This is a genomic window from Bacillus sp. REN16, assembly GCF_020731355.1.
Classification (GTDB): domain Bacteria; phylum Bacillota; class Bacilli; order Bacillales; family Bacillaceae_L; genus Ferdinandcohnia.
Genome location: NZ_JAJFZK010000017.1, coordinates 1 through 56,703, shown reverse-complemented (window position 1 = coordinate 56,703; position 56,703 = coordinate 1). Strand labels below are relative to the sequence as shown.

Genomic DNA, 56,703 nt, shown 5'->3' with positions numbered 1-56,703 from the left:
AAGGAAACTACGGTAAGTGTGTTTGAGTTACCCTAAAACTTGAAAAAAGTATTTGACATTGTACGCTTAACAATAAAAAAGGACCCAAAATTGACAAAAAGAAGCCACTCAAAAAGCAATTCTTTTGAGTTGGCCTCCTGATCTTTACCCCATAATAAGCAAATAAATAAAGAATATAATCATCATTACTAAGCCAAATGGCACACCAAATTTTGCCCATTCTTTACTTGTAATTCCAAGTTTATTAGCCGAAATGATGTTTGGAATATTTCCTGGGATTAGCATCCCGCCACTAATAATTAGCCCAAGTAGCAAGAAGCGAATTGTTTCAGTGTTCATCGATGGACTAATTTCAGCAGCTGCTAGTGTCGCATTATCAAGAATGGCTGAAATCATATTGATCCAGTACAATGCTCCTGGTTGTAAATGAAGTAAATACTGATTTACTAATGGTTCATAACCTGCTCCTAGTAAGGTTAACCCCATTACGAATAGATAAATTTTAAAGGAACGAATAATAATTTCAGCGTAGCCTTCTGCCTGGTTGTCTCCATCCAAGCCGCTCCCGCTCTCAATTGGCTTTAATGCGAAGAAAGCGACAATACCTATCAAAACAACAGCGACAATAACTTCAGCACCAATTAATTGAAAGAGATAAAAGAAATCTTCTTTTAACTTATTTGTGGTAATAGTTGATAAAGGTTCCCCCACTGGTGTAAGGACAGCACCCAAACCAATTGAAAAACACGCTAAAATAACTGTTCGTATTTCAGTTTTGCGATCCAAGCTTAAGGTACTCACAATCGAGACTAGTACAATCGCAGCAATAATGGCCGTAATCACACTTGATAACAATCCTAAAACAACTATAATAATTGCTAAAAATAGACGAATGTCCATTTTGTGACTAACCTTTAATATGCCCCCTTCAATTGGTTTCTTCAACCATTTGAATAACAAGCCTGCGATTAGTACAGCAAGTGTAATAAAAATAGGGTCTTTTAAGGCGTGAACGAATAGTTCCAGATTAAAAACACCGCTTACTAGTGCTGCTAGAAATCCCATGACAAATAGAAAAGGCTCTAAGTTATGTTCAATTGGTTTTACAACGAAAGGTAAAAATAGAACCAGTAATAATATGATAATTAGTCCAGCAGTCATAATTAATTCCTCCAATCCCCTGTTTATCGCGACTACGGTAAAATAATATACTTGATGTATTGCTGGGTAAACTTTTGTCGTACTCAATGATGACTTAATCTCGACTCTATTTATTTTAACATACTTTTCAGAAGACATTTAATGAATTTTACGCTAGTTCCTTTTCGCCAACAAAACCCGAAAATACTTATATCTTGTTCTAAATCTATAAGTAAGATGTCGACATTTCGGTATTTATTTCGAAATTCAACAATTATTTTAGCTAAGGCTACAAAGGGTAAATATTACTTAAAGAAAGAAGCAACTGATATTAAAAAAGAAGAATACGTCGCTTAATCTTCTAAATCACTCTACTTATTGTGGAGAGATTTTTTTCTCTAATTTTTATAAAGCCTAAATTGACTGAAAAATATATTAAAATAAGATATAATCAAATCTAGGTATATCAGTTTTATGAAAATTGTGAAATGAGGGATTAAACTATGCAGCCGAATATTTTAAGACATCCTGGACCAACCCCAATTCCTAAAAAAGTGGAGCTGGCAATGGCTCATAATATGATTAGTCATCGTACACCAGAATTTGTGAAGCTATATGAAGAAGCCACTCAGCGCGTCCGAACTGTTTTCGGAACTAAACAAGACATTTTGCTTCTTCCTTCAGGCGGAACAGCAGCACTAGAAGCAGCAGTGGTAAATACGGTTTCTCCTGGGGATGAGGTTGTTGTCATCACGATAGGTGCTTTTGGGGATTATTTCGTTTCAATCTGTGAAAAGTATGGGTTAACCGTACATAAACTTACAAAAACTTGGGGTGAAGCTTGCACCAAAGAAGACCTTACTGATTTTATGAAACCGTTATCTAACATTAAGGCTGTATTCGCCACTTATAATGAAACTTCAACAGGAATCTTAAACCCGGTCAACGAATTGGCAGAAGCGGTACGCAATCATTCAGATGCTCTCTTTATCGTCGATGGAGTTAGCTGTATTGGCGGTGCACCCGCTGAGATGGACGAATGGGGTATTGATATTTTGGTAACGGGTTCACAAAAAGCAATGATGCTTCCTCCGGGACTTGCCCTTTTAGCTGTAAGTGATAGAGCCTGGAAGGTAATTGAGGCTAATCCTACTACTGCTTATTATTTAAACCTATTAAGCTATCGTGAGTGGGCTGCAAAAGGAATGACACCTAATACACCAGCGGTTTCACTTATAATGGGTCTATCTGCTGTGTGCGATTTAATTGAAGATGAAGGCGGATTTTCGAAAACAGTGGAACGGCATGAAATCATGAAAAACATGGTTCGAGAATCTATGAAGGCTATGTCATTCGGATTGTTAACAAGTGATGAGCACGCATCACCAACGATTACAGCTGTAAAAGGTCCAGAGGGATTAGATCTGACTGCCTATTTAGGTCACTTAAAGAAAAAGTATCACCTTGATTTTGCTGGTGGTCTTGGCCATCTTCAAGGTAAAATTTTCAGATTTGGTCATATGGGCTATTGCTTCCCTAGCGATATTCTTCAAGCTGTTTCCCTAATGGAAGCTGGTTTGCAGGACTTTGGCTATCATTTTGAGCCCGGTGCTGGAGTGAATGCAGCACAAAAGGTTTTCTTGTCCTCATTAAGAAAGTAACATAGGTAATGACGACGAAAAACGGCAGAGTCCCCTGCCGTTTTTTATATTATGAATTCGAAACTACCCGAAAATGATTCTGCAAATTTTTATAAAGACGGTGAATGAGACCAATGAAGACAACAATCCAAGCCGTAAGAGCAACCCAGTTATAACTTCAAACTGGGTTGCCTTTGAACTCATTATTCATCTTTATTGGAATTCACCATTTCTTCCTCTATTCTACTCATGAATTCCTCTGCAGCATTGTATCCTTGCTGTTTTAAATACCAGTTATTTGCGGCTGCTTCAATGAGCCCTGCTACATCACGTCCCGGCTGCAGCTGAATTTCTATCGATGGAATCTTAACATCCATATATTCCATTGTGTTAATTTCCTGTTCTAAATCATTGTATAAGCCGTCCTTCTCCCATTTCGTTAAATGAATATCAAGGGAAATACGTGTTTCATCTTGAAAGGCTTTACGTCCGTACATGCGGACCACATTTAACAAACCGATACTGCGGAGGGCCAAAAATTCTTTTGTTTTTTCATCATGCGTTCCAAGAATCGTTTGTGGGCTTAGCTTTTTTAGAACGACGATGTCATCCGCCACGAGCCTATGCCCTCTGCGAATTAATGTATGGGCTGTTTCACTTTTTCCGACTCCTGAATTTCCGCGAATTAGAATTCCAATCCCAGACACATTCATACAAACTCCGTGAACGGCAATTTCCTCCGCTAATTCTTTTATCAAATACGCATCCAATTTCACAATAAAATCAGAGGTGATCTCAGTCTCTTTCGTCACCAACAACGGAATCCCTTGCTCCACACAATGCCTAGTTAAATAGGTAAGCCCCTCTTCCCCGCAAGTGACGATAAAACAAGGTGGATGATATTGAACGATATTCCCAATCCGTATTCTGCGCTCTTCTTTCGTAAGCTTATGTAAATATGTAACTTCCTTTTTTCCTAGAATTTGTACCCGCTCTGTCGGAAAAAAGTCAAAATGTCCAACGAACTCCAAGCCTGGGCGATGTACCCGGGATTGCGTGATCGTATTTTGCAGCTGGCTTTCACCGGCCAATACCTTTAACGAAAACTTGCATACCAAGTCTTCCACTGTTACTTTTTTCAACTACTATTCACCCTCCATTCAAATACGCCTTGGCGTATTTGCGCCAGATTTTTTTCGAGCTAGCTCGAAAAGTTACCTTTTAAAAATCTTGGCATCCGCCGGAGGCTTTAACTTTATTCAGATTATAACTGAATAAAGTTAATCTTTTTATAGAATTATACTTTATAAATGGTGGAAGCGTCATCAGAATGTTGTGTTTATTTATCAGGGATTTTGTGTTTGTCCGAAATATAGTGGTTTTAGTCCGATATATTTGAATTTTTGTCCGATATATTCCGATGATTGTCCGATATCTCGCCATCTCGGTCCGATATATTCGAAATTTAGTCCGATAACCCCAAAAATGCCTTCCCAAAATGGAAAGGCCCTAATCCTTTTATAAACTTTTCACCGTTTCCCAGACTTCTTCGTTAACTGGTATTCCCTCTTTAAGGTTTTCTTCACGTTCCTTCGCAGTTCTTTCACCTGGGTAAAGGATATCTGTAACACCGTCCGTTTTTACGGAGGTCTTAATATAATTCGCCATATTATCGATATACTCATTCGCATAATCTTTACCGGCATAGGAGATCGGGTTTATCGCGATGAATACCTGTGAAATCCCTTCATCCCTTGTATCCATTCTCATATCATAGGCGGACCTGCCAACCGAAAGTGCTGAAACCACCATATCAATGGCGATTGAGAGACCTGAACCTTTCCAAAAACCAGCAGGAAGAACCTCACCTCCGTTTAAAATAGCATTCGGATCGTTTGTTAAATTACCATCTAAATCATAACCCCCATCAAATGGCAACTTCTTTCCTGTTAACGAGTAGGTTTGCAGCTTCCCGTATGAAAATAAAGACTGGGCCACGTCTAATAAAACATGTTCTCCATTTTTCTGTGGGACCGATATAATTAAAGGATTATTTCCGATTCTCTTTTCTCTTCCACCCCATGGCGGCATATTTGGGAATGTATTCGTCATGCAAATTCCGATACAGCCTGCATTAGCGGCTTTCAAACCATATGTACCACCACGAAGCCAGTGGTTCGTGTGACTTAATGCAACACAGCCGATACCGGATTTTCCTCATAAGAAATCCAATCTAATAATTTCATCATCAATATCCATTTTACAATTAAAAATAGGATTCATTCAAAGAAAGGTTTGTTTTTTAATTTATTCTATGGGAAATATAAGGGAAATTGAGAGTGAAAGGAAGAGTTCAATGAAAGCAACAGATGTGCTCGTTCATTGCTTAGAAAATGAAGGAGTTGAGTTTGTGTTTGGCATTATGGGTAAGGAAACACTTGATATCATGGATTCATTGTCTAAATCACAACAAATTACATATATAAATGTGCGTCATGAACAAGGGGCAGCCTTTATGGCCGATGTTTACGGAAGATTATCAAAAAAAGTTGGCGTTTGCCTAGCAACACTAGGCCCGGGTGCTACAAATCTGTTAACTGGCATTTCAAGTGCAACTCTTGATCATTCTCCAGTGGTCGCCATTACTGGACAAGCTGGCTTTGAAAAGCAACACAAGGAGTCCCACCAATATTTAGATATAGTTAAAATATTTGAACCCGCCACAAAATGGAGCGTTCAAATTAAGGAATCAAAAACGATACCCAAATTAATCCGTAAGGGGTTTAGAGAAGCTCAGATGGAAAAGCCAGGTGCTGTCCTAATTGAGTTACCAGAGAATCTAGCAATAGAAAAGAATGCCTTTCAGCCATTACCGGTGACACCCATACCAAAAAGCAAACCTACTGCCGAAGCCATTGAAACTGCACGAACCATAATAGAGCAATGTCAAAAGCCGATTGTAATCGTAGGAAACGGGGTCATTAGGCAAGAAGCTGTGCCAGCGCTCCGCAAATTCGTGGAGCAATTAAAATCGCCTGTTATCCATAGTTTTATGGCAAAAGGCATTTTGCCAAAGGATCACCCACTCAATTATTTTACATTTGGGTTTATGAGTAAAGATGAAGCTTTTCCATTGATTGACGAATCAGATTTACTCATTGTGATTGGGTTTGATACCATTGAGAAACCACCTAAGGATTGGAATAATAATAAACGCCCTATTTTACATCTTAATCCACTTCCAGCTGAAGTCGATGAGTACTACCCTGTTAAGGGAGAACTAATTGGGGAATTAAATGAAACATTACAGGCACTCACCCAATTGGCGGACTCACCTAAACATTGGGCTCCAACTGGAAATCTAAAAGAACGAATTGAGATAGCGTATCACATTAACCGTGATTTAAAAGGAAAACAGGCACTCTCAATCGAAAATATTCTTACTGTTATCGAATTGTATTCAACCGAAAAAACGATTTTAATCTCTGATGTTGGGGCTCATAAGCTTGCCATCGCCCGGACATATCAACCTAAACAAGCTGGGCGACTCGTCATCTCAAATGGATTGGCTTCAATGGGGATTGCCATACCTGGATCGATTGGCGCCAAATTAGCTTGCCCAGATGCTCCTGTTATTTGCGTTACTGGAGATGGAGGGGCTTTAATGAATATTTCTGAATTAGAGACTGCCAAACGATTAGGATTATCGATAATTGTGATTGTGTTAAATAATTCAACGTTAAAATTAGAAAAACAAATGATGGAAGCAAAGTTTGGTAATAGCTTTGGAGACGGATTCGGAAATCCAGACTTTTTGAAACTGGCTGAAAGCTTCGGGGTAAAGGGGGTTAGGCCCGCTCAGTTGAACGAGTTTGATCTTGTTTTGAGTGAAGCGTTAACTAGTAACAATGAACTTACATTAATCGATATTCAAATGCCACAACAATGAAAAAGGGGATGGTTATTCGCTTCTAAGCAAAATAACCATCCTCCTTTTTTCTCTAGCCTTTTAGCTTTTTGACAAATACAACCTTAAGGTAGTTTCCTTCCTTAAACTGTTTAATTGTTTGAAAATCCTGTGGTAATGAAAATTCCTCTTCGATTATATATTTGCTGTTACTTTCTTTAAATGCCGCATCAATAAATCCTTTAAACTTTTTCATGTCAAATGATGCACTGTTTGTGGAAGCGACAATGATCCCATTCTTTTCTGTAATGGCAATTGCTTCCTTTAACAAATTCTTATAGTCTTTTTCGGCACTGAAGGTAAATTTCTTTGACCTTGCGAAACTTGGCGGATCAAGGATCACCATATCAAATTTCAAATTCTTTTTACCCGCATATTTAAAATAGCGAAAAACATCCATAACGATAATGTCCTGGGCTTCATAATCAATTCCATTTACACTAAATTGTTCAATCGTTTTCGGTAAACTGCGGTTAGCCAAATCAACACTTGTTGTCTTTGTGGCTCCACCCAATGCAGCAAATACTGAAAATGCACCGGTATAGGAAAACGTATTTAATACGGTTCTCCCTTCTGCATATTTATCGCGAATGGTCCTTCTCACATCCCGCTGATCGAGAAAAACTCCAACCATTGCTTCCTCGTTAAAATAGACAGCAAATTGAACCCCGTTTTCTTTTACAAGAATCGGAAATTGCCCTCTTTCGCCTGCAACAAATCCATCCTCCAGGGCAAAATCCCCAAACCTCTTTTTCTGGTAAATTGCTTTAAACTGGGTGAGATTTTTAAGTGAAGTAACCACTTGATCGTAATAGGTATAAATTCCTTCGCTGTACCAATTAATTAAGTAGTAACCATCAAAATAGTCAATGGTGAAGCCCCCAATTCCGTCTCCTTCACCATTAAATATGCGAAAGGCGGTTGTTTCCTTATCATTAAAAAAGGATTTTCTTTTATCTAAGGCAGCTTTAATCTTTCTTTCAAAAAAGGATTGATCAATCTTTTCATCCTTATTTCTGGTAAGCACCCAGCCGTACCCTTTGTTTTGCTTACCGTAATAGCCTTTTCCAATAAATGAGTTATTTTCATCAACAAGGCTAATAAGCGCTCCCTCTTCTAAAGAACCTGTGTGATCTATGACTTGCTTTGTGATAAGAGGGTATCCTCCCTTATACTTATTCGCCAGATTTGATTTTACCTGTATATTTAATTCTGTTCCCATTATCTCCATCCTTATCTCGTATCTATTTTTTACCTATGATACATTTCTCAGCAACAATTTAAAAGGGGCAGTCCCCCGCTACCTTATAGTAACGAGGAGCTGCCCCAACTTGTTTATTTATTCATTGCTGAAAGAAAGTCCCCTAATAGGCTGTCTAAATCGCCATTTCCCTCATCTTTTTCCTCTTCCAAGGGTTCTTCTTTCTTTGCGGTTTCCCAGTTAAAATGATCTAACTTATCCTCGAAGGTATCAATTGAGTTCGTTTTTTCAAGAGAACCTACCTCCTCAATTGAAGCTGCGATTTGCGGCTTGGCGGCAACTTCCTCCTGAAGATACAAAGCTTCATCCAAATCCAAGGAATTACTATTTAACGAAGCTAGCAGCGCCGTTGCGCGAACCGGATCCGTTAAAAGCTGGTAAAGAATACTGCCCAGCAAGGCCTCGGAATGCTCGTGCTTCAGCCAATTCCGCTGGGACTTACTTAAGGCATGGGGCAAGGGGACGGTAATAACCTCCCGCTCCCTTGAGTAGGATTGGCCGACGCCCTGCATGACATACTCGGCAATTTTACTGGAAAAATTCCTGCGCTCTGTTTCCTTTAACTTTTGCAGATGCTTTAATAAATGATCAGGTGTATCGGATGGTACACGAAATGATATCGCTTGGCCTCTTTTTACCTCAGTCGAGCTAGACTTATTCATAGGATCACCTTATCTTATTTTTTCACCGGTTCTTGTGGTATTTTTACCTTCTCATTCTTCCTTACGTAATCCATAATGAGCTTATAATATGCATTGGCCATCATCCAAATGCTCTCTTTTTCGTCCTCAAAAAATTCAATATTATAGCCATCCAGATTATTATTCAATGTTTTCATATATTCTTTTAGCACGATTGACCCGCCACCAACGAAATAGCAGATTTCCGTTTGTGAGTTTTTCAGCCAAACATTGCGCAGTAACCGGTATTGCTTTTTGGCTAATTCAAGCAGGATCCGGTCTGTGATATCATGAACACTTGTCCGGCTTCCTTTTACCATAATATGATTTCGGTTATTTTTTCTTGTAATAATTTCGACTACATCACGGCGACTATCTAATTCTACTCCGTGCTTGGAGCGGATTTCCTCTCTGATTGCCTCTAATGACTCAGACACACCAAGATTAAAGCCTTGTGCCTTATCATCATCAACTGTTCGGTTACGAATCACTGCAATATCTGTTGAAAGTCCGCCAATATCCTGGATTAAAATTCGTTTATCAATCAAATCCTTATTGATCACCTTTAGATTATGATCCATTACGAGATTAATATAAGCGGCAAAGCCTTCCGGATAAATCTTTACTTCTTCAAATTTAATATTTACCTTTAACCCTTGGTATCTGGGTGTTACAAGAAATTCAACCTGATGAACAGATCCTGTTAATCTTGAACGGTATCCCGCATCCTTGCCTTCTTTTACTTCTCGAAGGGGTAAACCTGTTCCAAGGGTGTAATTTGCATCTATCACATTTTTGGAACGAGGAAAGGCAGAAGTGTTTTCCTCTCTTACCGCATCCAATGCTAATGTAGCAAAAAGCATAATCAATGTTTGGTCTTCTTCTGATTTACTGCTTCCTGGGTCCAATTCCGACGCACTGCCGCTCTTGGTTGCCAAATGACCAATACGATAAATCACGTTATTCTCTTTTAGGGCAGGTGAATGAACCCTAATATGAATTCCCTCAAGCGGATCCTTACTATTTAATTCTTCTATTCCAATGACTGGGCGGTCCTCGGTATCTCTCGCGATAATATTTGGTATATTTAATTCGTAATCTAGCTCTCCGAAGATCGCTTTAATAGAATCATTTCCAACATCAACTGCTGCAATTCTGGACATAGACATTCAAACATCATCCCTTTTAGTAGATTTTTTATTGCTATGTATACTAAAAGGTTATAAGAGATTACTAGATTCCACAATGGTTCTGGCTGAAAAGAAACATAACTGTAAACCTGTAAACACCTTGTAAACATGTCGCAATTTGTAAACATTTCTGTAAACATTGTATACAAAATCGTGCGCATGTTGCTATTTCCGGATGTATACACATTTGTAAACATGTAAACGGAATTGTACACATCATGTTTACACTTTGTACACACGTAAACAAATTTGTAAACTTTCAAAAATAAAAAGAGGATGTCCCCACAATGACTTGGAAACATCCCTACCTTTTATATTTAATTACCTTATTTGCCCATTTCCACGAATTGTATATTTAGTAGACGTCAATGCTTGCAATCCCATTGGCCCGCGAGCATGGAGTTTTTGTGTGCTGATCCCGATTTCAGCACCAAACCCGAATTCAAATCCATCTGTAAATCTCGTAGATGCATTATGATAAACAGCTGCAGCATCCACTTCTGTGAAAAATTGCTCTACATTTGTAACAGTTTCGGAAATAATCGCTTCTGAATGCTTTGTTCCATATTGGTTAATATGGGCAATAGCCTCTCCTACATCCTCAACCACTTTTACCGCAACCTCTAACCCTAAAAACTCTGTTCCCCAGTCTTCCAGACGAGCAGGAATGATATCCTTTCCTGCATGTTGGACATCTTCATCACCATGAATCTGAACATCATGCCCTTGTAAAGCTGTTATTAACTCTTGTAAATGATTGGATGCCCAATCCTTCTGGACAAGAACATTTTCAATCGAATTACATACAGATGGACGCTGTGTTTTCGCATTAATCGCAATCTCAATCGCCATCTTTGGATTGGCTGTTTCATCAATATACACATGGCAATTACCGGCACCCGTTTCTAGGACAGGAACGGTTGAGTTCTGAACAACTGTCTGAATCAATTTTGCGCCGCCACGCGGGATTAATACATCAAGATATTCATTTAGTTTGAACATCTCTGATGCCGTTTCCCGGCTAGTGTCTTCTAACAACTGTACACTCTCAACTGGCAGGTTACATAACTCAAGTGCGTGTTGAATAACCTTTACTATCGCCTTATTCGAATGGATGGCTGTTGAGCTACCTCGAAGCACAACAGCATTTCCTGTTTTTAAACAAAGACTGGATGCATCCACTGTTACATTTGGTCTTGCCTCATAAATCATTCCAATGACCCCTAACGGAACTCGAACCTGAGCAATCTTAAGACCATTTGGACGCTCCCATTCCTCTATTAATTGTCCAACAGGGTCTTCTAGTTCTGTTAACTGAATAAGTGCATCTGCCATATCATGTATACGCTCTTCGTTTAGCTTTAAGCGATCAATTAGTGATTCACTCATCCCATTTTCTTTTCCAGTTTGTATATCCTTCTCATTTTCTTCTACTATAAATGCTTGTTCCTTCAATAATTGATCGGAAATTGCAGAAAGTGCCTTATTCTTTTGTTCAGTCGTCACTTTCGCCAAAATCGATGCAGCTTTTTTTGCCTTTTTCGCTTTTTCAATTAACTCACTCATACTTAACTCTCCTCTCTTTTTGACTTACCCAATTATCTCTATGAATGACAACACCTTGATCGCTATTTACCTTAACCATTGCTTTCGTACTGGATAATCCTTTAATTTTTATTAATTGATCGGAAGAAAAATTCACTTTTCCTTTTCCGATGATATCTCCCTTTACATTCACAACTTCAACAACATCATTGATTCTGAAATTGCCGATAATATTTGTCACCCCTGCTGGGAGAAGGCTTTTACCATGTCTTAAAATAGCAGTTTCTGCCCCCTGATCAATTTCAATTTTTCCGTTTGGTATTGAATGTAAGGCTAGCCACTGCTTTGATGTTTTCATGCCAGGTCGTGCGGAGTTACCTATATAGGTTCCGTCGCCTTTTCCCGCAAGAATATCAACAAATTTTTCTTCACCTGTACCTGAGCCAATAAACACTTTAACACCAAGCCCTAGTGCTGTACGTGCCGCCTCAATTTTCGACTTCATTCCGCCAGTTCCTACCTTTGAACCTGCTTCCGAAGCACCATTCAGCAATTCATCGTGAATCTCATCAAGGAAGTTATACCTTTTTGCCTCTGGATGTGTTCGCGGGTTTTGATCATAGATACCGTTAACATCTGTAATGATAATCAAAAAATTCGCATGAACAAGGCCACTTACGAGCGCTGATAACATGTCATTATCTCCGAAATTTAATTCCTCAAGTGACACGGAATCATTTTCATTAATAATCGGTACAACATTTCGTTTTAACAGTTCAGAAAGAGTTGCATAAGCATTGTTATATTGATCCTTGTAAAGGAAGTTCTGCCTTGTTAACAGCAATTGTGCTGCAACAATTCCATGTTTTTTGAATTCTTCTGTATAGCCTCTTAAAAGCAAACCCTGACCTACAGCCGCGGCAGCTTGCTTGCCCGCAACAGTTTTAGGACGGGATGAATACCCAAGGTCCATAAAGCCAGCTGCAACTGCACCAGATGAAATGAGAATAACATCATGCCCAAGTTCCTTTAATTGGGCAATTGCATCCACATGCTCACGCAGCTTCTCAATAGCCAGACCACCATTTTGATTTGTTAATGAACTGCTCCCTATTTTGACTACAATTCGTTTCTTCTTCACTTCATCACCACCCAATTAATATGAAAAAAGGTATAAAAAAAGGCCCTTCCATCCCTCTAAAAAGGACGAAAAGACCATTGTCTCTCGTGGTACCACCTTTATTGATACTAGAAGAGGAAGTTCAAAAAGTCCGGTGAAAATGACACTNTTATTGATACTAGAAGAGGAAGTTCAAAAAGTCCGGTGAAAATGACACTTCGAATTTCTGCGTTGGCTTGCTTCTCCGTTCCTCACGTATTAACTGCATACGCTCCGGTACTCAAAGCAGCGCCGCCTTGAAATTCTTGGTCCTTTTCATCCTCCTTTTTGAACACATATTAGAAATCCTTCTAGCACCCACTCAAAAACCTTTAACGCAGGCGACGGTTAGGTTTTGCCTAACAGTTCAAAGGACAGGTTCAATAGCATTGCAGGCGCGTAAAATCTTTCAGCCGACGAATTTTACTCTCTTTTACCCGAGGACTATTTACTAGTTCCCTATCATTACTTCTTTTATAATAAGTTGAGCGACAACTATCTTTTTTGTATAGATTAGGAATATTATGAATCATATTTGTTGCAATGTCAATGTCACTAATTGATAATTTGAGAAGAAGAATGGGAATAGAATGATTTTGTACAGAATGTGTAAAATACTATTTAGTTATAATTATTTATGTTTATTCGTTGACATAAATAATAATATCTATATAATAATTAGTATAAACAAGTAATAATTATAGACCTTTTAGTCCATACTACTAATAGTCTATTTTTAAATATAACCCTATTGGAGGAATTTATTATGTCACTTATCGGAAAAGAAATACTACCATTCACAGCACAAGCCTACAATGCCGGAAATGGCGATTTTGTTGAGGTTTCGGCGGAAAATCTTAAAGGACAATGGAGTATCATTTGCTTCTACCCAGCAGATTTTACATTCGTTTGCCCAACTGAGCTTGAAGATTTACAAAGCCAATATGCAACACTAAAAGAATTAGGTGTTGAAGTATATTCTGTTTCAACAGACACACATTTCACACATAAAGCATGGCATGATCATTCAGATGCAATTGGTAAAATTACGTATACAATGATCGGTGACCCTTCACAAACAATTTCACGTAACTTTGACGTACTAGATGAAGAAGCAGGTCTTGCACAACGCGGAACTTTCATCATTGATCCAGATGGTGTTGTACAAGCTATGGAAATTAATGCAGACGGTATCGGCCGCGATGCAAGTACACTTGTTAACAAAATTAAAGCTGCTCAATATGTTCGTAACAATCCAGGTGAAGTTTGCCCTGCAAAATGGGAAGAAGGAAGCGAAACACTTAAGCCAAGCCTAGACCTAGTAGGAAAAATCTAAGGGGTGCTATAAATGGTATTAGATAAAGATATTAAGCAGCAATTAGCCCAATATCTTCAGCTTTTAGAAAATGATATCTTACTTAAAGTTAGTGCAGGTTCTGATGATGTTTCAAAGGACATGCTGTCTCTCATTGATGAGTTGACAGCTATGTCAGCCAAAATTAAAGTTGAGAATTCTAAGTTAGAGAGAACCCCCAGCTTTAGTGTAAATCGAATCGGTGAAGATACTGGAATTACCTTTGCTGGTATCCCTCTTGGACATGAATTTACATCATTAGTACTAGCCCTTTTACAAGTAAGTGGAAGAGCTCCGAAAGTTGATCAAAAGCTAATTGACCAAATAAAGAATATTAAAGGTGAATATCACTTTGAATCTTATGTTAGTTTAAGCTGCCATAACTGTCCTGATGTAGTACAAGCATTAAACGTCATGAGCGTCCTTAACCCTGGTATTACTCATACTATGATTGAAGGGGCTGCTTATAAAGAAGAAGTTGAAAGTAAAGGGATCATGGCAGTACCGACAGTATTCTTAAATGGCGAGTCATTCAGCAGCGGTCGTTCGTCTCTTGAGGAAATCCTATCTAAAGTAGGAAGCACTCCTGACGCATCAGAATTTGCCGGAAAAGACCCATATGATGTTCTTGTTGTTGGAGGCGGACCTGCTGGTGCAAGTGCAGCAGTTTATGCAGCACGTAAAGGCATTCGTACAGGTCTTGTTGCTGAGCGCTTTGGCGGTCAAATCATGGATACTCTTGGCATTGAGAACTTTATCAGTGTTAAGCGTACTGAAGGACCTAAGCTTGCGGCAAGCCTTGAAGAACACGTAAAAGAGTATGACGTTGATATCATGAACCTTCAACGTGCGAAACGTATTGAAAAGAAAGACTTTGTTGAAATTGAACTTGAGAACGGTGCTATCCTAAAGAGTAAAACCGTTATTCTTTCAACTGGTGCCCGTTGGCGTAATGTCAATGTACCAGGTGAAGCAGAGTTCAAAAACAAAGGTGTAGCATACTGTCCACATTGTGATGGTCCATTGTTTGAAGGCAAGGACGTAGCTGTTATTGGCGGCGGAAACTCTGGTGTTGAAGCAGCAATTGACCTTGCAGGTATTGTGAAGCATGTTACAGTTCTTGAATTTAATTCAGAACTTAAAGCTGACACTGTACTACAAGATCGTCTATTCAGTCTTCCTAACGTAACAGTTATTACGAATGCTCAAACAACAGAAATTACGGGTACTGACAAAGTAAATGGAATTTCTTACGTTGACCGTTCGACTGAAAAAGAACATCATGTTGAGTTACAAGGTGTGTTCGTTCAAATTGGACTTGTTCCAAATACTGATTGGCTCGGTGACACAATCGAACGCAATCGTATGGGTGAGATTGTTGTTGATAACCGTGGTGCAACGTCTATCCCTGGTGTCTTTGCTGCAGGAGACTGCTCTAATAGTCCTTATAAGCAAATCATCATTTCAATGGGCTCAGGTGCAACTGCATCATTAAGTGCATTCGACTATATCATTCGAAATAATTGGGATACAAGTGCAGACAAACCTGATCAGAAAACACTGATTCATCAATAAAGATAAGAAAGTCCCTTTCCCTTTGGTGGAACGGGACTTTCTTTTAAGAAAAATTATTTTTAAAAATCATTATTACATTACATATATGTATATTCAAATAACATTATAAGCCGTGGGTACTGTCCGCAACCGCCCCTATAATAACCAATACCTGTAATTTTATTTCCAATAATTATTGGCAGCGGAGATTGTTTGAAAATGAATGGCAATTACCTGTGATGCCATGATGAGGCTATCCGCATTCTTTGAATACTTTGGCCTTAACTTTTTCTTAATTTCTTCCGAAGGTTGAGTATACCCAACACCCTTCCTTGCCAATGTAATGGCCAATTCAAATCCCTCTTGAGGTGTTTTCGTTCTTAAGCTTGTAAGCCATTCGTTCATAGAATTATCCCCCTTTCGCTTCTTACTTTAAATCTATAAGGGAAACACTGGGAAAATTCGTGAAGAATGACTTTTATTCCAAACAAAAGAAAACCCCCTTGATGGATCTTAAGTCCATTTTAGGGGGTTTCCGTCCTTTTAATGATGATCATGCTGTTCGTTTTCTTTTTTAGGCAATGTGGTTGGCACCTGGGATTCTGTACCTGGTTCAACCATTAAGAATTGGCCCATCATGCCATCGTCTTCATGACGTAATAAATGGCAGTGATACATATAAGGGACATGAGGATCTGAAAAGTTACCAAACTCTACAACGATTCTAACCTTTGATCCATTAGGAACAAATACGGTGTCCTTTCTTCCTCTTTCATACTCCGAAGGTTCCTTATCATTAATGTCCAAAATTCGGAAAGCGGCATTATGAATATGGAAATTATGAGACCAACCAAAATTATTAATCTCCCAAATTTCCGTTGTACCAGCCGGGACAACCTCGTCAATTCGATACATATCCATTACTTTGTCATTAATCTTGTTCTCCATTGTTAATGTAAATTGACGAACCAGTGCATTCTTTGGAACTTCGATTGGAGGAACGCTTGAAAGCTGTCCTTCGATTGGAGAGGCTTCAGTTAATTCAGGAGCCGCAATAATCTTTAACAAATCAAACTCCCCATTATCAATACCGTTATTTCCACTGAAACTGTGAAGAATTGTTTCTTCTCCCGGCTTAAATTCAACCACAATTTCTGCACGTTCACCCGGGCTTAACATGAAACGATCCATCGTAACTGGCTCTTGAAGGAGCCCTGCATCGTTAGCGACAAGCTTAAAAGATCGACCGTCGGTAAAACCAAAATGATAAGCTCTTGCATTTGAGCCATTTAGCAACCGAAACCGAACCTGGCTTGACGTCACTTCGAGATAAGGGTCATACGTGCCGTTGACAAGTATTTTATCACCAAGGGTTCCAAAGATGCCTTCCTTATCATCTTTTAATTGGCCATCATCTGTAAACAATTTGTCTTGAATAATGAGCGGAATATCATCTACACCATAATCGGAAGGAAGTTTTTTAGAATCTTCATCATCGATAATAAACATCCCCGCAAGTCCGCGATAGACATGCTTTTCTGTTTTTCCATGTAAGTGAGGGTGATACCAGGTAGTTGCAGATGGTTGGTCAATCGTCCAATGCGGTGTCCATGTATCCCCTGCTTCAATCATCTGGTGTGGACCTCCATCCATCGCAGCAGGTAATCTCATCCCATGCCAATGTAATGTAGACGTCTCACCTAGGTTATTTTGAACATTAAAAGAAACCTTGTCACCCCGCGAAACTCTTATGGTTGGACCTAAGTAGGTTCCATTAATTCCGAATGTGTCCGCCATTTTACCTGGCAACAATTCCGTTGTTCCTGTTTGCATGGATAATGTAAAGTTTTTTGTACCATCGGATTCAATTGCAGGTTCGACAAGCTCTGGAATTTTTAAGGCTTGCTTAAAGTCTAGCTCCCCTACATTTGTTACAACAATTTCTTCCTTACTACAACCTGCCAAACTTACTATAAATAATGTCATTAGTAGCGCAAAAAATCTATGATATGATTTCAATTTTTTCATTTACGTCCTCTCTTACCAATTGGTAGATATCAATCTAAACCTAGCCTCTAGTCTATTTTACTACGTTTTTCCCTTGTCCATTTTGTTTCACCGTTTTGTCATAAAATCGACACACAATTAGTAAATACACCCAGCCATCAGTCGGTTAAATATTTCCGATTTTAAACTTTCCAATTCTTACATTGTTTTATCTAAAAAAGACATGCTAAGAAAGGATAAAGTATTATGCCTTCCACTACATACAAAATCTCTAGTGATTCGCAACTTGATAAACCTATGGTTGAAGGGAGTTTTTTGAGTGAAATTGTTTCAGGTCAGAAAAGGACAATTTGTTTATTACAACAATGAATTACATAAGGTTTATGGGGTAAATCCTGTGTATAAGCAATCCGTCCATCTTATAAAGCTACGAGACCTCACACAGCATTTAACCAAAGCGGCAGAAGTAGAAAGGTATAAACCAAAGGAGCATGACAGCTTTATTTTCAACTTTAAAGCATACACCCTCAAACTCGATCAAAATGCTGAAGAAGGAGATTATATCCTCATTCACAATCCAAGACCTGATTCCTTAGACACTTATTCGCTAAATGAAATTGAAATGGTTGAGACGGTGGACAAAAAAGGAATTATTACAAGTAATTCTCACGGAGTCAAGCACAATGAGTATATGTTAATGGCACCTGGCCGTGACAAAGACAGCCACCCAATCGATTTTAAAGATATGGAATCAAGCGCAGTTGCTGACTTACAGGAGTCCCTGTCTGAAAATGCCAATAACAATGCATTGCTGCCATCATTAGGAGACATCTATCAAAAGAAAGATAGTACCGAAAATATAATAGCTATGGTGATAGCAATTAAAGGCGATACGGTCTATCTGGGTGGCGATCAAGAAGTATCTGCGTTTGAGTTGATGAACGCCGACAAGTGGGAGTTTCTTTATAGTGTATTGGACCAGGATTCGTAATTCTTTTTATAAGAACTCACAAGACAATGCTTTTATCATAAGAGGAGGTTCCCATGGCTAAAAAAGGTCAAAACGGATCAAGCGTTTTTATTATTTCATTAATACTTACCCTCATATTTATTGTATGGGGAGTCTTTTTTACAGATAATCTCGCTCATGTCACTGATATCATCTATAATGGTTCAATTGATTACCTTGGATGGGTATATCTCGGTGCAACCCTATTCTTTGTTATCTTCTCTGTCTATTTATTGTTTTCTAGATATGGTGATATACGACTAGGTAAAAAAACAGACAGGCCTGATTTCAATACTGCTTCCTGGCTTGCGATGTTGTTCGGTGCCGGGATGGGGATAGGAATTGTCTACTGGGGTGTTGCGGAACCGGTCACCCATTACACAAATCCTCCCTATGGTGAACCTTATACAGTCGACGCAGCTAATACCGCAATGAAATATACCTTTTTTCATTGGGGTCTGGACCCTTGGGCCATCTATACAATTATTGGTTTAGCCCTTGCCTTTTTTCAATATAATAAAAAGCTTCCTGCATCCATTAGTTCGGCATTCTACCCAATGCTGGGCGATCGAATTTATGGACCTATTGGTAAAACAATTGATATCCTGTCCATTTTTGCAACAGTATTCGGGATTGCAACATCATTAGGACTTGGTGCCATGCAGGTTACAGCCGGAATGCATGACCTATTCGGAGTTCCTAATGAATTGTTCGTTCAGATAATTGTGATTGCAGTCGCAACAGTCCTGTTTATTATCTCCATTAATACAGGTCTGGAAAGAGGAATTCAATACCTATCAAATGCAGCGATGATTTTATCTTTTGCGATTATGCTGATGATCTTAATCGTTGGTCCAACCTTAACTATCACAAAGGTCTTTTTTAATACGATGGGTCTTTATCTTGATGACTTTATTCATATGAGTTTAAGGCTAAAGCCCTTTGGTGAAGGAGAATGGATTGCATCATGGACCTTATTTTATTGGGCATGGTGGATTGCCTGGGCTCCTTTTGTCGGAATGTTCATAGCCAGGGTTTCGAAAGGTAGAACAGTACGCGAATTTGTGATCGGCGTATTGATTTTCCCTACCCTCGGAACATGCCTTTGGATGAGCATATTCGGCGGTTCGGCATTAGAACTTGTTCAAAACACAGGAAATCATGACTTGGCAACCCATATCACTGAAAACGTCTCATTGTCTATTTTTACATTCTTTGATTATCTGCCATTAAGTTCTTTGTTAAGTATTTTGGGTTTTGCTGTCGTGGCCATTTATTATATAACAGTAGCTGATACAGCCACCTTTGTATTAGGCATGTTAAGTGAAGGTGGTACCTTAAATCCTTCAAATAAAATAAAAGTAACCTGGGGTGTCATTCAATCGGCTTTAGCTGCTGTTCTGCTCTTAGCTGGAGGATTGGAAGTTTTGCAAACAGCCTCCATCGCGGCTGCACTCCCTTTTGCGATCATTTTGATCATCATGTGCTTCTCGTTACTGAAAGGGTTAAAAAGTGAAGTTGAAGTACAAAGAGGAAATAAAAACATCACGCGTACTATGAAGAATTGAACATATAGAAAATCTCCTTGATTAAGGAGATTTTTTTAATTGGGACATCTCCAGATTGAACCTCTCATTCAAACAGGTACTTGGAACAGCTAATCCCCTATTTATGCTATAATCGTCTAATAGTCTTTTTGCATCAGGAGGTATCATAGTGAAAATAAATAAGGGCATATTATTCGTTCTCTTAGGAGCTGGGTGTTTTGGTTTTACACCGGTATTTGCTAAATTAGGGTTTAGCTTTGGCTATTCACTTGGCCAAATTAATATCGTTCAAATGCTAATTTCCGCAATTTTATTATGGTCCATTACTCTAATAAAACGTCCAAGCTTTAAAGGGCTTACTAAGAAGAATATTCCACAAATCATGATAACCGGTTGTTTTATCGGATTAACAAGTATCTTTTATTATGGTGCGATGCAATACCTTCCAGCTTCACTGGCCATCATTTTAATGTTTCAATTTGTTTGGATCGGTATTATTTTGGAATGGATTTTTAGTAAAATAAAACCTTCCCCTGTCACGATTCTATCAATTGTCTTAATTTTAATCGGAGTCTTTTTTGCTTCCAATATCGTAAATGGTGACATCCAGGGTCTCCCTTATAAAGGTTTCCTATTTGGTATTCTTTCTGCATTTACGTATGCAGGATTTATTTTTTTCAGTGGAAAGGTTGCTGTTCATGTAGATCCATTAACTCGAACTTCTTTAATGGCAACTGGGTCCACCATCTTAATTCTAGTCGTATTCATGCGTGATATTCCATCTGTACTGCCATTGGAAGCAGACCTATTCACGGTTGCAATTGGGGTTTCGCTATTTGGAGCGGTACTTCCTCCACTCTTTTTCGCTGTGGGCTCGCCTTTAGTTCCAGGTGGAATCGCTAATATATTAACATCCATTGAGTTACCAATTGCCATCTTATCAGCCAGCCTTATTTTGTCAGAAACGGTAACTGGGCTGCAGTGGTTAGGCACAGCTATTATTTTAGCAGCGATTATGTTAAATGAGCTTGGTAGTAGAGTTTATAGTACTAAAAGGCATGTTGAGGGTAGCTTTTAGTACCGTTCAATACCTTTCATTATAAAAGCGTCAAAGACATTGCCCAGTCTTTGACGCTTTTTCACTTCAAAACTACTTTTATATTTTTTTTACAAATTCAGATTTTAATTTCATTGCTCCAAAACCATCAATTTTGCAATCGATATTATGGTCTCCTTCTACCAAACGAATACTTTTTACTTTGGTACCCTGCTTAAGAGTAGAAGAGCTCCCTTTTACTTTAAGGTCTTTAATGACGGTTACTGTATCCCCATCATTTAATACATTACCATTTGAATCCTTGATCTCTCTTTTATCCTCATTGTTCTCTACTAATCCCAAAGCCCACTCATGGCCGCACATTGGGCAAACCAATAGTGCTCCATCCTCATAGGCATATTCAGAATCACATTTCGGACAATTTGGCAGATTACTCATAAATTAATTTCCTCCGTTAATATATTGATATTATCCACTACATCTTAGCATACTTTATCCATTACTGTGGCTGGTGGTTTCCCAGTTTGGCTCCCTGCTAGAAATACTCTTGCAATATAATTGCCATAGATGTTACCAAATTAACACCCCCCTGTTCTTTTTCTGCGGAAAATCTATGTTACGATTATTGAAAATTAGCAACCATAGAACATGGAGGGTAAAAAGAATGCTTAAAAGAATAGTTACAATTTTGGCAGGTACTGTGCTCTCAGTATCAGTAAGTGCTAATGTACAAGCTTCAACAATTACAGTACAAAAGGGCGATACACTTTGGGATCTTTCGCAAGCAAATAATACTTCTGTTAAAAATATCAAAATGGTAAATCAACTAACAACAGACCTAATTCACCCTGGAGATGACCTTATCGTTGTGCCAGAAAAACAATATACAGTTACGCAGGGTGACACTTTGTGGGATATAGCAGAGGATCATCAGGTAACAGTTTCTCAACTTCAAGAGTGGAACCAAATACATAAAAACCCTGACCTCATCCATCCTGGATTAAATCTAGTAATCTTTGAGGGTGTAAAAGCTACCACCACTGCTAATGCTGAAACGCAGGCACAAACTGTTGTTAAAGTACCTAAGGAAACTGCAAGTGCTGCACCAGCTGTTGAAACACAAGAAGAAACAGAAGTTGCTGCACCGATAACTGAAACACAAAAGGAAATAGAAGCTGCTGCACCAGTAACTGAAACAAGTAATACTAGCCAAGCAGCAGTACCTCCTGCCCAAACGCAAGAGGAAAGCACATCTGCTTCTTCAACAAGTAATAAAAAGGAACTAGTTGTTGAAGCTACAGCCTATACTGCTACATGTGAAGGATGCTCAGGCATTACATCAACCGGTATTAATCTATTAGAAAACCAAGATGCAAAGGTTATCTCTGTTGACCCATCTGTTATTCCTCTTGGCAGTAAAGTCTATGTAGAAGGCTATGGAGAAGCAATTGCCGGAGACACTGGCGGAGCTATAAAAGGAAATAAAATCGATGTCTTTATTCCTTCGAAACAAGAAGCCATTAATTTCGGCAGAAAACAATTGAAGGTGACTATTTTAGATTGATTCAGATTTGTTTTTGATTATTCAACTTTGAACACTGCAAAATCATGAATGGCTTTGCAGTGTTTATCATATAAAAAAGCCACAAAACGTGGCTTCTTCAATGTCTTTTATTTCATTGCTTCTACGTTATCAAAACCATTCGATCGAACTTGGTTCAAAATAAGAGCTCCTATCATTTGAATGATCGTCTTAACAATGATTTGCCCTAAAATAGCAGCTGGTACTGCCTCCCAAGGCAGAATATTAGCTCCTAGTGGACTTAAACCAACAATTACGAAAATAACAGAGTCTAGAAATCCTCCTACAATTCCGCTGTAGAAGACGCGCCAAGCTAGCGGCAATTTCAATCTCGTATAAATCTCTGTATCAGCCGACTCAGAGACAACAAATGAAATGGCCGATGCCACTACAATTAATAACGTATCCCCAAGCATAAATGAAACCAATCCTGATAAGATTAATGCTATAAAAATAAATAAATAGGTTTTCGCCCTACCATATTTGTTTTGCACCAGGTCCCGAAGAATAAAGGTCGCTCCAACCAACAGCGTACCCATTGGAACGATAAAAATTCCAAACTGCAACGGCGCGAGTGCAGCTGTTACTACATTCGCTGCAACAATAGATAGTAAGTAAAATAGTATTCTCATCATCTTTCTCCTTGATTAGCTAGTTTTGATTTCCCTAAATAAAATTCATCAAGTCCTCTTTTTCGCAATTTGCAAGCCGGACATTCACCACAGCCATCTGCGATTATACCGTTATAGCAAGTTAATGTTCTTTCACGGACAAACTCCAATGCCCCAAGCTCATCGGCGAGCTCCCATGTCTGTGCCTTATTTAGCCACATCAATGGCGTTTCAATCACAAAAGTATCATCCATCGATAAATTTAATGTTACATTCAAAGACTTCATAAAAATATCCCGGCAATCAGGATACCCGCTGAAATCTGTTTCACTAACTCCAGTCACGATATGTCTTGCCCCCACTTGACGCGCTAATACGCCAGCAAATGAAAGAAAAAGCAGGTTGCGCCCCGGCACAAAAGTCGATGGCAATTCACCATTTTCTCCCTCTGCTATCTTTATATCTTGTCGTGTCAAGGCATTCGGAGCTAGTTGATTCAGGAGCGACATGTCAAGAATGTGATGGTTAACATCAAGTTCCTCTGCAATTTTCTTTGCGCATTCAATTTCAAGTCGATGCTTTTGCCCATAATCAAAAGTCACTGCTTCAACCTCTTCAAAACGTTCCTTAGCCCAGAATAGACATGTTGTGCTATCCTGACCCCCACTAAATACAACGATTGCTTTTTCCCGATTCAACGTCAAAACTCCTTTTTAACGAAAAAACGGCACTCTAAGAAAAAGTGCCGTTTCTTAGTTTTTTTAAGAGGGTAGCTAATAACCTCTTTCTTAAATCAAATGCGCCTTGGCGTTTTTGTGCCCAGATTTTTTAGGCTCACACGATGTGGGTCACAAAGACGTTGCCACAGGACGTGGCGTTCTTAGTCTTTGATCTTATGCCTTGAAAAATTTCCTTTGAAAATCTGTGGCATCCGCCGGAGGCTTTAACTTTATTCAGTCGGGGTTTGAACTCCGACTGAATAAAGTTAAATTTTTATCGATTATCGATTTTTTCCGGATTTAAATCATGATTCATTAAACGGAAATTTGCCATTTCTTCAAACTTCGTACCTGGCTTTCCATAATTACACCATGGGTCAATCGAGATTCCTCCACGCGGAGTAAATTTCCCCCAAACCTCGATATATCTTGGATCAAGTAATTTAATTAAATCGTTCATAATAATATTGACGCAATCCTCATGGAAATCACCATGATTTCTAAAACTAAATAAATATAACTTTAATGATTTACTTTCTACAAGCTTTTTATCAGGAATATATGAAATATATATTGTGGCAAAATCCGGCTGATGCGTAAGTGGGCATAGACTTGTGAATTCCGGGCAATTAAATTTCACAAAATAATCCCGGTTAGTATGAAGATTATCTACTGCCTCAAGTACCTCTGGTGCATATTCAAATGAATATTGAGTATTTTGATTCCCCAAAAGTGTTAAATCCTTTAAACCTTCTTCATGGCTTCTGCCAGACATAAAAAAACCTCCTTGTAAATGTTTCCCAACATTTTAACAAGAGAGGCTTAGCCAATCATCTATAAAATACATATGTAAAAACAGAAAAAACCACATCCGCTGATGGACATGGCATTTGTCATGTTTCCATAGTTTTTTATAGAGGGTATCAGCTATGAACCTCTCCCATATTTACCTGGGCATTCTTTACCTCAATACAATATATAATATCTAGGTGATATCGTCAAATGGAAATTTTTATATCCCTTTTATTATTGTATAGTTTAAAATTGGTGATTATACATAAATCGCGCATATTTGACTTCTATTTCCATATATCTAGCTCCTAAACGTTACATAGGCAACCCATTTTCCATTTGGATTTTCATTGGATTCGTCTCCTTACACCTATAAACTTTTGTTCCTTTACTTCAATTGTTTCATGGTCCGTATGGAAAATATAGTATTCACGTGAAGGATCATTTAAATGTAGTTTTTTATATTCTTTCCATGCAATAGTAGATTCGGGGAAATTTGAAATAACTGATAGTTCTTCAAAATAGCGCGTTGAATTTTTCGAAAATGCTGATATGGCCTCAACAAGTACCCATTGTTCTGGATATTGTTCGCGAATTTTCTCCCATTTCAATCTTAACACCTCCAATTGTTACTATAAGTATTATATCATTTAGATTATTGAACAAACATCGAAAAAGGACATTGCTACAATTCATTTTGAATTCAACTATTCTTCAATAGGTACTATCTCATCAAAAAATACAACTTCTTCATACTCAAAGCTATTATTTTTCAAACCTTTAAGGATCTTTGAATAATTGTATCCACATTTATTTCACCTTTATAATTATCATTTTTCCAAACCATTTAACAGAAGTAATAGGAAAACAAAGAAAATTTATAATAAAAAAGCAGAGAATCAATAGGATAACGGGTTCGGTTTCCTGTCGCAAAACCCGAAAATGTAGCCCATTTTGTACTGCTTCTTGTATCTGTTTTTGATTGCAAAAGAGGTTAGGGGGGGCAGCTTACGCACCGGATTTTAAAAAATAGAGGGAGAAATTCCTCTTAATTTGTAAATAAGCTAAAAAATAGCGTAAATAAGAGGAGAAATTTCCCCTATTGACTCAAGTAACGTAAAAATTGGGGATTTTTCTTTACATAAGCGGAAAATTTCCCCCTATAAACCCCGAAAAGAGCTCTAGTCTGCATTTAACGGAAATATCTCCGCTTATTTTAAATATCACTGGGTATTCAATTAAGGATAGGATTTCTTATGTTTCTAAGCACTTTTGTAAGATAAAATGTATGCGAAATTGTAGGGGTACAACAGCCATTGTACCCCTACAATTTGGGGGTCATTTTCTTATAAAAATTTTTATGTAATTTCGGGACAAATGGCTTTACTCCAATAAAAAATGAGCGTCAATTTCATATGTAAATTGGCACTCATTTTAACTTACATTTTTAATGTTTGTGATAGTTAACGGAACCCGTTGTCAATAGGACCTGTCCCTTTGTCCCTACCTTTGATCCTAGGTTGCTGAAGATGCTGCTGCCTCGTCAGCCTTCACACAGTCAATGGCGACAACGATTGCAATAATGATAGCTTCCATCTCTTCATTCAATACTTCAACCTTATAGCTATCGCCCCAAGTGAACCACTCTTTGTTTACTTTACCGACAACTTTACCATGCTGTAATACCTGAAAATCCATATCCCACCAATTGCCCTGTACTTCAATACCTGCCGCATCAATCGTATAACGTGCCTTTAAGAAGGAAAACTCCTTCTTAATCGTTAATACTTCTTGACCATTTACCTCAACAAAAAATTTCGGTAACCAGCTAAATACCTTTTTCGTTATAAGCGCAACTTCATCTCGTTTTGGATTCATAATGGAGAAGGTCTTAGGAACTTTCATAAAACTGCCTTCTACGTAATAAACGTCTTTTTCTTTTTGATCCTTTACTGTAAATTTACCGCTTAGACTAAATACCTTCTGCTTTATATAGAGTTGCTTCATGCAAATCCCCCCTTAAAAATTTTACTATCTGGCCTTCACTACTAGTTAGTATACAATCTTTATTACCGAACATTTAAATCATTCATTATTTATATAATAACCTTTTATAGACTAATGCATATGCTGAATGGAGAATAATCATGAAATGAGGGAAAAGATGTGAATTATGAATGGTACCAATCAAATCCAATGCCTTTTCCGTACCAACAGGATTATGGGCAGATGGCAATGATGAGAAAACATGGACATGGCGGCAGGCATCACGGTGGCCATGGTAAACCAGGACACGGCGGCGGGCATCATGGCGGCCACGGCAAACCATCACATGGTGGCTTTCAAGGCGGGTTGCCATTCCTGGGTGGATTAGCAGGAGGTCTACTCGCAGGGTCATTAATGAACCAGCCGGGCTATTATCCATATGGGCAAAACTCATATTATGGATACTATCCTCCATATCCTCCAGCCCCATACCCTACCTATCCATACTATTCGTACCCGCCATATGGAAATTACTATTAAATTGTACGACTGCAAAAGCCATCACAAGAATAAAATTGTGATGGCTTTTTGTTTGTGGTTGTCACACTGCATGAGCTTGCATTTTCATGACCAACTCCGAAAAAATATGCGTGCCCTACTTGCCTGTTTTTCGGTATTCTTAGTAGAAATGTTTTTATATTAAGTAAGGATTCTACTTATGAATAGTTTAATATAAAATGACAATATAGTCGTTTTATACTAGTTTGCTAAGTAGAAAGGAAAGATGACAGTTGTTATATTTAAAAACAATTACAAAAGAGAATTGGCTGAAAGCTATTTCACTAAAAGTCCGGGAAGACCAAGAGAAGTTTGTAGCTTCCAACGTGGTATCCTTGGCCCAGCTTAATTTCCTAGAAAATTTCCATGCAAAAGGAATCTATCACGGTGATGAAATGATAGGTTTTACACTTTATGGAATTGATGAAGATGACCATGAATACTGGATTTATCGCATGATGATTGATCAAAAGTATCAAGGTAAAGGATATGGAAAGCAGGCTATTAAACTGGTAATAGATGATATTAAGAATAGTAAAGAAAACCGCCACCAATCGATCACGCTTTCGTATGAACCAAGTAATGACATGGCAAAAAGCATCTATAAGAAAATGGGCTTTCATGAAATTGATGGGTTTTTGATCGACGGCGAACAGGTAGCCAGATTTACGTTTTAATATCGCACAAAAGCGTTATAACTTTGAGTTACCAAGGATGATAATGAGCTGTGGTGAAAAGAGTATATTTATAAGTTAAAGTTAAACCCAGGAATGAAGTAATACCAACATTCTTGGGTTTTGATTAGGACCCAGCACCAGGTTTTGGGGCTATATCTGTCAAAATGAAGCAACCATTTGGACTCTATCACTCTACTATCTCTAATTCTTGTCTAAATAACATCCGCATTCGAATAGCCTCTTTATCTCAAAAAAGGCTCCCGCTGGAACTCCTTTAACTCCTCCACAAGTATTAACAACATTTTCTCCGTGATTACCATATTTACTATGCATATAGATAAATGTAATTTTTTGTAAATAGTTCTTGCGATAGGAAATTCCTACTCATTACAATGAAGAGGCAACTATAAAAATGTAATGGAGGCATGACCTTGGATTATGTTAAACCAACTCAATTAATAGAGGATGTAGCAAATGCGGGCGCTTATAAATCTACCCTCAAGATACGTGATATCTTGATTAAAGGGATACTTTCAGGTGCCTTTCTTGGCTTTGCAACAACGCTCGCCTTTACAGCAACCATTGAAACAAACCTTAGCATTGTTGGTGCTCTTGTCTTTCCAGTTGGATTTGTCCTCATCTTATTATTAGGTCTTGAACTAGTGACTGGAAACTTTGCAATGCTCCCGCTTGCTAGAATAAGAGGACTAACCGCTAACAAAAATGTCGTCTACAACTTTTTTTGGGCTTTTCTTGGAAATCTGATTGGAAGCCTTTTATATGGTTTTTTATTTTATATTGTTGCAACAAAACTAGGACATGTCACTCAAGGAGCCATGATTGATAAGATTATTGCCGTGGCGGAGGGAAAAACAATCGCATATAAAAGCATTGGTGGAGACGGATTAATTGTTGCCTTTACAAAGGCCATTTTATGCAATTGGATGGTTACGTTAGGTGCGTTTATGGCTTTTATCTCAAGTTCAACTATCGGTAAGATTGCTGCCATGTGGCTTCCTGTATTTTTATTTTTCGCCCACGGATTTGAGCATGCTGTCGTAAATATGTTTGTTATTCCAACTGCCATTCTCATGGGTGCTGATATTACACTGGGTGATTGGTGGATATGGAACCAAATTCCGGTGACAATTGGCAACTTTATTGGCGGGTTTATTTTTACAGCATTAGCACTTCATGTGGTTAATAAGAAAACGGCAACACAAACTAAAAACGTTTTCGTTACCTACCCTCCTGCCCTAAAAGGTAAAGAAATGAATTAATAATAGAGCTCTGCCTAACGCCCCACCTTGTGAAAAGGAGGGGTTTTTTCATATGTTGCCAACTTAAACCAAACATCATCTGTTTATATTTACTCATCTTTCCGATACAATAATGATATAAAAATGAGGTGATTTATTGTCAACACTACTCGTTGAAAACAACAAAAATGGTACTCAACCAGATGTATTATTAATCGAAAGTTCATTAATTAGAATTTATTTACATCAACTTGGCATGGATGCTGAGGGGATCAAGAATAAATTTTTAATAAATTGCCTTAAAGAACGATGCCCGGAAACTGAAAAAGAGTTATTGCAAATAAGGAATACATGGGACTTAAAGGACATTGAGGATTACTTTTATTCCCTTTTTAATAAGGAAACAACCAACGCAAATGGAATAATCTTTACACCGAATTATATTGTTGACTACATTCTCTCTGAAACTGTTGACCATTATCAGAACCCGACAATTTGTGATTTCTCTTGCGGATGCGGAGCATTTTTAATTAGAGCAACCGAACGATTATTCCGTAAACAAAAGTCCAATAATATGATTGAAATTATTGAGAATAACATTTTTGGAATGGACTTGCTAGAGGAAAATGTAAGAAGGACGAAAATATTACTTACATTGCTTGCTTATAGGGAAAATATGGATAAGGAGCAAATAAAACTAAATATCGTTTGCTATGATAGTACCGAGAAAGATGCGCTTGAGAAATTTCAGAATGAAAAAGTGTTACATGGTTTTGATTGTGTTGTGGGAAATCCTCCCTATATTAAAATTCAGGATTTAGACATCGAGGTCAGAAACAAACTCAAGGCAAATTATAAAACAACAACCACCGGAAGCATTAATATCTATTTTGCATTCATTGAATTAGGAGTAACTCATTTACATCAGGAGGGTACACTAGGATATATCGTTCCTAACTATTTTCTTAAATTGCAGTCCGCAAAACCTCTTAGAGAGTTCTTAATTAAGCAAAGGTTGATTCGAAAAGTGATTGACTTTAAAGACTGTCGCTTATTTCCTAATGCACAAACGTATTCATCGATCATTACACTTGATAGAAGTAAGAAAGAAAAGCTATCTTATGAAATAGTTAATCAGCTCAAAAATGAAAATCTTTCAGAACTCAATCAATCATTAAAGGACCTGTATTACAGCGAAATAGATATAGAAACGATCAACCTGCTAAACGAAGTTGAAAAACAGAATATCAATAAAATAGAAAATGCTGGCTTACATTTAAAAATAAGTACCGGGATTGCGACTCAAAAAGATGGGGTCTATATGTTAGGACTTAACAAAAACGACTCAATCGATGATGGAAATGATTTCTATACGAAATATTATGATGGTAAGGAATACAAAATTGAAAAAGATATCACGGTTCCCCTAATTAAGGGTGGCACAAATATTGATCATGATACTGGAGATGTAAAGAAGAAGGTTCAGATCATTTATCCATATTTTAAAGATAAATATGGGAGTATCAAAGTTATTCCTGAGGATACTTTAAAAGAAAAGTATCCATATGCCTATCATTATTTGGATGCTGCTCGTGAAGAACTTAACACTAGAAATGGCGGGAATCCTAGTGTTTCTGTTTGGTACGAATATGGTAGAAGTCAAGCGCTAGATAGCTTTGGAACGAAAATAATATCACCGACTAATTCCGATCGGCCAAAATTTACGTTGTTTGAAGAATCGGCTCTTTTCAATAATGGATATGCCATATACGGTATTGCATCTGACAGTATTTTTCATGAGACCATCCCTAGCCTTAAGGTTTTGGTGAAAATACTAAATTCGACCATTATGGATTATTATATTAAATTAACCAGCTATATGATTAGTGGAGGTTATTACTGTTACCAGAAGAAATATATTAATAATTTTTCTATTCCTCCACTGAATGAACAAGAACTAGCTTTTGTTGAATCCTGTAACGATCCTAAAGAATTAGATCGCTTTTTAATAAAAAAATATGAACTTGAGCTTTAGAGGTGGGAGAAATGCTAAACAATAATAACCTTTTAGATTTGAATTCGACTTTGCTGAATATGAAAAATGATCTAGAAGCGTCCATTACAACCGCAACCGTAAAAGGCTCGCCTGTCAATTCAAAAGGAATTCCATACGGTAACGGACAAAAAGCTAAAGAAGCACTGATCCGATCACAAGGATTAATCAATCACTTACACGAATTAATTAAAGCCGAGCTGATTAGGACCAGTATCAATCCATCTAAAATTTTCCCGCCGCTAGGTCATGGTAAACCTGAATTAAAAATTACCGGGCTGCTAAAGCAAAAGGATCAAGATATTTGTGTGAAGCCTACAAATATTATACCCGTTAAAGAAAAAATTAGTTGGGGTCCTTTGCTTCATGAAAATATTACATGTTCGTTGGGTAAGGAACTTACAGAACAAATAGTCGTTATCAATATCAGAAGCCAAATGAGCAGCCTTGCAAAGAATGCAGATACATTATTTGAGAGGACTTTTGCCGAAGCACTAAATCTTCATAATTTACACCCAAATCTTTGCCTTGGTGAAGTATATATGATACCTGTTAGAGAATATGACGAAGTTGCCATGGTTAAAAATCAAGTAAAGTTTAAAAAGAATGTTACAAATATAGCAAAGTATATTAGCTTTTTTGACTTTATTAATGGTAGACAAGACCCTACTAAAGATCATCATAAATATGAAAGATGCGCGCTCTTAATTGTTGATTTTAGTACGGATATACCAAAGTTATACAATACAACAGATGAGTTAAAGAAAGATAAATTGGTACCTCCAAATTTCCCAATTGAACTTGAGAAAATCTCTATTAACACATTTGTTGATGATTTACTTGGAGTGTATAACCAGCGTTTTCATAACTCCGATATTTATTTATAATGGATTTAAAAAGCAACTACGTACCTATCTATTAAGCATAGGTATGCAGTTGCTTTTTTTATCAAATTTCAAGTACGTTCTATTATTTGCAATTACTCTAAAAAACGCCTCCTGAAAAAACAGTTATTGTGAGATAAATCACAATTTATTTTCGCTATTGATGCTATCATTATTTATGGAGTTAGATAATAATCACCAAAAATAGCAGGTTTTATCTCACTATTCTTCGCATAAAGGAGAGTTATCAATGTCTGAAAATAAATTATCTGAGTTAATTAGCCCTGAAGCCGTCATTAACTTTGAAACTGGCGCCATTAAAGCAAGCACTTTGGATTCAATTATTAATCTTTTACCATTTGAAATGGGTTTTTGCGATGCTAACGACATTTTCCGCTGGTATTCAAATAATCCAAATCGCGTTCATGGTCGTCGTAAAGAAGCAATTGGCCGTCATGTGCTGGAGCTTCACCCAAGAATGGCCCACCACGTTGAAAAACTGTTGAATGATTTCCGTTCTGGAGCACGCGACGATTGGGAATTTTGGTTCCCAAAACGCTCAGGCGAAGAAACCGGTCAAATCTACCAAAAATTTATGGCGGTACGTGATAAAAACGGAAAATATCTTGGCTGTATGGATGTGACCGTTAATATCGACCTTTTCCAAGGAAAAGAAGGTAAAAACACACCTGAAACAATAGATGAATTTATAGCTGTTAAGCCTAAATAAAAAGATAACCTGAGGCCGCTGAAAAACACATTGGATCCCGCCGGAATTCAATGTGTTTTTCTTTATATATACTTGTGGTCAGACCTACAAAATACCCTTCCTGTGAAAAGAAGGGGCAAAGTTTGTTCTCCATCACGATGAAGAACATTAGTTGAAAGACAATCAACGTATCAATAAATATAATTTCTATCTAGCATAGGTTTCTTTAATGATTGAAACACTAAACGCCCCTACCGCAAGTAAAACTCCTGAAACTAAAATCATGACCGGCATCGATGAACCTAATGCAGGGAACAAGGCAAAACTTAAACATGAGGCAATAATTTGTGGCAAACAAATACTACCATTAAAGAGCCCTAAATACGTGCCCATATTTCCACCAGATAAGGCATTTGTTAGCATTGTGAATGGGAATGTCATCATAGCTGCCCACGCAATACCAATTAATGTAAATGATGCAAGTAACGCGAATTGGTTGTGTATGAAAAATACTGATCCAAAACCAATACTACCTAATAACAAACTGAGTGCATACCAGATTTTACGCTTATCATTTGGCACGCGCGCTAACACAAGGGACCAAAGTACCGCTGCAATTGATTGCACAGCGGAAAGGATTCCAAACCAGTTTCCAGCTGCTTGATATGCAGCACTTGATGGTTCAGCTGTTTGCCAAACATTTTCTGCAACTGCACCCGTACCATATGTCCATAAATACTGAAATCCCATCCAGCAAAACATTTGAACCAGGGATACAGTCCAAAATACTTTTGGGGCATTACGCAGTAATCTAATCACACTCACTTTTTCACTTTTTTCCTCATTCGTAATACCATGATAAGCAGCATATTCAGCTGGTGAGTACTCTTTAACTTTCAAAACGGTAAAAAGACTACAAATAATTAAGATAATAGCTCCTGCATAAAAAGAGATAATTACTGATTGTGGTACAACCCCTTCGGGCGCACTATTTGATACACCAAGTATTGTTAGAAGGAAAGGAAATATACAAGCTAACACAGCACCACTGTTTGAGAGAAAGCTTTGTATTGAATAAGCAAATCCCTTTTGCTCTTCATTAACCATGTCACCCACCATCATTTTAAATGGCTGCATTGCAACATTCGATGAAACATCCATAAACAAAATTGCTACTGCTCCAAAAGTAAGAGCTACAATTGGGCCAAACCCAAAACTACCTGCATTTGGCAACAAACACATTACTATGACTGCTACAACAGCCCCAACAAGTAAGTAAGGGATACGTCGTCCAAGTCTTGGCATCCAAGTTCTGTCTGAAAAGTATCCAACCAGGGGTTGAACAATTAAACCTGCCAGTGGCGGTAAAATAAAGAAGAATCCTAATGTATGAGGATCGGCACCAATCGTTTGAAAGATACGTCCCATATTTGAACTTTGTAAAGAAAAAGCCATCTGTACCCCTAAAAAGCCAAAGCTTATCATCCAAATCATATTAATTGGGAGAGTAGGCAACTGCTGTCTATTCACTTTCTTACTATTATTATCACGCTGTTCCGCTAACATAATAACCTCCTAAAATAACTTTATAGACTCTATAAACTCTTTTTCACTACCAAATTGCGCAACCGTTTGCATTAAAATTGAAGGTAAGGGTTTTCAATCACCTATATAAATTGTACTATGATAGAATCAAGTATTATTAACCATTCATATCAAAAAACAAGCAATTTGTACAATGAGAACATCTTATATGAAAACATTGTTTATTATATTATTAATTCATAAATTACGCAACCGTTTGCACTATAAAAATTAAACACTTGAAAAATTAGATGATAAGATATATTAAACGGTTTTTCCTTGGTAGAAAATGCAAATTCACAAGCAACACTCGAATATAGTCCAGATTTATAAGGCCATTTTAGATGGCTTAACAAATATAGCACCATTCAGATTATTATTGAATTGGTGCTATTCCTATTCCAAAACCTCATTTACTTATGATACGGTTCTCCCCTATTAATCCGAAAAGCCCGATACACCTGCTCTACCAATATCAACCTCATCAACTGATGCGGAAAGGTCATTTTTGAAAATGACAATGTATCATTTGCCCGCTTCATGACATCCTTGCTTAATCCGAGCGATCCTCCGATGACAAAGGCGATTTTGCTTTTCCCATAGGTTGCTAGGTTATCAATATCTGCTGCCAGTTGCTCTGAGGACTTCATTTTACCTTCAATCGCTAAGGCAATCACATGGGTGTCGTCCGATAACTTTGCAAGAATTCGCTCTCCCTCTTTTTGCTTCACCTGCTCCATTTCCGTTCCACTTAAATTTTCCGGTGCCTTTTCATCAGCAAGCTCCACGATTTCCACCTTCGCATAAGCCATTAATCGTTTTAAGTATTCATTGATCCCTTGAATCAAATACTTTTCTTTCAGTTTTCCAATTGTTACGATTGTGATGTTCAAACTTATCCCCACTTCGCTCACATTTTACAAACATATTATCCACAATAGTTATCCACATATCCACAAAGTCTATCCACATCTTGTATGGGAATATTAGTTCCCCACAACATATACTGCCTTATTTTGACAAAATTCGCAGGTTGTTGATAAGTTTTCATCTTCAATTTTCGTCATAATCGGCGCAATCTCATGTTCATCCACCATTATATCTAATGCTAATTCAATATGTTCTTCACAACATTTAATCATTTTTACTTCCTCCATCTATCTTACCCACAGCCCCTTGGGAATTATGGGTATAACTTTTTCTGTTTATTTTTTCTTATCCACATGTTTTTATCTTACCCATTTTAACATATTATTTTGTCCACAAAAAAACAGGAGAATTTTTTCTCTCTCCTGTAAATGATTTCACATCGATTCACTAGCCAATTGTATGGTTGCCTTTTGTTTTTCACCCGCTCGGTAGAATATAACCTCCATTTTGTCACCTACTGATTTTTTATATAAATGCTTTCGTAATTCAACCACTGATGCAATTTTTTCACCGTCTAGTTCGACAATCACATCTAACTCACGTAATCCCGCTTGAGAGGCAGGTGTATTTCGTATCACTTCTAAAACAGCTACTCCCTCAGTGATCTCATTCGGTAAATGTAAGGTTTGCACTCGATGATAGGAGGAAATTTCACTTAGTGACCTGAGTTGCCCCACACCCATAAATGGACGCTTCACCTCACCATATAGTTCAAGATCCTCAATAATGGGCTTTGCACTTGTTATAGGTATTGAAAGGCCAATACCTTCAACTGCTTCCTGTGCAATTTTCATTGAATTGATGCCGATTACTTCTCCCTTAATATTCACAAGGGCTCCTCCGCTATTTCCTGGATTAATCGCTGCATCTGTTTGCATGACATCGGCATTCCAATCAGGTACGCCATCCTGATTAATATCAACAGGAATTGTCCGATTTAAGCCGGAAATAATACCTTGTGTAACCGAACCAGAAAATTCAAGTCCCAACGGATTACCAATGGCAATGACCGGCTCACCCAGATTAATAGTATCGGAGTTGCCAAATTGAGCAATCTTTTCTACATGGCTAGCGTCAATTTCAATCACCGCTAAATCCGTCCAAATATCACTCCCAAGCAGTTTTCCCTTCACTCTTGACCCGTCACTTAAGCTGACTTCTATATCTGATGCTCCTTCAATAACATGGTGGTTTGTAACGATAAAAGCCTTGCCATTTCCTTTTTTATACACGACTCCAGAGCCTGTCCCGGCCGCCGTGGCTTCCTCCGACCAAAAGTTTGTTTGTTGAAGATTAACAACTCCCACGACTGCCTCACTTACACGGTTCACGGCATCCGTAATCTCTGACGTGACGTTTACATTAATGGTCTGCTGGACACCTTCACCAGATTCCGGTGCTTTTCTCTCTACATCATCTAGCCCATTTTGCTCATTAGTGGCGACATTCTCCTCGTATGGAAGTAAATGATACTTTGATAATGTCGGTACAAGAACGACAACAAGCAATGCCCCAATGATGGCTCCGATGAATGCTGTAAAAAACCAGCTGCCACGACCCCCTCTGCGTTTATATCTCTGATTTGCATAATCCTGATCATAATACCCCATTATCGCCATTTCTCCTTTTTAAAAAACATTCCATATTCAATTTTACCCATTTTTTATGTAAAACATGACCGAGCCCTACAACGAACAAAAGGCAGAAGCTGATAGCCCCTGCCTTTTTTCCATCCACGATTATGCGTTCTTCCGTTCCATTACATTAATCCCGATTCCGATTAACACGACTCCCATTAACGTTAGAATGCTAATCGGGTACAGTAATTCACTCATTGGTGCTCCGTAAATGGTCGCTGCTTTTAAGCCTTCCATTGCATGTTTAATTGGCACAAAGTCTGATACTTTTAACAAAAAGTCTGAGCTAACAATTTCAAGTGGCCAATAAGCCCCGCCAAGCATCGACAGGCAGACTGACACGAGCGATATAATCGCATTGAATTGCTGAGTGCTTCTAACAATACTGACTAGAAATAGTGCTAAGGCAACGATTGAGAACACATAAGGGATTAATACAATTAATGTTTTTCCAAATCCCCCGTAAAAGTCTACCCCAACTCCATACCGGAACACGAAAAAGATGAGAGCAACCTGAAAGTAACCCATGAGGAAGCTATACACTAAATTTCCTGCATACATCTCCCATTTTTTTAAAGGCGATAAAATCATTCGGTCCCAGACGCCCCATGTTCTCTCCTGTAAAATATTGTGGACATTATAAGAAATTGTGTAAATGACAAAGAATAATGTAAATCCAAAAATGGTTTGCATCTGATTATCGATAATCACAACATCGTCGCCGCGGAAGGAAGCTTCCTGAATCTTGAATAATGGATTCTCTTTCTTTTCCTTTAATTCACCTAAAATGGCATCTGGATCAATATGGCTACTTGCAGTCGCTGCCTCTTTGATGTTGTCTTCCATTAAAAGGTCGCCATAAAAGGTTTGAAGATAGCTTTCTAATAAATGGAGATTAGAAGACGTCTCTGTCACAACAACAATCGTGTAGGAGTCCTCCTTAATCTTCACCGCAGCCTCGGCGTCACCTTCACTGACTATTTTCTTCGCCTCATCCTCTGTCACTAGTGAAAATTCAAAGCCTTGCGTTTTGTTTATATCCTTCCAAAGCTCCGTTTCTTCAATATTTTCGATGTCTGTATAAACAGGTACATTAATCGTTGAATAATTTGCGGCGCCTAATAACAAGGCAAACACAATACTCATCACGGTCATGCCAATCATAAGCATTGGCTTTCTCAAAAACAATTTAAATTTTGCCTGTAAAATACTCATCATATGGCATCACCTCTTTTCGGAAAACTAATAACAGCTACCGTTAACATCACTAAACCAAAGCCAACTAAATAAAAAATATGATGAACAACAGATGATAGCTCTACCCCTTGCAGCAATTGCAATAATGCAGTCATGCCTGCACCATTGGGCGTAAAATTACCCAGCGTGCCAATGACAGACGAAGTTTCACCAATTGGCGTAAAGCTGCCACCTAAAAAGGCAAAAATTGAAACCATCACATTCCCAAAAAAGTTTGATACTCCTTCTGAATCAATTCGAAAATTTAATGCGGTCAATAAGGCTCCCACTCCACCAATGGCGAAGCATAATGATAGATTTACTAAGAAAAATCCGAGAAGATCCCTCCAAACGACATCAAATATTAAAGAGGTAACACCATATAAAATCGCCTGTTGAACAATTGAAATGACCATTACAGAGAAAAAGATACCACCCAAATATGACCATCTTGATGTATTGGATAAAATAATACGGTTGAACACCTGCAATTGCTTTTCACGGTACGCAAATGATCCGACATGAGAAGCAATAAACATAATAAACATCACACTCATCCCAACGGAATAATATTGCAAGGAGTTGATTGGATCCCGTTCAGTTACCGTTTCGATTTCTCCTAGCCTCGCACTGCCTACCTCCTCTAATTGAAGCCCCGCTTTCCCAATTACCGTCATCGAAGTCATCTGCTTTTGGAAACTCACCAGGATATCTTCTACTACTTTTGGAGCAATCTCTTTTCCTTCATTTTTATATAGCTTAATGGTTGCAGTTGAAGGCTCATCAAGTAGGGCAGAGGAAAGGATATCAAACGTGTAATTCTCAGGTATCTCAATGACAGCAGCATAACTGTCATCATTTTTAATTTCATCCAATTTATCTGGCTCAGTTTGCTTAAGCTCCACAATTTCTCTTAATTCCTTGCTGCCAAACACTTCATCTAGTAAAATCTGAATGGGACGAAGCTGATTTGCTCCTTCGATTAATGCTGTTTCTGCTTCCAGCGGCAGTCCTTCTGCTTTTACCTTCCCGATAAAAGCATCGATATCCTCTTGTTCCTCACCATGATTAATGAAGGCAACCTTCACTGAGATTGTTTCTGTATCACCGTTCATCACCCCGCCTAGGGCGAAGCCAAGTATTGCAATAAGGACAATTGGCATCAGAACTAAAACAAGCAGTTCCTGAGGATTCCTTAGTAACACCAATAGGTCTTTTTTAATAAATGGAATAATCATCACTTCACCCCCTAGTCTCTTAGCGCTCTGCCTGTCAGATGAAGGAAGACATCTTCAAGTGTCGGTGCTTTTACTTCCACTGAAATTAATGCTGTGCCTGTTTCATCAGCAAATTGGGAAATTTTTTGGAATAAATTATATTCCTTTGGAACAATAACCGTAATATCTCGGTCCTGTACCTTTACTTGACGAATGGTCGAATCTGCTTCAAGCAGCTGAATAAAATCTCCTTTTGCCCGCTCTACCTTGATTGAAATCGTATTTTCAGAGGATAAGATATTCTTCAACTCTTCCTTTGTACCGGACGCAATAATATGACCTTTATCCATAATATAAATTCGGTCACATAAAAACTCGACTTCCTCCATGTAGTGGCTCGTATATAAAACGGTCATTCCACGTTCTTTGTTAAGGCGCTTTACCGTCTCTAAAATATAGTTACGAGATTGTGGATCAATCCCAACAGTCGGTTCATCCATAATAATAATTTCCGGGTTATGCAGCAGTGCCACCCCAATATTCAGCCTTCTTTTCATACCACCTGAGAAAGTCTTTACGAGATCCTTTCTGCGGTCTGTTAAGCCAATTTGCCCCAGTACCTCTTCAATTCTCTGCTTCAATTCAGCACCCTTTAAACGATAAATCTCTCCAAAAAAACGTAAATTTTCTTCCGCCGATAAATCTGTATATAGGGCAATTTCCTGAGGTACTACACCTAAAATTTTACGGATATTCTGTGGATGTTTAGTTATGCTTTCATTCAGTAACCGCACGTCTCCAGATGTCGGAATGACTAATGATGAAAGCATCGAAATAGTTGTCGATTTCCCCGCTCCATTCGGACCTAATAGCCCTACAATTTCTCCTTTTTCCAAAAACATATTAATCCCTTGAGCTGCAAACTTTTGTTTATATTTCTTTGATAAATCAATAATCTCTAACATCCCGTCAGCCTCCTTATAGTCTTATCATAGACTTTCTCATCTCGTTACAGCACTATCTCGCGTCACTTGTTTATGTAAAAAACATGACCTGAGTCATAATGGCATTAAAAAAGGGCATCCACCCAATTTGGACAACCCTTATGCCTTATGTAATATCATTTTTCACTGCAAAAATGGCTAACTGAGTACGGTCGCGAAGCTCCAATTTATGCAAAATCTGTGTAATATGGTTTTTTACTGTACCAATCGATAAAAATAATTCATCTGCGATTTCTTTGTTTGTCTTTCCTTCGCCTACTAATTTTGTAATATCCAATTCCCTGCCGGATAAAGGCAATTCAAGCTTTTTCTCTATCCTTTGTAACAACCGCGGCATGACCTTTGCCGCAACCTCTTCATGAATCATCAGTCCCCCTTGAAAACAGCTATAAACAGCATGGATCAATGTTTGTTGATCAGATGTTTTTAGCAAAAAGGCATTCGCGCCATATTTTAGTGCCTGTATAGCATATTCATCATCATTAAAGGTCGTGAGGATTAATATCTTTACATTGGGCCAGCGCGTCTTAATCTTACGTGTCGCTTCTAGTCCATTCATAACTGGCATCCGGATGTCCATTAGCACCACATCAATCACATGTGCCTCCATCTTTTTGATTGCTTCTTCTCCGTTTTCTGCCTCAGCTACCACCTGTATTTGCTCGTCCTGTTGGAGCATAAGCTTCAGGCCCTGCCTTACAATTGATTGGTCTTCTACAATCAACACATTCCACATGTAATTCCCCTCCCTTACATTCTTCCTAACGGAATCATTCCTTTAATCACAAACTGTTCATCCGTTTGATAGACTGCTAGTGTGCCACCTAATTCTTCAACGCGCTTCCGCATATTTGAAAGCCCAAATCCTTCTTGATATGGTTCTTTCTTATGAATGCGGTTTTTAACGATAAGCTCCACGTTTCCGTCTGCCATTTTTCCAAGTGCCACCTGTACCTCACGTGATTGGGAATGGCGCATTGCATTTGTAAGTCCCTCTTGAATGACACGATAGAGCACAACACTTTGCTGATTTGTTAGTTGCTCTGAAAGGATACCTTGCTTTGTTGTGAACTGAACCATCATATGACTTTCAGCCTCAAGCTTTTTAATGAGCTGTAAAATCGTTGCTATTCCTTCATACTCTCGATCCTTTAGGGTTCGGACTGCAAAGCGGGTTTCTTCCAAGCTCTCTTTCGCTAATTCCTTTAATTCCCCATAATGTTCGGGTCCTTGCTTAATTGAAAGGATCTCCAACTGCATGAGCAGTGCCGTAAGCTTATGCCCAACCGAATCGTGAATGTCCCTTGCGATCTTAGTCCTCTCCTGATAGCGGGCTTCCTCCTCAGTAACAAGTGCCATCCTTTTTAGCTTTCGATATTCCCCAAGCAATTCTTCATATAAGTTACGCTGTTCCTCCCGCTTCGTCCATAGCTCATTCACCTGAAGGGCAAGAAGATAGAATAAGAGAAAATAAAGATACACGGAAAAATCAATTTCTATCATAAAAAACAAGCCCAATATACACATAGCCGATAAAGTCACGAGACCTTTAAATGGTTTACTTTCTAACTGGTTAGCTGCCAATAATGCAACATACATCAATAAAAGAGGTGTAAACGGGTTGCCTGCTTCAACAACAGAAAGCACCAAAAGCAGCCCGGTTATTCCCCCATACAAATAAATCGGCTTTGACGTGATTTTTAGAAAAAAATAAAGGGTCATGACTGCTGCACAAATCATGATGGAATATGCGGTTGGGATTGACCGTTCATAGACAAAAAATAAACTCCAGAGCACCATTAAACCTGCCGTTTGTAACACAAAAGCTCTCATACCATCCCCACTTTCATCCTAATCTCAAATTACTAGAAATTTATGGATACGGCAAGTATTTTCCAAAACAAAAAGCCCATCTGATAAAATCAAATGAGCTTCTCTCTTACACCGTTGCAAGCTTGGTTGGAATCTTTGGATCTGTATCATACAAATCAAATTGTTCTCCAACAAAATACCCCTTGCTTTCCAGGGTTTGCTTGACTGACATGCGCGCTAATTCTTTTAAATTATTATCTTTACTTAAATGTGCCAAATAGATCCGTTTCGTACGGTCTCCGATGACATCTGACATCGCAAGTGCAGCGTCTTCGTTCGAAACATGCCCGACATCACTTAAAATTCGTCGTTTAATGCTCCAGGGGTAATGACCCATTTGAAGCATGGACACATCGTGGTTACTTTCGAACACATAGGCATCCGCATTTTCAATCGTACCCTTCATTCGGTCACTGACATAGCCAGTATCTGTAATTAATACAACCTTTTTTCCCTCATGATGAAATGTATAAAACATCGGTTCAGCCGCATCATGAGAGACACCGAATGATTCAACATCCATATTTCCAAATGTCTTTACCGTTCCCATTTGAAAAACGAATTTCTGCTCTGTGGGAATCTCTCCAATATTGTGCTCCATTGCCTTCCATGTTTTTTCATTCGCATAGATCGGAAGCTTGTACTTTCTAGCAAGTACACCAAGCCCCTTGATGTGGTCACTATGCTCATGTGTCACAAGGATCCCGGAGAGATACTTGATCTCTTTGTTGATTTCTTTAAATAAAAGTTCTAGTTGTTTACCACTTAACCCGGCATCTACAAGCAAGGAATGCTTGTCTGTCCCAACATAGAACGCATTTCCTGTGCTCCCGCTGGCAAGCACACTAAAATGCAACCCCATAGTCCTTCACTCCGTCTTATTTAAAATTTGTCCTTCAATGGCATTTACGTAAATCTCTTTCTCATCATCAATGACAACATGCCAAGCTGGTGCCAACAGTTGTGATTCCGAGTATGGCAGGAGTGGGTAATACCCAATCTCCACTTTAGACACATGGCTTCCTGATTTTAAATGATTATTATCTAAAAGGTTTCCTAGGGTCGCGAGCGGGGTGATTAACTCCTCCGGCTCATGCTCTTTAAACTCTGGGATCAAAGTTTGCTCATACGAGATGGCTTCATGGTCATCATTCACATATAAATAAATGACTCCGCTAATGCCAAAAACCTTATAATTTTTATGCTGTTGGACTAGAACAATGATCCCTGCCTCTTCATCTATACTCCAAACCGAATATTTCTCACCTGAAAGCAAATGATCCTTCACAAATTGCTGAATTTTCAATTGGTCGGTTAGCGATACTTTAATAGGATCCTTAAATTCACCCTTTAACACACCAGCGGTTTCAATGGTAACCTCTTGGTTTTTAAGATTTTTAACATCGTCCTCTGTAAAAATCTGAACCTTCCCACTGATATAGCTTAGTTCCTTCGGTTCCTTCGGCAAGGCTTCATACTTAATTTCCTCATTCGCCAGCTCCTCATCGGTAGTCAATTCCGCTAAAGCATCAATTTGACTGCTATCCCTTTTTTGAGCAAGTTGATACCCTAAAAAGACGTTGAGAATCAGGAAGACAATAATAAATAAAGACTGAGTTTTACTCCAATCCATCTTCATGCCCCCCTAAATCCCCATCCTTTATCTCAACCTTTAACCAACTTCCATTATACCTGTATGACCAAATCGGTTGAAGTGAAACAAACTGGGAATTATCTTCTTTCTCCACCATCTCATATGCAACCGTTACACTATCAAGCAGTTCAGGATTAAAATCCCGCATAGAAGTGATGGACTCCATGACTTTTTCTCCTTTTGGAAGATAATTCACGACTGGCGGCAGACCAATTTGCAGGTTGATGGATGGATGGGCATATTCTACAATCTCATTGTTTTCCCATTGTTGTGTGATATCTGCCAGACCTTTGCGACTACTAAAGACAGGAATGTTTTTAATATACAATTTAAACACTGTTGCTTCGCTTTCCTTATTCCAGCTAAAAAAGCGGTAGTCATCTGTCCACCCAACATGTTCATTAACAAAATCAATGCTCGTTTGAATTAAGTCTGTTGTTGTATTCGCCTGTTTTCCATTCATTCTCGTCGGATTAATAAATTCAATATATTTCTCATTGTTATAGACTCTAAGAAGTCTCGTTCCATCCGTATGAACCTCACCTGTTGTGAGCCTGTCACTTTTTACAAGGTTTGGATTTGTAAATAAGCGTTTAACAAATATATTAATATCTAACGCATCAAGAAAATATTCGTAATGATTTACTTCGGTCGTATCCTTTGGCAAATAAATCGAATTTGTCTCTGAAAGTTTATATTCAATTTGTTCAGGATATCTCGTTGCCGTTGTATAGAAAGTTCTTCTAAAATCTTTCGTTAACCTGCTTTCTACTCGGCCTTCATACACTAAGTTATCACCTGTCGACACAAAATACACAATTCCTTCGCCACGGTCCTCTGAGTTGACATCAATGATAAATCGATCAAATGAAATGAGTGAGTGTTCTTTATCATTAATATTTAAAAATGATTTATATAGCTGCAAAGGGAATGGGTCTGGAAAGTCAATTTCAACATGTCCATTTTGACTTAAAAAGTCTGCTAAGCCGGCTTCTTGAACGGTATGAGTAATGTTTTGAATATCAGTGATCTCCCAAAGTCTGATCTCTTTCATCACACGATTCAGCTCTATTTCATTAAAGGTTCCGAAATGCCCACCCTCAATATGATAAAGAATTTTACTTGGTTTTATGATTTGAGACGTATCCCTTTTGATATTTTCCGTTACTTCCTCCACTAAATCATCATTTGCTTCTATGTCCTTGTATTCGGGCTGATAAGTCCACAATGTCCATGTCAGAACAATGCTTGAAAGCACTAAGAAGGTTAATATGGCCGTTTTTATTGATTCATACTTCATCCCAATCATCCTCTAGTCCCTCTTGATTTCCATCGGTTAGCAGGGTAAAGAAAACTGTTGTTCCAACCCCTTCTTCACTTTCAGCCCAAATCCGACCTCCATGTGCAACAACCATTTCTTTGGCAATTGCAAGTCCTAATCCCGTTCCCCCTAACTTACGGGTCCTGGCTTTATCCACACGGTAAAAACGGTCAAAAATACGGGTAATATTTTCCTTAGGAATCCCTACACCTTGGTCGCCCACACTAATTACAATTTCATCATTCACTTCTTCAACTTGGAAGGTGACTGTACCACCCTCTGGAGAATATTTCAAAGCATTTGAAATGATATTATCAAGCACCTGTGTTATCTTGTCTGGATCCAATTCAAGATAAATCGGTTTGTCTGGTAAATTACGAACGAATGAAACATGCTGATCCTTGGTCATTTCAAAGCGGTCAATGATTCTATTAAAGTATTTTGTAAAATCGATAAGTTCCTTTGAAAATTGGTAGTCCTTACTATCTAGTTTTGATAGCTTAAGTAAGTCATTCACTAGCCGAATCATTCGCTCAGTTTCAGTTTGTGTGACATTTAAAAATTGAGGAGCGATCGTTTCATCTTTCCAAGCGCCTTCCGCCAGTGCCTCGAGATAGCTCCTCATTGTCGTTAAGGGCGTTCTTAGTTCATGCGAAACATTCGCGACGAATTCTCTTCGTTCATTTTCAATCTTCTCTTGCTCAGTTACATCATATAAAACAGCAATCAACCCATTAATAATGCCTGACTCCTTCTTAATAACCGAGAAGCTAACCTTAATAATGTACTGCTTCTTATGTGTACTAAAATCAAGTATTTCCGTATCAATATCATGAACAAGCTGCTCAAACGTATATTGTTCGTCCAATCCCAATAGGGACACAACGGATTGATTAAGAACTGTTTCACGTGAAACATCAAGCATATTGACTGCTGGTGTATTAATTAAAATGACCCTGCCCTTTTTGTCAGTGGCGATAACCCCGTCGGTCATATGCGCCAGTACAGAAGAAAGCTTCCTTCGTTCCCCTTCTGTTGTCGCCTGTGCATCCTGTATCTTATTGGATAAATTATTAAAGGTCATGGCCAGTTGGCCAATCTCATCCTGGCCAAAGACCTTTACCTTCTTCGAATAATTCCCTCTTCCCAACTCCACTACATGTTTTCTCATTGCAGAGATGGGTCTAGTAATGGTTTGCGCAACAAAGATTCCCAGAATCGCGGTAATTGCCATCGCAATCCCCGTCCCTGTCACGAAAATATCATTTATTTCTTTAATATCATCATAGACATTTTCCATTTTTGCTTTTAAGTAAATGGCGCCTATGGTATCTCCGTTGGAACGAATTGGTGTGGATGATTCATATATGCGATCAGAATTCTTTCGGCGCACATCATCCTGGTTATCACCGAGTAATAACGTACGTTTGACCAAATTTACATTAGACTTTCGTCCAACATCGCTTTGATTGTAAGGATCTGAGCTTCCTATTACACGGCTTTTATTATCAATTACCTGGATTTCCTGAATATCCTCTGACTCATAGTCTTTTAAAATATTCCGGATATCCTTTTCTAAAGTAGAGGGGTCCTCCCTCTCCTTAATGATTTCCTGCTCCATGCTAAACGCAAGCATATTGACGCGTTCATTTAACGATACTTTAAAGTTTTCTACTAATTGCAGCTCCAATTTCCCGATAAAATAGACACCAATAATTTGCATCGCAATTAAAATGAGAAGCAAATATATGAGGGCAAATTTAATGTGAATGGACTGAAAGAATCCTAGTCTTCTCATTTTTGGATTTACTCCTGATCAGGGTTTCGCAAATAATAGCCCACTCCACGTCTTGTTACGATCCAAGTTGGATGACTTGGGCTGTCTTCAATTTTTTCACGTAAACGCCGAACGGTTACGTCTACTGTTCGGACATCCCCGAAATAGTCATAGCCCCAAACCGTTTGTAATAAATGCTCTCTAGTCATCACTTGACCTAAGTGCTTTGCCAAATAATGCAGAAGTTCAAATTCACGGTGCGTTAATTCAATCGTTTCACCACGTTTACTGACTACATAAGCATCAGGATGAATGACAAGTGAGCCCACGGTAATTTCATTAGAAGTATCCTGAGTAGCTGCCTCAGAAATTTGTTGGTGTCTACGCAGGTTTGCCTTAACACGCGCAAGTAGTTCTCTTGTGCTAAATGGCTTTGTTACATAGTCATCTGCGCCAAGCTCAAGTCCTAATACCTTATCAATTTCAGAATCCTTAGCAGTCAACATGACGATTGGCATATCGTGTTTTTTTCGTACTTCACGACAAACCTCCATCCCGTCTTTATGAGGTAGCATGATATCAAGAAGAATAAGATCTGGATCTATTTCTTCCACCTTTTCTAATGCCTCATTGCCATCATAAGCACAAACCACTTTATAACCTTCTTTTTCGAGATTAAATTGTAATATATCTGCAATTGGTTTCTCATCATCAACTACAAGTATCACTTTATCCATTCTTATTTGCTCCTTCACATTTAAATAAAAGCTCATATTATATAGTTCGAATTGTATCTTCTATTTTGCTCCCTTAATTCTAACTTTAGCAGAAAAAGGGAGCCATATCATCAGTATGTGCAAAAAAATCAGTGTTATGGGTCATTCGTATGTTCCATTTTCTCTTTTCATCATTCTTTATACTTATGAAAAAACCTTCAGCACCATGCTGAAGGTTTAGAGTGTGGTTTTTATAAATAATCCAATGGATTTTTAAGAGCCCCGTTTATATATAATTCAAAATGCAAGTGAGTTCCTGTCGAGTTACCAGTAGACCCCATTACACCTATTTGTTGTCCTTTGGAAACAGTTTGTCCAACACTTACACCAATTGAAGATAAATGTGCATAAATTGTTTTCATTCCATTATTATGGTTGATCACAATTTTATTACCGAAGCTTCCATCATACCCAGCTTCTACAACTGTTCCATTATCGGCTGCTTTAATTGCATGATTGCTTGGTCTTGCAATATCAAGGCCTTTATGAAGTCTTCCCCATCTATATCCTACGTGGCTTGAGATATAGCCGCCAACTGTTGGCCATGCAAGCTGGCCTGAGCCTCTAGATGGAACAACCTTTGTTCCCTTTTCAATGATCTCGGCTACTGGTTCTTTCGTAATCGTTTCATTCAGCTTATTCGTCTCAGCAGTTACGCCATTAATCATTTTATATTCATAGTGAACAGTCTTTTCACCATCTTGACCTTCTTGGGTTACTTTTCTGTCACCTTTAAACATATCCGAATTGTCATTTACTTTTGTCTCAAACTTAATTGTTTCCTTTTGGTTTTGCTCCTTTTTTACAACAACAGTTAAGAACGGCTTATAAGCTGTTACATTTAACTCTTGTCCAATTTGAAGCAATGATTCTGCCGTAATCCCTGGGTTTAACGCAACTAACTCAGCAGTTGTTAATTCATGGTCTGCCGCGATAGAACCTAGTACATCCCCTTCTGTAACCTGATACTTCTTCTCTTCTAAAGTTCCCTTTTGAAGCAATGTAACAGTATCAGCAGGACTATGAACCTGGTCTGGTAAAACTTTTTTATCTAAAATTGAAACCTTTTCCTCAAAAGAAACGTCTAATAAACGAGACTGTCCTTCAGCTAACGCTGGTAAAGGCTCTTCTGAGTTTGCTCTAGCTTCAAGCTCATTTAGTTCATCTTCATTTACATATTGTAATTTTAGTTGTTTAAGAGCTTCATTTGCTTCTTCCTCATTTTTGAGGTAAGCAACTGGCTCTCCTTCAACCGTAATCGCTTTTGCTTCGGCTGCTATTTTAAGCTCAGACGCCAATTTTTTGGAAGCTGTCTCATTATTAAAAGCCGGGAGAAAAGCTTGTTCTTCAACAACTGATATATTATCTGCTACTAAGGATAATCCTTGATACTGATCCTTTAAAGAGCTTACTTTCTGATCAATCACTTTTTCAACAATATCTTTAGAATCTACTGTTCCGATTCTTTGGCCATCTATGTATACGTGATACACAGTTTGGATTTTTGTATCGGCTGATACAGTTCCAAACACTAGTGTTGAAAGTGCTACTGAAGTAATAGCCACTCGTTTAAACAATTTCATGTATGATCTTGGTGCTTTATTATTTTTATTTTGGTTTGACACGGTCTTTCCTCCCTGAACAAAGGTTGCTTGTCCGAATACTCGTTCCTCTCACCCTGTGTGTTGAAAAGCGTTGTCTTACAAAATACGCCAAGACGTATTCGATAGTTCGACAAATCTCTCTATTTTATACTTTATTAATTTACCATAGAATTTCAAAAAAAGTATACTAGTTTCCAATATGTAATATAATTGTAGTATTACTGTCATTTTTTTACACGGAAATTGTAGGATTTTAGCAAATAATTGAGTCTTTCCTCTTATAAAACTACGCAGTTTTTAAGGACTCCTGTCGATTATCCACATCAAAAGGCATCTTTTTCTAATTATTACATAGCCAAATGGTCATAGAACGAAAAAAGACATATCACAAATGTGACACGTCTTTTTGTCTAGTTCCAGGAGTCATCGGGCTCCTTGCACTTTTCTACATTATGCACCTGGTGGAACACCGGCATCATCAAACCTTCGTTCGAGATTGACGAATTTATTGTATTCCTTTACGAATGCCAGCGAAACAGTTCCTACCGGGCCGTTACGTTGCTTTGCAATGATAATTTCAATGATATTCTTATTCTCTGATTCTTTGTCATAATAATCATCACGGTATAGGAATGCTACAATATCCGCATCCTGCTCAATACTTCCAGATTCACGAATATCTGACATCATCGGACGCTTGTCCTGTCTTTGTTCAACCCCACGGGATAGCTGCGATAAGGCTATTACTGGGACCTTTAATTCACGGGCTAACGCTTTTAAGGAACGCGAGATTTCCGAAACCTCTTGTTGGCGGTTTTCACCGCTTCTACCGTTACCTTGAATCAACTGAAGGTAATCAATTAGGATCATTCCTAATCCACTTTCCTGCTTAAGTCTGCGGCATTTTGAGCGAATTTCATTTACACGAATACCTGGGGTATCATCAATATAAATCCCTGAGTTCGATAAGCTTCCCATTGCCATCGTAAGCTTACCCCAATCCTCCGGGGTTAACGAGCCAGTACGCAGATTTTGAGCATTGATGTTTCCTTCAGCACAGAGCATCCTCATTACCAGCTGCTCTGCACCCATCTCTAGACTAAAGATCGCCACATTCTCATCTGTCTTTGTTGCTACGTTTTGTGCAATATTCAGAGCAAAGGCAGTCTTACCAACAGATGGACGTGCTGCTACGATAATTAAATCATTTCGTTGAAATCCAGCAGTCATCTTGTCAAGCTCAGAAAACCCTGTTGGGATTCCTGTAATATCACCTACACGATTATTAAGAGTTTCAATATTATCATAGGTTTGGACAAGAACATCCTTAATATTTTGGAATGCACCCGCATTTTTACGGTTTGCGACTTCCATAATATTTTTTTCTGCCTCACCTAAAAGCGCATCTACCTCGTCTTCGCGTGAATAACCATCTGTTGCAATTGTCGTTGCTGTGCGAATCAACCGACGTAAAATTGATTTCTCTTCAATAATCTTCGCGTAGTATTCAATATTGGCGGCTGTAGGTACTGAACCCGCCAATTCACTTAAGTAAGAAACTCCACCTATTTCGTCTAAAATTTTCACATCCGCTAACTCAGAAGTAACCGTTACTAGGTCGACTGGTTCACCTTTATCTGAGAGATTGAGCATCGCGTCAAAAATCTTTTGGTGGGCTGTCCGATAAAAGTCTTCTGGAATCAATACTTCTGAAGCAAGAGTAAGTGAGCTCGGTTCTAGAAAAATAGCCCCTAATACTGCTTGCTCTGCCTCTATATTTTGCGGAGGAATACGATCAGCAAAAATGTCACTCAACTATTCTCCACTCCCTTTATTTATTAGTTCATCATTAACTTTATTCAGCCTTCTTCTGAATAAAGTTATAACCTCCGGCGGATGCCACGATTTTTCAAAAGAAACTTTTCGAGCTTGCTCGAAAAAAATCGGGCGCAAAAACGCCAAGGCGCATTTGATTAGTCTTCTATCTATCTATTATACTTATTTCAGAATGAAAATGCTTGTTATACGAAAAAAATGTGATCTTGTCTGTAAACAAAACCACATTTTTCATTCTATCTGTTTTCCTTATTCATTTTCAATGGAAATTACTGTTCTTTGACATGAACCTTCACAGTAGCAGTCACTTCGGGATGTAATTTTACAGATACATTTGTATAGCCTAATGCTCTAATTCCATCCGGAAGATCAAATTTGCGCTTATCAATTTTGATTCCTTGCTTTTTCGCAAGCTCATCAGCAATTTGCTTACTTGTTACAGAACCAAATAAACGACCGCCTTCACCCGCTTTTGCTTGCAATTCAACAGTTAGAGTTTCAAGTTTTTCTTTCAATTGCTTGGACTGCGCTAATTCTTCGGCAGCTTCTTTTGATTCTTTATTTTTCTTTGCTTCTAATGTTTTCATGTTAGCTGGTGTTGCCTCAATCGCAAGATTTTGCTTGAATAGGAAGTTGTGTGCATATCCATCAGATACGTTCTTCACTTCTCCCTTTTTACCTTTTCCTTTTACATCTTTTAATAATATAACCTTCATTCCTTGGTACCTCCCTCTAAATACTCATCAATTACTAAAAGTAGCTGTTCTTCCGCTTCTTCTATCGTTGTATCAACTAACTGAGTTGCTGCATTTGTAAGATGGCCTCCGCCGCCTAGGCTTTCCATAATCAATTGTACATTGACGTCTCCCAATGAACGGGCACTGATCCCAATGCGTAAGTCGTGCCTGATTGATATCACGAATGAAGCAACTACATCATTCATTGTCAGTAATGTATCTGCTGCCTGTGCAATCATTACTTGGTCGAAAGTCTCATTTTGTTTCCCTTTTGCAATCGCAATCCCATTTTTATAAATAAACGCTGATTCAATAAGCCTTGAGCGCTTTTTAAAATGATCCATGTTTTCCTTAAGGAATTTCTGTACTAGAACGGTGTCTGCACCTTGAGCGCGTAAATAGGATGCCGCATCAAATGTTCTTGACCCCGTGCGGAGTGTAAAGCTCTTTGTGTCTACAATAATTCCCGCAAGTAAAGCCGTTGCCTCAAGCATGTCGATTTTCTTTCGCTTTGGCTGATATTCAAGAAGCTCAGTCACCAACTCCGCTGTTGACGAAGCATATGGTTCCATATAAACGAGTAATGGTGATTGAATGAACTCCTCCCCGCGACGATGATGATCGATGACAACCACTTTATCAATTTTTGATACGAGTTTTTCCTCAATGACGAGTGATGGCTTATGGGTATCAACAACCACGAGCAACGTTTCATTTGTAGCGATTTCAAGAGCTTGTTCCGGAGTAATAAAATAGGACCAAAGCTCCGTATTTTCCTTCACTTCTTCAAGTAGACGTCCTACACCTGAATCAATTTCATTAGGATTTAAAACAATGTATCCTTCTTTATGATTCATTTGCGCCACTTTTAAAATCCCAATGGCAGCCCCTACTGCATCCATATCAGGGTATTTATGGCCCATGATGATGACTTTGTCACTGTCTGAGACTATTTCCTTTAATGCATGTGAAATCACGCGTGCGCGGACCCTAGTCCGTTTTTCCATCGGGTTCGTTTTACCGCCGTAAAACTTAACCTTCCCATTCGGAAGCTTCATCGCAACCTGGTCTCCGCCACGTCCCAATGCCAGATCCAAACTCGATTGTGCGGCTGTACCTAACTCAGGAAGTGTTGGAACCCCAATTCCAATCCCAATACTTAATGTTAAGGCTACACTATCCTTCGCGGTATTTTCCCTCACATCATCCAAAATTGTGAACTTTGTTTTTTCAAGATTTGACAAAATTTCTTCATTTAACACTGCAATAAATCGCTCAGATGAAGTCCTTTTTAAAAACACACCATGTTCAGTTGCCCATTCGTTTAGGATTGATGTAACCTGACTATTTAACGAGCTTTTTCGTTGATCATCCATTCCTTGGGTTACTTCATCATAATTATCTAAAAAGATAATCCCTAATACGGTACGCTCTGCCTCATACAATTGCACGATTTCCATTTGTTCAGTTACATCAAAGAAATAAAGTAATCGTTCTTCTCTCTTGATGATGACCTTAAATTTCTGTTCATTTAATGTAATTGTCTCACTTTCAATCTCTTGTTGAATTAAAGGAACAATTAGCTCCTCAACATCATAAAGAGATCTCCCTACCAGCGTATCGGCATCAAGAAAGTTCGATAAATAGGAGTTAGCCCACTCAACCTGAAATTCATCATTATAAAGCAATATCCCGATTGGCATTTCCATTAACGCTTCTTCGCCAACCTTTTTTAAGCGATACGAAAGGGTCGAGATATAATGCTCCATCTCCTTTTTAAGAAGTGAGTTTGCTTTTAATAAAAAATACACAATCAATCCAAGGAGCAGAAAACATGCTATCCCAATCATCCATTGAAAATAAGTGAGAATTGCACTAAAAATACTTGTAATCACAAGCAATGCATATATAGGATAGCGAAATAACTTCCTTTTGTAAAAGTCTGGCATGTAATTCTCAGCTCCTAAAGCTTTGTTTTACTTCTTCTTTCCACTTATTCGATTTCGCAGTTGAAATCCTAAGTCAATTATACCTAAGATTCGAATAATATAAAGGAGAAATGGTGTTAATATTGTCAGTACAACTGGCACTGCCTTTGTAATCCCTTTTTGATGACAGAAATAATAAATGAAGGCCAAGCCTTGAACCACCATGAACATCTGCAAAACAAAAAAGAGATTTAAAAAGGCGGTATACCCAAATGTACCCTTTTCCATTTCAACAAAGCTAAAAAGTAAAATCAGTAAGTAATACCATAAAATACTTTTAGGAAATGTAATCTCACGAAACGGCGGGAATGGATTCATTTTCACTTGAAGCCGTACAAGCACTGGTTTCATTGCTACAACTGTTACAAAAGCTAAAAACATTGCAATTAGAACAAACATACTTGGAATCATGTATTGCATCATGTCAATCGACTCTTCCAGTTGTGCAATAGCCTCTTTATTTACTTCGCCCCCCGTTGCCCTCATTATACTCTCAGCCATTGCAAAAGATTCCCGTGAGCTTTCACGGATCATGTCAAAGACATCAATTTGCAGTACGAGTACCGCAATTACATACAGGATCACAATTGAGAACAAATACGACAAACAGGACCCTAAAAATAACTCAATTCCACTTCTTCCCCGGCTAATTAATTCGCCTAGCAAGATCCCTGAAATTCCAAACATAAGCGTATGTATAATCCCAAAGACAGAACCTAACAACCCCGATAATAAAAAGGCAATTAGAATAAATAGCAATGATTGCTTTACCCTATATTTCACCGTAAACAGGATAAATGGAATGGGTAAAATGAACGAAAGCACAAATCCAAGTATTGGGATATATAAAGTAAGGAGCAACAGTACACTATATACTGCTAACAGCATGGCCCCTTCTGTTAAAATTTTTGCGTTCTTCACCTTTTCACCTCAACTTATTAGAAAAGCAAAATGCGCCTGGATTATGACCTCAAGCCGATGGCGCCTGGAGCTAGACATAAAAATAACATACACCTATTTTAACAATCAATTTCTATTTTAAAGATTTACTAGAAAGTCTTCAACCTTTGGACCTCGACTTTAATACGGAAGTGGCCATTTTTAGTCGAAGTTCCTCTGCTCCGAAACTTTTTGTTTTACTTTTCCCTATTTTCTATTATGATAGTAATTATATATGTAAAACGTAACCACAAGGGGAGCAATTTTGCTGAGAGTGAACACTTAGAGTTCAGACCCTTCGAACCTGTTAGTTAATACTAGCGTAGGGATGTGGAGTTAGTTGAGGGAACGGATACTTTTATTAAAGTTGTTCTCCTTTGGGGTACGTTATTTTACAACTACTTCAAGGGGGATTTTTTTATGCAAAACACAAGATTACAGGCAATGATTGAAGCTGCTATTTTTGCAGCATTAGCTCTAGTTTTGGACCTGCTTCCATCGATTAATATTACGCCAGCCATATCCATCTCATTTGCGATGGTCCCTGTTTTTATTATTGCTTTAAGATGGGGAATAAAAACAGGAATGCTGTCTGGGTTGATTTGGGGATTACTCCAATTAGTATTTGACCCATGGATTGTCCACCCTGTTCAAGCCATTATAGAATATATTATTGCCTTTTCATTTATTGGTTTTGGTGGAATATTCAAATCGATTGTACAGGATAGTTTGAAAAACAATCAAAAACCCAAAGCCATTATCTCAATCACGTTTGCTATCTTTATTGGTAGTGTAGCACGCTATTTTTGGCATTTTCTTGCGGGCTTTATCTTTATTGAATACTTTGCACCAGAAATTGAAAACCCAGTATGGTATTCCTTTACTTTTAACGGAATCACCATGCTAGCAACGTTTGTTTTATGTACAATTGTCCTATCAATCCTAATTATTGCTTCACCTCGTTTCTTCGTACTAAAACAAAAATAGGAACCAAGGGGGAAGCTCCCCTGGTTCCTATCGTTCCTATCATATAAAATAAAAAGCGATGATCTAATTTTCGATCATCGCTTTTCTTTATTATTCACCAGATACATATGGTAGTAATGCCATTTGACGAGCACGTTTAATAGCAACTGTTAATTTACGTTGGTATTTTGCGCTTGTACCTGTTACACGACGAGGTAAAATTTTACCACGCTCAGAAACGAATTTTTTAAGTAAATCTACTTCTTTGTAATCGATGTGTGTAATACCATTTGCTGTGAAGTAACACACCTTACGACGCTTTGCACGTCCACCTTTACGTCCGCCTGCCATTTAATTTCCCTCCCTTTTCGATTTGGTTTTTATCGGTTGACTTACAAGTTAGAATGGAAGTTATGCCCACTCTAACGTGTGTAATCTTTGGTATTCCAAAGGGTAAGGTTATTATACCATAATTCGTGTGTAATCTATACCTTAAATTGTTCCCTGATTTCAGAGGTTTTAGACGTTACGAATTATTTTAGGTGATATTAAAACACACGCTTTTCGTATTAATTGTTTCAAGTAAAATAGTAGCCTTCATCAGTTTAAATATTTCGCACCGAAGGCAAAGTAAATTAATGCTGAAACAATAATAATACCTGAAAAGAATAATGTTTTATTGAGC

At 38.2% G+C, this 56,703-nt stretch carries 51 protein-coding genes and 2 riboswitches; of the genes, 15 read left to right on the top strand and 36 right to left on the bottom strand.

The features are described from left to right. Positions 1-144: 144 nt before the first annotated feature. Positions 145-1,161 carry a DUF1646 family protein gene (locus LKW28_RS19135; RefSeq protein ID WP_229142043.1) on the bottom strand — a complete coding sequence of 339 codons (1,017 nt, stop codon included), beginning with the start codon at positions 1,159-1,161 and terminating at the stop codon, positions 145-147. 482 nt (positions 1,162-1,643) lie between these two features. Here LKW28_RS19135 and LKW28_RS19130 point away from each other — a divergent pair, with 482 nt between their 5' ends. After that, entirely contained in the window at positions 1,644-2,801 is a 1,158-nt protein-coding gene (locus LKW28_RS19130) for a pyridoxal-phosphate-dependent aminotransferase family protein (protein ID WP_229142042.1), read from the top strand. A gap of 182 nt (positions 2,802-2,983) precedes the next feature. On the opposite strand, the gene hprK is transcribed toward LKW28_RS19130, so the two are convergent. Then, positions 2,984-3,922, bottom strand: a complete 939-nt coding sequence (gene hprK, locus LKW28_RS19125; protein ID WP_229142041.1) for an HPr(Ser) kinase/phosphatase — start codon at positions 3,920-3,922, stop codon at positions 2,984-2,986. Between the two features lie 376 nt (positions 3,923-4,298). Continuing rightward, positions 4,299-4,985, bottom strand: coding sequence for an Ldh family oxidoreductase (locus LKW28_RS19120; protein ID WP_229142044.1), 687 nt, complete (start codon positions 4,983-4,985; stop codon positions 4,299-4,301). Between the two features lie 151 nt (positions 4,986-5,136). Here LKW28_RS19120 and LKW28_RS19115 point away from each other — a divergent pair, with 151 nt between their 5' ends. Then, a complete protein-coding gene (locus LKW28_RS19115) occupies positions 5,137-6,729 on the top strand; it encodes an acetolactate synthase large subunit (RefSeq protein ID WP_229142040.1) in 1,593 nt (530 codons plus the stop codon). Between the two features lie 52 nt (positions 6,730-6,781). Here LKW28_RS19115 and LKW28_RS19110 read toward each other — a convergent pair whose 3' ends face one another. The 5 genes from LKW28_RS19110 to proB form a co-directional block, all read right to left on the bottom strand. Beyond that, positions 6,782-7,969, bottom strand: coding sequence for a class I SAM-dependent rRNA methyltransferase (locus tag LKW28_RS19110; protein ID WP_229142039.1), 1,188 nt, complete (start codon positions 7,967-7,969; stop codon positions 6,782-6,784). 113 nt (positions 7,970-8,082) lie between these two features. Further along, complete coding sequence (locus LKW28_RS19105; protein WP_229142038.1) at positions 8,083-8,670, bottom strand: hypothetical protein; 588 nt, start codon at positions 8,668-8,670, stop codon at positions 8,083-8,085. A gap of 14 nt (positions 8,671-8,684) precedes the next feature. Next, positions 8,685-9,857, bottom strand: coding sequence for a ParM/StbA family protein (locus tag LKW28_RS19100; RefSeq protein WP_229142037.1), 1,173 nt, complete (start codon positions 9,855-9,857; stop codon positions 8,685-8,687). 342 nt (positions 9,858-10,199) lie between these two features. Then, positions 10,200-11,444: a glutamate-5-semialdehyde dehydrogenase gene (locus LKW28_RS19095; protein ID WP_229142036.1), complete on the bottom strand. Its 1,245-nt coding sequence runs from the start codon at positions 11,442-11,444 to the stop codon at positions 10,200-10,202. Further along, positions 11,437-12,579: a glutamate 5-kinase gene (gene proB, locus LKW28_RS19090; RefSeq protein ID WP_267498069.1), complete on the bottom strand. Its 1,143-nt coding sequence runs from the start codon at positions 12,577-12,579 to the stop codon at positions 11,437-11,439. The genes LKW28_RS19095 and proB overlap by 8 nt, the downstream gene beginning before the upstream one ends. A gap of 769 nt (positions 12,580-13,348) precedes the next feature. Here proB and ahpC point away from each other — a divergent pair. After that, the gene (gene ahpC / locus LKW28_RS19085; protein WP_229142034.1) at positions 13,349-13,918 is read left to right on the top strand and encodes an alkyl hydroperoxide reductase subunit C; all 570 of its coding nucleotides are present in this window, start codon (positions 13,349-13,351) and stop codon (positions 13,916-13,918) included. A 12-nt stretch (positions 13,919-13,930) separates the two neighbouring features. Then, positions 13,931-15,511, top strand: a complete 1,581-nt coding sequence (ahpF, locus tag LKW28_RS19080; protein WP_229142033.1) for an alkyl hydroperoxide reductase subunit F — start codon at positions 13,931-13,933, stop codon at positions 15,509-15,511. A 159-nt stretch (positions 15,512-15,670) separates the two neighbouring features. Here ahpF and LKW28_RS19075 read toward each other — a convergent pair whose 3' ends face one another. After that, positions 15,671-15,895 carry a hexameric tyrosine-coordinated heme protein gene (locus LKW28_RS19075; protein WP_229142032.1) on the bottom strand — a complete coding sequence of 75 codons (225 nt, stop codon included), beginning with the start codon at positions 15,893-15,895 and terminating at the stop codon, positions 15,671-15,673. Between the two features lie 138 nt (positions 15,896-16,033). Further along, complete coding sequence (locus LKW28_RS19070; RefSeq protein ID WP_229142031.1) at positions 16,034-17,518, bottom strand: multicopper oxidase family protein; 1,485 nt, start codon at positions 17,516-17,518, stop codon at positions 16,034-16,036. A 298-nt stretch (positions 17,519-17,816) separates the two neighbouring features. Between LKW28_RS19070 and LKW28_RS19065 the strand changes: the two genes are divergently transcribed. The 3 genes from LKW28_RS19065 to LKW28_RS19055 all read left to right on the top strand — a co-directional run bounded on the left by LKW28_RS19065 (position 17,817) and on the right by LKW28_RS19055 (position 21,131). After that, positions 17,817-18,488, top strand: coding sequence for a hypothetical protein (locus LKW28_RS19065; RefSeq protein ID WP_229142030.1), 672 nt, complete (start codon positions 17,817-17,819; stop codon positions 18,486-18,488). Between the two features lie 53 nt (positions 18,489-18,541). Further along, a complete protein-coding gene (locus LKW28_RS19060; protein WP_229142029.1) occupies positions 18,542-20,074 on the top strand; it encodes a glycine betaine uptake BCCT transporter in 1,533 nt (510 codons plus the stop codon). Between the two features lie 148 nt (positions 20,075-20,222). Beyond that, positions 20,223-21,131, top strand: coding sequence for an EamA family transporter (locus LKW28_RS19055; RefSeq protein ID WP_229142028.1), 909 nt, complete (start codon positions 20,223-20,225; stop codon positions 21,129-21,131). Positions 21,132-21,209: 78 nt separating this feature from the next. Here the strand turns inward: LKW28_RS19055 and LKW28_RS19050 are convergent, their stop codons facing one another. After that, positions 21,210-21,548: a zinc ribbon domain-containing protein YjdM gene (locus LKW28_RS19050; RefSeq protein WP_229142027.1), complete on the bottom strand. Its 339-nt coding sequence runs from the start codon at positions 21,546-21,548 to the stop codon at positions 21,210-21,212. Between the two features lie 226 nt (positions 21,549-21,774). Between LKW28_RS19050 and LKW28_RS19045 the strand changes: the two genes are divergently transcribed. After that, positions 21,775-22,674, top strand: a complete 900-nt coding sequence (locus tag LKW28_RS19045) for a LysM peptidoglycan-binding and 3D domain-containing protein (RefSeq protein WP_229142026.1) — start codon at positions 21,775-21,777, stop codon at positions 22,672-22,674. Positions 22,675-22,781: 107 nt separating this feature from the next. On the opposite strand, the gene LKW28_RS19040 is transcribed toward LKW28_RS19045, so the two are convergent. The 5 genes from LKW28_RS19040 to LKW28_RS19020 all read right to left on the bottom strand — a co-directional run bounded on the left by LKW28_RS19040 (position 22,782) and on the right by LKW28_RS19020 (position 26,821). Further along, positions 22,782-23,324 carry a VUT family protein gene (locus LKW28_RS19040; RefSeq protein WP_229142025.1) on the bottom strand — a complete coding sequence of 181 codons (543 nt, stop codon included), beginning with the start codon at positions 23,322-23,324 and terminating at the stop codon, positions 22,782-22,784. Then, positions 23,324-24,001 (bottom strand): 7-cyano-7-deazaguanine synthase QueC, encoded by a 678-nt coding sequence (gene queC, locus LKW28_RS19035; protein WP_229142024.1) that lies wholly within the window; start codon positions 23,999-24,001, stop codon positions 23,324-23,326. The genes LKW28_RS19040 and queC overlap by 1 nt, the downstream gene beginning before the upstream one ends. A 295-nt stretch (positions 24,002-24,296) precedes the next feature. Then, entirely contained in the window at positions 24,297-24,797 is a 501-nt protein-coding gene (gene queF, locus LKW28_RS19030; protein WP_229142023.1) for a preQ(1) synthase, read from the bottom strand. A 122-nt stretch (positions 24,798-24,919) separates the two neighbouring features. Continuing rightward, a riboswitch (PreQ1 riboswitch) is annotated at positions 24,920-24,966 on the bottom strand. A 195-nt stretch (positions 24,967-25,161) separates the two neighbouring features. Continuing rightward, a complete protein-coding gene (locus LKW28_RS19025) occupies positions 25,162-25,434 on the bottom strand; it encodes a hypothetical protein (protein ID WP_229142022.1) in 273 nt (90 codons plus the stop codon). 895 nt (positions 25,435-26,329) lie between these two features. Continuing rightward, positions 26,330-26,821 carry an LURP-one-related/scramblase family protein gene (locus LKW28_RS19020; RefSeq protein WP_229142021.1) on the bottom strand — a complete coding sequence of 164 codons (492 nt, stop codon included), beginning with the start codon at positions 26,819-26,821 and terminating at the stop codon, positions 26,330-26,332. Positions 26,822-26,980: 159 nt separating this feature from the next. Here LKW28_RS19020 and LKW28_RS19015 point away from each other — a divergent pair, with 159 nt between their 5' ends. The 6 genes from LKW28_RS19015 (at position 26,981) to LKW28_RS18990 (ending at position 32,961) form a co-directional block, all read left to right on the top strand. Beyond that, complete coding sequence (locus LKW28_RS19015; RefSeq protein ID WP_229142020.1) at positions 26,981-27,340, top strand: hypothetical protein; 360 nt, start codon at positions 26,981-26,983, stop codon at positions 27,338-27,340. 251 nt (positions 27,341-27,591) lie between these two features. Next, positions 27,592-28,035: a GNAT family N-acetyltransferase gene (locus LKW28_RS19010; RefSeq protein ID WP_229142019.1), complete on the top strand. Its 444-nt coding sequence runs from the start codon at positions 27,592-27,594 to the stop codon at positions 28,033-28,035. A 431-nt stretch (positions 28,036-28,466) separates the two neighbouring features. Continuing rightward, the gene (locus tag LKW28_RS19005) at positions 28,467-29,315 is read left to right on the top strand and encodes a formate/nitrite transporter family protein (protein ID WP_229142018.1); all 849 of its coding nucleotides are present in this window, start codon (positions 28,467-28,469) and stop codon (positions 29,313-29,315) included. A 136-nt stretch (positions 29,316-29,451) separates the two neighbouring features. Further along, entirely contained in the window at positions 29,452-31,329 is a 1,878-nt protein-coding gene (locus LKW28_RS19000; RefSeq protein ID WP_229142017.1) for an Eco57I restriction-modification methylase domain-containing protein, read from the top strand. Between the two features lie 11 nt (positions 31,330-31,340). Then, the gene (locus LKW28_RS18995; RefSeq protein WP_229142016.1) at positions 31,341-32,234 is read left to right on the top strand and encodes a hypothetical protein; all 894 of its coding nucleotides are present in this window, start codon (positions 31,341-31,343) and stop codon (positions 32,232-32,234) included. Positions 32,235-32,481: 247 nt separating this feature from the next. Next, a complete protein-coding gene (locus tag LKW28_RS18990; RefSeq protein WP_229142015.1) occupies positions 32,482-32,961 on the top strand; it encodes a PAS domain-containing protein in 480 nt (159 codons plus the stop codon). A 186-nt stretch (positions 32,962-33,147) separates the two neighbouring features. Here the strand turns inward: LKW28_RS18990 and LKW28_RS18985 are convergent, their stop codons facing one another. The 19 genes from LKW28_RS18985 to LKW28_RS18895 all read right to left on the bottom strand — a co-directional run bounded on the left by LKW28_RS18985 (position 33,148) and on the right by LKW28_RS18895 (position 55,034). Next, on the bottom strand, positions 33,148-34,506 hold the full coding sequence (locus LKW28_RS18985) for an SLC45 family MFS transporter (RefSeq protein WP_229142014.1): 1,359 nt from the start codon (positions 34,504-34,506) through the stop codon (positions 33,148-33,150). A 431-nt stretch (positions 34,507-34,937) separates the two neighbouring features. Then, positions 34,938-35,417, bottom strand: coding sequence for a 23S rRNA (pseudouridine(1915)-N(3))-methyltransferase RlmH (gene rlmH / locus LKW28_RS18980; protein ID WP_229142013.1), 480 nt, complete (start codon positions 35,415-35,417; stop codon positions 34,938-34,940). Positions 35,418-35,510: 93 nt separating this feature from the next. Further along, complete coding sequence (locus LKW28_RS18975; protein ID WP_229142012.1) at positions 35,511-35,666, bottom strand: CxxH/CxxC protein; 156 nt, start codon at positions 35,664-35,666, stop codon at positions 35,511-35,513. Positions 35,667-35,828: 162 nt separating this feature from the next. Further along, complete coding sequence (locus LKW28_RS18970) at positions 35,829-37,064, bottom strand: S1C family serine protease (protein WP_229142011.1); 1,236 nt, start codon at positions 37,062-37,064, stop codon at positions 35,829-35,831. Positions 37,065-37,193: 129 nt separating this feature from the next. After that, a complete protein-coding gene (locus LKW28_RS18965) occupies positions 37,194-38,306 on the bottom strand; it encodes an ABC transporter permease (RefSeq protein WP_229142010.1) in 1,113 nt (370 codons plus the stop codon). Then, positions 38,306-39,565: an ABC transporter permease gene (locus LKW28_RS18960; RefSeq protein WP_229142009.1), complete on the bottom strand. Its 1,260-nt coding sequence runs from the start codon at positions 39,563-39,565 to the stop codon at positions 38,306-38,308. Before LKW28_RS18960 ends, LKW28_RS18965 begins: the two co-directional genes overlap by 1 nt. Positions 39,566-39,576: 11 nt before the next feature. After that, positions 39,577-40,509 carry an ABC transporter ATP-binding protein gene (locus LKW28_RS18955; protein ID WP_229142008.1) on the bottom strand — a complete coding sequence of 311 codons (933 nt, stop codon included), beginning with the start codon at positions 40,507-40,509 and terminating at the stop codon, positions 39,577-39,579. A 145-nt stretch (positions 40,510-40,654) separates the two neighbouring features. After that, positions 40,655-41,284 (bottom strand): response regulator transcription factor, encoded by a 630-nt coding sequence (locus tag LKW28_RS18950; protein WP_229142007.1) that lies wholly within the window; start codon positions 41,282-41,284, stop codon positions 40,655-40,657. A gap of 14 nt (positions 41,285-41,298) precedes the next feature. Further along, positions 41,299-42,381, bottom strand: a complete 1,083-nt coding sequence (locus LKW28_RS18945) for a sensor histidine kinase (RefSeq protein ID WP_229142006.1) — start codon at positions 42,379-42,381, stop codon at positions 41,299-41,301. 106 nt (positions 42,382-42,487) lie between these two features. Continuing rightward, positions 42,488-43,282 (bottom strand): MBL fold metallo-hydrolase, encoded by a 795-nt coding sequence (locus LKW28_RS18940; RefSeq protein ID WP_229142005.1) that lies wholly within the window; start codon positions 43,280-43,282, stop codon positions 42,488-42,490. Positions 43,283-43,288: 6 nt separating this feature from the next. After that, the gene (locus LKW28_RS18935) at positions 43,289-44,053 is read right to left on the bottom strand and encodes a two-component system regulatory protein YycI (protein ID WP_229142004.1); all 765 of its coding nucleotides are present in this window, start codon (positions 44,051-44,053) and stop codon (positions 43,289-43,291) included. After that, a complete protein-coding gene (locus LKW28_RS18930) occupies positions 44,040-45,383 on the bottom strand; it encodes a YycH family regulatory protein (RefSeq protein ID WP_229142003.1) in 1,344 nt (447 codons plus the stop codon). Before LKW28_RS18930 ends, LKW28_RS18935 begins: the two co-directional genes overlap by 14 nt. Next, a complete protein-coding gene (gene walK / locus LKW28_RS18925) occupies positions 45,364-47,193 on the bottom strand; it encodes a cell wall metabolism sensor histidine kinase WalK (protein WP_229142002.1) in 1,830 nt (609 codons plus the stop codon). Before walK ends, LKW28_RS18930 begins: the two co-directional genes overlap by 20 nt. Positions 47,194-47,201: 8 nt before the next feature. Beyond that, complete coding sequence (yycF, locus tag LKW28_RS18920) at positions 47,202-47,909, bottom strand: response regulator YycF (protein WP_229142001.1); 708 nt, start codon at positions 47,907-47,909, stop codon at positions 47,202-47,204. Between the two features lie 230 nt (positions 47,910-48,139). Continuing rightward, on the bottom strand, positions 48,140-49,573 hold the full coding sequence (locus LKW28_RS18915) for a peptidoglycan DD-metalloendopeptidase family protein (RefSeq protein ID WP_229142000.1): 1,434 nt from the start codon (positions 49,571-49,573) through the stop codon (positions 48,140-48,142). A gap of 429 nt (positions 49,574-50,002) precedes the next feature. Next, the gene (dnaB, locus tag LKW28_RS18910; protein WP_229141999.1) at positions 50,003-51,367 is read right to left on the bottom strand and encodes a replicative DNA helicase; all 1,365 of its coding nucleotides are present in this window, start codon (positions 51,365-51,367) and stop codon (positions 50,003-50,005) included. A 290-nt stretch (positions 51,368-51,657) separates the two neighbouring features. Then, positions 51,658-52,104, bottom strand: coding sequence for a 50S ribosomal protein L9 (gene rplI / locus LKW28_RS18905; protein WP_229141998.1), 447 nt, complete (start codon positions 52,102-52,104; stop codon positions 51,658-51,660). After that, positions 52,101-54,074, bottom strand: coding sequence for a DHH family phosphoesterase (locus tag LKW28_RS18900; protein WP_229141997.1), 1,974 nt, complete (start codon positions 54,072-54,074; stop codon positions 52,101-52,103). Before LKW28_RS18900 ends, rplI begins: the two co-directional genes overlap by 4 nt. A gap of 27 nt (positions 54,075-54,101) precedes the next feature. Further along, positions 54,102-55,034: a YybS family protein gene (locus tag LKW28_RS18895; protein WP_229141996.1), complete on the bottom strand. Its 933-nt coding sequence runs from the start codon at positions 55,032-55,034 to the stop codon at positions 54,102-54,104. A gap of 261 nt (positions 55,035-55,295) precedes the next feature. Then, positions 55,296-55,398, top strand: a riboswitch (TPP riboswitch). A gap of 74 nt (positions 55,399-55,472) precedes the next feature. Between LKW28_RS18895 and thiT the strand changes: the two genes are divergently transcribed. After that, complete coding sequence (thiT, locus tag LKW28_RS18890; protein WP_229141995.1) at positions 55,473-56,039, top strand: energy-coupled thiamine transporter ThiT; 567 nt, start codon at positions 55,473-55,475, stop codon at positions 56,037-56,039. Positions 56,040-56,129: 90 nt separating this feature from the next. Here the strand turns inward: thiT and rpsR are convergent, their stop codons facing one another. After that, positions 56,130-56,369, bottom strand: coding sequence for a 30S ribosomal protein S18 (rpsR, locus tag LKW28_RS18885; RefSeq protein ID WP_010677416.1), 240 nt, complete (start codon positions 56,367-56,369; stop codon positions 56,130-56,132). Positions 56,370-56,703: the final 334 nt, after the last annotated feature.

Coding starts and splice junctions, on each gene's coding strand:
- LKW28_RS19135 (WP_229142043.1), bottom strand. CDS start 1,161: ATGACTGCTGGACTAATTATCATATTATTACTGGTTCTATTTTTACCT.
- LKW28_RS19130 (WP_229142042.1), top strand. CDS start 1,644: ATGCAGCCGAATATTTTAAGACATCCTGGACCAACCCCAATTCCTAAA.
- LKW28_RS19115 (WP_229142040.1), top strand. CDS start 5,137: ATGAAAGCAACAGATGTGCTCGTTCATTGCTTAGAAAATGAAGGAGTT.
- LKW28_RS19110 (WP_229142039.1), bottom strand. CDS start 7,969: ATGGGAACAGAATTAAATATACAGGTAAAATCAAATCTGGCGAATAAG.
- LKW28_RS19105 (WP_229142038.1), bottom strand. CDS start 8,670: ATGAATAAGTCTAGCTCGACTGAGGTAAAAAGAGGCCAAGCGATATCA.
- LKW28_RS19100 (WP_229142037.1), bottom strand. CDS start 9,857: ATGTCTATGTCCAGAATTGCAGCAGTTGATGTTGGAAATGATTCTATT.
- LKW28_RS19095 (WP_229142036.1), bottom strand. CDS start 11,444: ATGAGTGAGTTAATTGAAAAAGCGAAAAAGGCAAAAAAAGCTGCATCG.
- ahpC (WP_229142034.1), top strand. CDS start 13,349: ATGTCACTTATCGGAAAAGAAATACTACCATTCACAGCACAAGCCTAC.
- ahpF (WP_229142033.1), top strand. CDS start 13,931: ATGGTATTAGATAAAGATATTAAGCAGCAATTAGCCCAATATCTTCAG.
- LKW28_RS19075 (WP_229142032.1), bottom strand. CDS start 15,895: ATGAACGAATGGCTTACAAGCTTAAGAACGAAAACACCTCAAGAGGGA.
- LKW28_RS19070 (WP_229142031.1), bottom strand. CDS start 17,518: ATGAAAAAATTGAAATCATATCATAGATTTTTTGCGCTACTAATGACA.
- LKW28_RS19060 (WP_229142029.1), top strand. CDS start 18,542: ATGGCTAAAAAAGGTCAAAACGGATCAAGCGTTTTTATTATTTCATTA.
- LKW28_RS19050 (WP_229142027.1), bottom strand. CDS start 21,548: ATGAGTAATCTGCCAAATTGTCCGAAATGTGATTCTGAATATGCCTAT.
- LKW28_RS19045 (WP_229142026.1), top strand. CDS start 21,775: ATGCTTAAAAGAATAGTTACAATTTTGGCAGGTACTGTGCTCTCAGTA.
- LKW28_RS19040 (WP_229142025.1), bottom strand. CDS start 23,324: ATGAGAATACTATTTTACTTACTATCTATTGTTGCAGCGAATGTAGTA.
- queF (WP_229142023.1), bottom strand. CDS start 24,797: ATGTCTGGCAGAAGCCATGAAGAAGGTTTAAAGGATTTAACACTTTTG.
- LKW28_RS19020 (WP_229142021.1), bottom strand. CDS start 26,821: ATGAAGCAACTCTATATAAAGCAGAAGGTATTTAGTCTAAGCGGTAAA.
- LKW28_RS18995 (WP_229142016.1), top strand. CDS start 31,341: ATGCTAAACAATAATAACCTTTTAGATTTGAATTCGACTTTGCTGAAT.
- LKW28_RS18990 (WP_229142015.1), top strand. CDS start 32,482: ATGTCTGAAAATAAATTATCTGAGTTAATTAGCCCTGAAGCCGTCATT.
- LKW28_RS18985 (WP_229142014.1), bottom strand. CDS start 34,506: ATGTTAGCGGAACAGCGTGATAATAATAGTAAGAAAGTGAATAGACAG.
- LKW28_RS18975 (WP_229142012.1), bottom strand. CDS start 35,666: ATGATTAAATGTTGTGAAGAACATATTGAATTAGCATTAGATATAATG.
- LKW28_RS18970 (WP_229142011.1), bottom strand. CDS start 37,064: ATGGGGTATTATGATCAGGATTATGCAAATCAGAGATATAAACGCAGA.
- LKW28_RS18965 (WP_229142010.1), bottom strand. CDS start 38,306: ATGAGTATTTTACAGGCAAAATTTAAATTGTTTTTGAGAAAGCCAATG.
- LKW28_RS18960 (WP_229142009.1), bottom strand. CDS start 39,565: ATGATTATTCCATTTATTAAAAAAGACCTATTGGTGTTACTAAGGAAT.
- LKW28_RS18955 (WP_229142008.1), bottom strand. CDS start 40,509: ATGTTAGAGATTATTGATTTATCAAAGAAATATAAACAAAAGTTTGCA.
- LKW28_RS18950 (WP_229142007.1), bottom strand. CDS start 41,284: ATGTGGAATGTGTTGATTGTAGAAGACCAATCAATTGTAAGGCAGGGC.
- LKW28_RS18945 (WP_229142006.1), bottom strand. CDS start 42,381: ATGAGAGCTTTTGTGTTACAAACGGCAGGTTTAATGGTGCTCTGGAGT.
- LKW28_RS18940 (WP_229142005.1), bottom strand. CDS start 43,282: ATGGGGTTGCATTTTAGTGTGCTTGCCAGCGGGAGCACAGGAAATGCG.
- LKW28_RS18935 (WP_229142004.1), bottom strand. CDS start 44,053: ATGGATTGGAGTAAAACTCAGTCTTTATTTATTATTGTCTTCCTGATT.
- LKW28_RS18930 (WP_229142003.1), bottom strand. CDS start 45,383: ATGATTGGGATGAAGTATGAATCAATAAAAACGGCCATATTAACCTTC.
- walK (WP_229142002.1), bottom strand. CDS start 47,193: ATGAGAAGACTAGGATTCTTTCAGTCCATTCACATTAAATTTGCCCTC.
- yycF (WP_229142001.1), bottom strand. CDS start 47,909: ATGGATAAAGTGATACTTGTAGTTGATGATGAGAAACCAATTGCAGAT.
- rplI (WP_229141998.1), bottom strand. CDS start 52,104: ATGAAGGTTATATTATTAAAAGATGTAAAAGGAAAAGGTAAAAAGGGA.
- LKW28_RS18900 (WP_229141997.1), bottom strand. CDS start 54,074: ATGCCAGACTTTTACAAAAGGAAGTTATTTCGCTATCCTATATATGCA.
- thiT (WP_229141995.1), top strand. CDS start 55,473: ATGCAAAACACAAGATTACAGGCAATGATTGAAGCTGCTATTTTTGCA.
- rpsR (WP_010677416.1), bottom strand. CDS start 56,369: ATGGCAGGCGGACGTAAAGGTGGACGTGCAAAGCGTCGTAAGGTGTGT.